Source organism: Aeromonas sp. ZOR0001, from assembly GCF_000801015.1.
In the GTDB taxonomy this organism is placed as follows: Bacteria; Pseudomonadota; Gammaproteobacteria; order Enterobacterales; family Aeromonadaceae; genus Aeromonas; species Aeromonas veronii.
The window spans coordinates 182,136-239,806 of the sequence record NZ_JRJY01000033.1 but is presented as its reverse complement, the minus strand read 5'-3'; the positions used below and the strand labels follow the sequence as shown (position 1 = coordinate 239,806).

Annotated in this window: 51 protein-coding genes and 1 riboswitch (1 of these 52 only partly in view); of the genes, 24 read left to right on the top strand and 27 right to left on the bottom strand. The window is 58.9% G+C overall.

What is annotated here, in order from left to right; all coding sequences use genetic code 11:
- Positions 1-576: the 5' portion of a LysR family transcriptional regulator gene (locus L972_RS04235; RefSeq protein WP_047435998.1), read on the bottom strand. 306 nt of this gene lie to the left of the window's left edge; only the first 576 of its 882 coding nucleotides appear in the window; the start codon lies at positions 574-576; its stop codon lies off the left edge, out of view.
- Positions 577-681: 105 nt separating this feature from the next.
- On the opposite strand from L972_RS04235, the gene L972_RS04230 reads away from it, so the two are divergent.
- The 9 genes from L972_RS04230 to L972_RS20575 all read left to right on the top strand — a co-directional run bounded on the left by L972_RS04230 (position 682) and on the right by L972_RS20575 (position 11,432).
- Complete coding sequence (locus tag L972_RS04230; RefSeq protein WP_033113045.1) at positions 682-1,290, top strand: short chain dehydrogenase; 609 nt, start codon at positions 682-684, stop codon at positions 1,288-1,290.
- A 183-nt stretch (positions 1,291-1,473) separates the two neighbouring features.
- A complete protein-coding gene (locus L972_RS04225; RefSeq protein ID WP_047435994.1) occupies positions 1,474-1,998 on the top strand; it encodes a DinB family protein in 525 nt (174 codons plus the stop codon).
- Between the two features lie 15 nt (positions 1,999-2,013).
- A complete protein-coding gene (locus L972_RS04220; protein ID WP_021229110.1) occupies positions 2,014-2,454 on the top strand; it encodes a hypothetical protein in 441 nt (146 codons plus the stop codon).
- A 432-nt stretch (positions 2,455-2,886) separates the two neighbouring features.
- Complete coding sequence (locus tag L972_RS04215; protein WP_047435991.1) at positions 2,887-4,425, top strand: OmpA family protein; 1,539 nt, start codon at positions 2,887-2,889, stop codon at positions 4,423-4,425.
- A 17-nt stretch (positions 4,426-4,442) separates the two neighbouring features.
- Positions 4,443-6,023, top strand: a complete 1,581-nt coding sequence (locus L972_RS04210; protein ID WP_047435989.1) for a hypothetical protein — start codon at positions 4,443-4,445, stop codon at positions 6,021-6,023.
- 2 nt (positions 6,024-6,025) lie between these two features.
- The gene (locus tag L972_RS04205) at positions 6,026-6,859 is read left to right on the top strand and encodes a hypothetical protein (protein WP_047435988.1); all 834 of its coding nucleotides are present in this window, start codon (positions 6,026-6,028) and stop codon (positions 6,857-6,859) included.
- Positions 6,860-7,203: 344 nt separating this feature from the next.
- On the top strand, positions 7,204-8,703 hold the full coding sequence (locus L972_RS04200; RefSeq protein WP_047435986.1) for a histidine-type phosphatase: 1,500 nt from the start codon (positions 7,204-7,206) through the stop codon (positions 8,701-8,703).
- A gap of 414 nt (positions 8,704-9,117) precedes the next feature.
- Positions 9,118-10,566: an ATP-dependent nuclease gene (locus tag L972_RS20580; protein ID WP_081990687.1), complete on the top strand. Its 1,449-nt coding sequence runs from the start codon at positions 9,118-9,120 to the stop codon at positions 10,564-10,566.
- On the top strand, positions 10,563-11,432 hold the full coding sequence (locus L972_RS20575; protein WP_081990686.1) for an HNH endonuclease: 870 nt from the start codon (positions 10,563-10,565) through the stop codon (positions 11,430-11,432). The genes L972_RS20580 and L972_RS20575 overlap by 4 nt, the downstream gene beginning before the upstream one ends.
- Positions 11,433-11,523: 91 nt before the next feature.
- Here the strand turns inward: L972_RS20575 and L972_RS04195 are convergent, their stop codons facing one another.
- From L972_RS04195 to L972_RS04185, 3 genes are all read right to left on the bottom strand, one after another.
- Entirely contained in the window at positions 11,524-13,884 is a 2,361-nt protein-coding gene (locus L972_RS04195) for a YgiQ family radical SAM protein (protein ID WP_047435985.1), read from the bottom strand.
- 174 nt (positions 13,885-14,058) lie between these two features.
- Positions 14,059-17,175 (bottom strand): efflux RND transporter permease subunit, encoded by a 3,117-nt coding sequence (locus L972_RS04190; protein ID WP_047435983.1) that lies wholly within the window; start codon positions 17,173-17,175, stop codon positions 14,059-14,061.
- Positions 17,175-18,224 (bottom strand): efflux RND transporter periplasmic adaptor subunit, encoded by a 1,050-nt coding sequence (locus tag L972_RS04185; RefSeq protein WP_047435982.1) that lies wholly within the window; start codon positions 18,222-18,224, stop codon positions 17,175-17,177. Before L972_RS04185 ends, L972_RS04190 begins: the two co-directional genes overlap by 1 nt.
- Positions 18,225-18,421: 197 nt before the next feature.
- Between L972_RS04185 and L972_RS04180 the strand changes: the two genes are divergently transcribed.
- Positions 18,422-19,960 (top strand): sensor domain-containing diguanylate cyclase, encoded by a 1,539-nt coding sequence (locus L972_RS04180; RefSeq protein ID WP_047435980.1) that lies wholly within the window; start codon positions 18,422-18,424, stop codon positions 19,958-19,960.
- Positions 19,961-20,006: 46 nt separating this feature from the next.
- Positions 20,007-20,882, top strand: a complete 876-nt coding sequence (locus L972_RS04175; RefSeq protein ID WP_005338362.1) for a patatin-like phospholipase family protein — start codon at positions 20,007-20,009, stop codon at positions 20,880-20,882.
- Between the two features lie 69 nt (positions 20,883-20,951).
- On the opposite strand, the gene L972_RS04170 is transcribed toward L972_RS04175, so the two are convergent.
- Positions 20,952-22,292 (bottom strand): APC family permease, encoded by a 1,341-nt coding sequence (locus L972_RS04170; protein ID WP_005338365.1) that lies wholly within the window; start codon positions 22,290-22,292, stop codon positions 20,952-20,954.
- A gap of 199 nt (positions 22,293-22,491) precedes the next feature.
- Complete coding sequence (locus tag L972_RS04165) at positions 22,492-22,758, bottom strand: helix-turn-helix domain-containing protein (RefSeq protein ID WP_005338367.1); 267 nt, start codon at positions 22,756-22,758, stop codon at positions 22,492-22,494.
- 258 nt (positions 22,759-23,016) lie between these two features.
- Here L972_RS04165 and L972_RS04160 point away from each other — a divergent pair, with 258 nt between their 5' ends.
- The 4 genes from L972_RS04160 to L972_RS04145 all read left to right on the top strand — a co-directional run bounded on the left by L972_RS04160 (position 23,017) and on the right by L972_RS04145 (position 27,520).
- Positions 23,017-23,613 carry a hypothetical protein gene (locus L972_RS04160; RefSeq protein ID WP_042052636.1) on the top strand — a complete coding sequence of 199 codons (597 nt, stop codon included), beginning with the start codon at positions 23,017-23,019 and terminating at the stop codon, positions 23,611-23,613.
- A gap of 308 nt (positions 23,614-23,921) precedes the next feature.
- Positions 23,922-24,944, top strand: coding sequence for a porin OmpA (locus L972_RS04155; protein ID WP_047435978.1), 1,023 nt, complete (start codon positions 23,922-23,924; stop codon positions 24,942-24,944).
- Positions 24,945-25,251: 307 nt separating this feature from the next.
- On the top strand, positions 25,252-26,250 hold the full coding sequence (gene ompA / locus L972_RS04150; RefSeq protein WP_047435976.1) for a porin OmpA: 999 nt from the start codon (positions 25,252-25,254) through the stop codon (positions 26,248-26,250).
- A gap of 232 nt (positions 26,251-26,482) precedes the next feature.
- Positions 26,483-27,520: an OmpA family protein gene (locus L972_RS04145; RefSeq protein WP_047435974.1), complete on the top strand. Its 1,038-nt coding sequence runs from the start codon at positions 26,483-26,485 to the stop codon at positions 27,518-27,520.
- 85 nt (positions 27,521-27,605) lie between these two features.
- Here the strand turns inward: L972_RS04145 and L972_RS04140 are convergent, their stop codons facing one another.
- The gene (locus L972_RS04140; protein ID WP_005338379.1) at positions 27,606-29,300 is read right to left on the bottom strand and encodes an NAD-dependent malic enzyme; all 1,695 of its coding nucleotides are present in this window, start codon (positions 29,298-29,300) and stop codon (positions 27,606-27,608) included.
- Positions 29,301-29,369: 69 nt separating this feature from the next.
- Positions 29,370-30,227: a helix-turn-helix transcriptional regulator gene (locus L972_RS04135; protein WP_047435972.1), complete on the bottom strand. Its 858-nt coding sequence runs from the start codon at positions 30,225-30,227 to the stop codon at positions 29,370-29,372.
- Between the two features lie 120 nt (positions 30,228-30,347).
- Here L972_RS04135 and L972_RS04130 point away from each other — a divergent pair, with 120 nt between their 5' ends.
- A complete protein-coding gene (locus L972_RS04130; protein ID WP_047435970.1) occupies positions 30,348-31,727 on the top strand; it encodes an MATE family efflux transporter in 1,380 nt (459 codons plus the stop codon).
- Between the two features lie 123 nt (positions 31,728-31,850).
- Positions 31,851-32,099 (top strand): YciN family protein, encoded by a 249-nt coding sequence (locus L972_RS04125; protein ID WP_005338382.1) that lies wholly within the window; start codon positions 31,851-31,853, stop codon positions 32,097-32,099.
- Between the two features lie 33 nt (positions 32,100-32,132).
- Here L972_RS04125 and L972_RS04120 read toward each other — a convergent pair whose 3' ends face one another.
- A complete protein-coding gene (locus L972_RS04120; RefSeq protein ID WP_047435969.1) occupies positions 32,133-33,254 on the bottom strand; it encodes a GGDEF domain-containing protein in 1,122 nt (373 codons plus the stop codon).
- 246 nt (positions 33,255-33,500) lie between these two features.
- Here L972_RS04120 and L972_RS04115 point away from each other — a divergent pair, with 246 nt between their 5' ends.
- Positions 33,501-34,898 (top strand): nucleobase:cation symporter-2 family protein, encoded by a 1,398-nt coding sequence (locus tag L972_RS04115; protein WP_047435967.1) that lies wholly within the window; start codon positions 33,501-33,503, stop codon positions 34,896-34,898.
- A 102-nt stretch (positions 34,899-35,000) separates the two neighbouring features.
- Positions 35,001-35,717, top strand: coding sequence for a lipoyl protein ligase domain-containing protein (locus L972_RS04110; RefSeq protein WP_047435965.1), 717 nt, complete (start codon positions 35,001-35,003; stop codon positions 35,715-35,717).
- A gap of 114 nt (positions 35,718-35,831) precedes the next feature.
- On the opposite strand, the gene L972_RS04105 is transcribed toward L972_RS04110, so the two are convergent.
- Entirely contained in the window at positions 35,832-37,208 is a 1,377-nt protein-coding gene (locus L972_RS04105; RefSeq protein WP_005338391.1) for an alanine/glycine:cation symporter family protein, read from the bottom strand.
- Positions 37,209-37,315: 107 nt separating this feature from the next.
- Positions 37,316-37,431, bottom strand: a riboswitch (glycine riboswitch).
- Positions 37,432-37,938: 507 nt separating this feature from the next.
- On the opposite strand from L972_RS04105, the gene L972_RS04100 reads away from it, so the two are divergent.
- On the top strand, positions 37,939-39,105 hold the full coding sequence (locus L972_RS04100) for a type III PLP-dependent enzyme (RefSeq protein ID WP_047435963.1): 1,167 nt from the start codon (positions 37,939-37,941) through the stop codon (positions 39,103-39,105).
- Positions 39,106-39,193: 88 nt separating this feature from the next.
- On the opposite strand, the gene L972_RS04095 is transcribed toward L972_RS04100, so the two are convergent.
- Together L972_RS04095 and L972_RS04090 are read right to left on the bottom strand one after the other, a co-directional pair.
- Complete coding sequence (locus tag L972_RS04095; protein ID WP_047435962.1) at positions 39,194-40,162, bottom strand: calcium/sodium antiporter; 969 nt, start codon at positions 40,160-40,162, stop codon at positions 39,194-39,196.
- Between the two features lie 126 nt (positions 40,163-40,288).
- The gene (locus L972_RS04090) at positions 40,289-40,762 is read right to left on the bottom strand and encodes a peroxiredoxin (protein WP_047435960.1); all 474 of its coding nucleotides are present in this window, start codon (positions 40,760-40,762) and stop codon (positions 40,289-40,291) included.
- Positions 40,763-40,917: 155 nt separating this feature from the next.
- Between L972_RS04090 and L972_RS04085 the strand changes: the two genes are divergently transcribed.
- Positions 40,918-41,844 (top strand): phenylacetate--CoA ligase family protein, encoded by a 927-nt coding sequence (locus tag L972_RS04085; protein WP_047435958.1) that lies wholly within the window; start codon positions 40,918-40,920, stop codon positions 41,842-41,844.
- A 91-nt stretch (positions 41,845-41,935) separates the two neighbouring features.
- Here L972_RS04085 and yfcD read toward each other — a convergent pair whose 3' ends face one another.
- The gene (gene yfcD / locus L972_RS04080; RefSeq protein WP_047435956.1) at positions 41,936-42,418 is read right to left on the bottom strand and encodes an NUDIX hydrolase YfcD; all 483 of its coding nucleotides are present in this window, start codon (positions 42,416-42,418) and stop codon (positions 41,936-41,938) included.
- Between the two features lie 202 nt (positions 42,419-42,620).
- Between yfcD and L972_RS04075 the strand changes: the two genes are divergently transcribed.
- A complete protein-coding gene (locus L972_RS04075) occupies positions 42,621-42,839 on the top strand; it encodes a DUF1107 family protein (protein WP_047435954.1) in 219 nt (72 codons plus the stop codon).
- A 52-nt stretch (positions 42,840-42,891) separates the two neighbouring features.
- Here L972_RS04075 and L972_RS04070 read toward each other — a convergent pair whose 3' ends face one another.
- The 11 genes from L972_RS04070 to L972_RS04020 form a co-directional block, all read right to left on the bottom strand.
- A complete protein-coding gene (locus tag L972_RS04070) occupies positions 42,892-43,206 on the bottom strand; it encodes a DUF2845 domain-containing protein (RefSeq protein WP_047435952.1) in 315 nt (104 codons plus the stop codon).
- A gap of 188 nt (positions 43,207-43,394) precedes the next feature.
- Complete coding sequence (locus L972_RS04065) at positions 43,395-44,006, bottom strand: FKBP-type peptidyl-prolyl cis-trans isomerase (protein WP_047435951.1); 612 nt, start codon at positions 44,004-44,006, stop codon at positions 43,395-43,397.
- A 150-nt stretch (positions 44,007-44,156) separates the two neighbouring features.
- Entirely contained in the window at positions 44,157-44,882 is a 726-nt protein-coding gene (locus tag L972_RS04060) for a copper homeostasis protein CutC (RefSeq protein WP_047435949.1), read from the bottom strand.
- 41 nt (positions 44,883-44,923) lie between these two features.
- Positions 44,924-45,826 carry an ROK family protein gene (locus L972_RS04055; RefSeq protein WP_047435948.1) on the bottom strand — a complete coding sequence of 301 codons (903 nt, stop codon included), beginning with the start codon at positions 45,824-45,826 and terminating at the stop codon, positions 44,924-44,926.
- A gap of 108 nt (positions 45,827-45,934) precedes the next feature.
- Positions 45,935-46,441, bottom strand: coding sequence for a GNAT family N-acetyltransferase (locus L972_RS04050; RefSeq protein WP_005338408.1), 507 nt, complete (start codon positions 46,439-46,441; stop codon positions 45,935-45,937).
- Positions 46,429-47,235, bottom strand: coding sequence for a M48 family metallopeptidase (locus tag L972_RS04045; RefSeq protein WP_047435942.1), 807 nt, complete (start codon positions 47,233-47,235; stop codon positions 46,429-46,431). Before L972_RS04045 ends, L972_RS04050 begins: the two co-directional genes overlap by 13 nt.
- A 181-nt stretch (positions 47,236-47,416) precedes the next feature.
- On the bottom strand, positions 47,417-48,391 hold the full coding sequence (locus tag L972_RS04040; RefSeq protein WP_005338411.1) for a PstS family phosphate ABC transporter substrate-binding protein: 975 nt from the start codon (positions 48,389-48,391) through the stop codon (positions 47,417-47,419).
- Positions 48,392-48,569: 178 nt separating this feature from the next.
- On the bottom strand, positions 48,570-49,865 hold the full coding sequence (gene phoR / locus L972_RS04035; RefSeq protein ID WP_005338413.1) for a phosphate regulon sensor histidine kinase PhoR: 1,296 nt from the start codon (positions 49,863-49,865) through the stop codon (positions 48,570-48,572).
- Positions 49,866-49,873: 8 nt separating this feature from the next.
- Positions 49,874-50,563 (bottom strand): phosphate regulon transcriptional regulator PhoB, encoded by a 690-nt coding sequence (gene phoB, locus L972_RS04030; RefSeq protein ID WP_005338414.1) that lies wholly within the window; start codon positions 50,561-50,563, stop codon positions 49,874-49,876.
- A 101-nt stretch (positions 50,564-50,664) separates the two neighbouring features.
- Positions 50,665-51,093, bottom strand: coding sequence for a VOC family protein (locus L972_RS04025; protein WP_047435791.1), 429 nt, complete (start codon positions 51,091-51,093; stop codon positions 50,665-50,667).
- Between the two features lie 129 nt (positions 51,094-51,222).
- A complete protein-coding gene (locus L972_RS04020; protein ID WP_047435789.1) occupies positions 51,223-52,902 on the bottom strand; it encodes a sigma-54-dependent Fis family transcriptional regulator in 1,680 nt (559 codons plus the stop codon).
- A 236-nt stretch (positions 52,903-53,138) separates the two neighbouring features.
- Here L972_RS04020 and exaC point away from each other — a divergent pair, with 236 nt between their 5' ends.
- Positions 53,139-54,656, top strand: a complete 1,518-nt coding sequence (exaC, locus tag L972_RS04015) for an acetaldehyde dehydrogenase ExaC (protein ID WP_047435786.1) — start codon at positions 53,139-53,141, stop codon at positions 54,654-54,656.
- Between the two features lie 79 nt (positions 54,657-54,735).
- On the opposite strand, the gene L972_RS04010 is transcribed toward exaC, so the two are convergent.
- Positions 54,736-55,521 (bottom strand): helix-turn-helix transcriptional regulator, encoded by a 786-nt coding sequence (locus L972_RS04010; protein ID WP_047435783.1) that lies wholly within the window; start codon positions 55,519-55,521, stop codon positions 54,736-54,738.
- Positions 55,522-55,754: 233 nt separating this feature from the next.
- On the opposite strand from L972_RS04010, the gene L972_RS04005 reads away from it, so the two are divergent.
- Positions 55,755-56,654 carry a DMT family transporter gene (locus L972_RS04005; RefSeq protein WP_047435780.1) on the top strand — a complete coding sequence of 300 codons (900 nt, stop codon included), beginning with the start codon at positions 55,755-55,757 and terminating at the stop codon, positions 56,652-56,654.
- A gap of 76 nt (positions 56,655-56,730) precedes the next feature.
- Here L972_RS04005 and L972_RS04000 read toward each other — a convergent pair whose 3' ends face one another.
- Positions 56,731-57,426, bottom strand: a complete 696-nt coding sequence (locus L972_RS04000) for a response regulator (protein ID WP_047435778.1) — start codon at positions 57,424-57,426, stop codon at positions 56,731-56,733.
- Between the two features lie 3 nt (positions 57,427-57,429).
- Positions 57,430-57,671, bottom strand: a 242-nt coding sequence (locus L972_RS03995) for an ATP-binding protein (RefSeq protein ID WP_047435776.1), incomplete at its 5' end; no start/stop codon positions are given.

Genomic DNA, 57,671 nt, shown 5'->3' with positions numbered 1-57,671 from the left:
AAAGGGGATGGCCGCCAGATCCTGCGGGGCGTTGTCCGGAAGATATCGGGAGTCGCGGCGCAGCACGCAGCAGTAGTGATCCCGGCGCAGGGTGGCGCGCAGCAACCCCGGGTCGAGATAGGCATCAAAACCAATCACCAGATCGACCTCGCCGCTGGCCAGCGCCTCCAGATGCGCTTCGGCCTGAAAGTCCACCACATCGAGCCGGATGGAGGGCGCCTGACTGCGCAGAGCGCTCGCCAACCTTGGGATAATGGCGAGCTGGGCATATTCGTTGGCCATCACCCTGAAAGTGCGCTGGCTGCTGGCGGGGTCGAAGGGCGCAGCCACAAAGACCCCGTCGATATCGGCCAGGATCTGCTCGAACTTGTCGGCCAGCTCGCAGGCGTAGTCGGTCGGCTGCAATCCGGCGCTCTGGCGGATAAAGAGCTCGGCGGGAAAGATATCGCGCAGCTTTTTCAGATGGCTGCTCACCCCCTGTTGGGAGATCTCCAGCAACTCAGCCACCCGCGACACACTCTTGTATCTGACCAGCAGCACCAGCACCCGCATCTGCCTGATATCGATCCTCTCCACCCTTACCTCACCAATTTCAGTTGTATCACATACAAATCACCCATGATTTACATTGTATCAGTAGCTCTCTAACCTTGCAGCTCTTCCAGCAAAGCGAGGTTAACGATGAAAACAGTCATTCTGATTGGTGCTCAGGGGAAAATGGGGCAAGCCGCCCTCAGTGGTCTGGGCAAGCACAAAGTCATTACCGCCAGCCGCTCCGGCGAGGGGTGTGATTTTCAGGTGGATATCACCAGCCGAGAATCCATCGAGCGACTCTACCAAAACGTGGGCTCCTTCGATGCGGTGGTCAATACCGCCGGCTATTGCGAATACGCCCCCTTTGGCGAGATGAGCGACGAGCAGTGGCAAACCACCATCCAGAGCAAGCTGATGGGCCAGATCAATCTGGTCAATATCGGTCTCAACTACATCAATCAGGGGGGCTCCTTCACCCTGATCTCCGGCATCCTCAATATCAAGCCGATCCCGCTGGCCATTGCGGATGCCACCACCAGCGGCGCCATCGATACCTTTGTCCAGTGCGTGGCCCACGAGCTGCCCCGCGGCATCCGCATCAATGTGGTCAACCCGACCGTACTGGAAGAGGCGTGGGACGTATATGGCGAGATGATGCCAGGCTTCCAGCCGGTGCCGGGCGCCCTGGTCGGCAAGGCGTTTGAGCGCTCCGTCGATGGCTTTATTAGCGGCCAGGTGCTCTATGTCGATGCCTGATCCGGTTCAGGTGTGACCCCAATGCCTTTGTAATTCCTTGTCGATGTTTTTCCTCTTCCCCGACAGTGCCAGCTTTCAGTTTTTTTGTATGACGGGAGCCAAAGCTGCAACAGAATGGGTTTCGTATTGAGCCCATTTTGGCTAGCATGCCGCACTTCACGAAGCGACAAGGGCAAGGACGCGATGAGCAACAAGACACTGCAATCTCTCTTTCACTACAAACGCTGGGCCGATGGCGAACTGCTGGATGCCATCGCCACACTCGATGCACAGCAATATGGCGAGGCACACCACACCTGCCTCAGGATCTTCAACCATATCCATGTGGTCGATGCCATCTTCAAGGCCAATCTGCTGGGGGAACGCCACTGTTTTACCGCCACCAATACGCCGGAGACACCGACCCTCAGCGCCCTGCGCAGCGCAGTCACCGAACTGGATAACTGGCTGGTGAATTACGTCGCGGCGCTGAGCCAGCAAGAGGGGGCAACCCCGCTCTCGTTTCGCTTTGTCGATGGTGACAAGGGGCAGATGAGCCGCGATGAAATGCTGCTCCATCTGGTAAATCATGGCGGCTATCACAGGGGAGCCATCGGGCGGATTCTGGTGCAGTGTGGCATCACGCCGCCGCGCGATACCCTGACCACCTTTTTGCATCGCAGCGAGCCGGAGCGACGTGGCCAAGATAGCGCGTCACTGGCGCAATAACGGAGTCTTGTCCTTATGAATCGTCTTGTATGTATTTCTCATCCGCTGCTGCTCGCGCTGCCATTGCTGCTAGGTGGCTGCGCCGCCGCCATCGATCACTATTCGGGGCGCTTTCGCGAGACCCTGACACAGGGACAACCCCGAGAACATATCCGTGCCGAGTTGGGCGAACCGCAGCCTTGTACACAAGGCCAATATATGGATACGCCGCAGGTCAAGGGGTGCGATCGCTTTACCGTGCTCGGCAAGATCCACAAGCGCGCTGACGGCAATGGCCAGGCCACGGCGAGCGCCGTGACATTGGGGCTGGGGGAGCTGATCCTGGTGCCGATGACGGTGGCCGGGGTCGCGGCGGATTACACCCAGCGCCACACCATTACCGTCTATTACGATCGGGACGATCACTACCTGTTTCACACCCTGCAGAACGCCAAGGGTCAGGAAGTCAGGCAGTAGGTTGCCATCGCCCATGATCCGTCTTGACTGTATCTCAAACCATTATGGCCCGAAGAGAGCTGACATTTCACAAACCACATGAGAGCCCCTCCCGTCACTAATAAAAAACAACTTGATAACAGATTTTAAAAGGCGAAGCTTTTCTGATGGTTACATCACTTTTGCTCTCGCTTGCACAGCTTCATTTGGCTTATCATAGCCACTCGATACCTATAAGAACGCATAGATATTGCCTCTTCTGATAATCAGGTCATATAAGACACAGCAATTGAAGTGAATTAATGCATTGAGCGCTGATAATCAAAAGCTGCCAGCGCTAATGCGCCCAAAGTCAATAGCTGTCGATATTTTACCGCCCCCGAAGAAGCTTTGATGCCGACTTTATTGGTATGTCTAAATCTCGCTATTAAATAAAAATGGCAAGGAATAGCTATGGATAAATCGTTTCGTCTTGCGCCTATCAGCTGTGTGCTGATCGTGGCTGTTGGTTGCAGTTCTCAGCAGATGCAGAATTTCAAATCTACTGTCAATGACATTGGCAAAGATTACGGTATGCCGGTTCTTTGTGGGGCTGGCATTATAGCCGGGGGCGCTGCAGGCTACGCGCTCAACGGAAAGAAAGGTGCTGTTGCAGGGGGCGCCATCGGGGGGGCGCTAGGCTGTGCTGCAGGCTATATGTGGCAGTCACGGCTACAAGAGCTTGACCGGATAGCCAAGGAAGAAAATCTCAACATTGCCACCGAGAAACTGACCGTTGCCGAGCCATCTGCAGTTACGGGAGTGCCACAGGATGCAGGACTGGTAGCTCAGATACCCGATTCCGGCATGTTTGCAATTGGCTCTGCTCAATTGACAGAGAGCGGTCTGCGAGTGGTCACAAAACTGGCCCAGCTCTATTCCAAACCCGCCGCCGCTGACGCCTCGAATGCGCGCCGCATTCTCCTCGTCGGCCACAGTGACGCCACCGGCCCTGCAGAACTGAATCTGCGACTGTCCGAACAACGGGCAAGAGCCGTCGGCAAGATCTTGGTCGCATCGGGTATCCCGGCCTCTTCCATTTATTATCAAGGTGCTGGTTCTTCTCGCCCTATAGCAGACAACAGTGATCCCTTGCTTCGCGGTCAGAATCGCCGGGTCGAAATTGTAGAACTGGCAAACGAGCAGGCCTTGGTCATGCGAGCCCAATCCGAAGAGAGCAATACCCGATATCTGCGTTATGGGACTTCCGAGACCGCCAAACCTCGTGTGGCTGCGACCAGACCTGCGGCTCAGTCCGCAAGCGGTTCAGGCAAGGTGACGACCACGTCGCAAACAGCACCTCGTCACACAACAGCCAAGCAGAGCGCTCCAGACACCAGCATGGCCAAGGCCGCCCCCAACGCCAAGGCAGCAGTGGACTTCGGCGGCAAGCCTGCTGAAACCTATCAGTGGAACATGGCTCAGAACATCAAGCCCAAAGCGAGCGGTTTTGCCCTCATTAGCAGCGCATACGCAAGCGACATGCCGATGTCGAGCTGTGAGGCAGATAAGCCGCGCAGTGCTGGCCAGGTACTGAGCATGGCGGACGACAAACCTCTCCCACGTCATGCCACCAAGGAGTACATGCCCGGCTATAACAATCGTGTCTGGGCCAATACCGTCAACGGCCACCTGGTGACTGTTTCTCCGGTTTCCATCTTGCGTGACAACGCCAAGGTCGATCGTCAACCGATCCTGCAGGTGGTTCAGGGTTACAAATCTTCGAATCAGAAGAAGCCTCAAACCCTCAAGGCGGTGGCCAACACCTATGAGGGAGAAAGTGAAGTGCTTTACCGTGTCTTCACCAGCGATCCCAAGGCATCTGTGTCCTGCATGGATCTCGTGTTCAGCAAAGGCAACGCCCAGGTAAGCCAGGGAGCCCTGTTCTATCCGGCAGGTTCCGAGGCTTATGTTGCCTCCTACAAGCCCATTCCCGCCACCCATTCCAAATAAGAAAACGGAGAAACTTAGTGGAAGACTTTTCTTTGGCAGCGCTCAAAGCGCTGATCCTCGCCAACCAGATGCTGACCGTTGGCCTTGTTTCATTCCTCATCAGTGCCGTTGTGGTATGGCGGCATTGGGAGAATGTCTCCTACTTCCTGATCCGGGTATGGCACAGCCTCCCTCTCATCGGCACCGTGGCTCGCCTCGCGCGCAAACCAGCCTCGGTCGATGGAGATGGCTGGATCAACCATGAAGTGACCCTGTCCAATGTGTATTTCCGCGAATACAAGAAGCATTTAAAAGGAACAGATGCCTACAACGCCTCCCTCGACTACCTGGCCAAGGCAGGAGAGGCTGGTCGTTCCCCGCGCCCTGCGTGGGTTCTGGCCTTGGTGCTAGTACTGGTACTGGTCGAGGCAATGGGGTTTGCCTACGTGCTCGCAGGTTGGATGAACATGGATGCATCAACCAATGACCGTCACCTGCTGGCGGCCGCGACTGCGCTATTGCTTGCCGTCGCATCCGCATTTCTAGCGGAAGTTGCCGGGCACACCCTGCATCACAACAGTCTGATAGCCCGTGCGCGCCACTGGTGGCAAGGGGAAGAGCCATCCAAACGCTCTCGTACCCTCAAGGCAAACAAGGCCATCAATCTGGAAGACTCATTCTCGGATTCTGACAAACCTGACTATGAACAGCTGCTGGCACGCCTGAAGGATGTGAATTCCAATGTTAGCCGCAAGTTTGTCTGGCTGATTGTCTGTGCTTCATTTGTTGCCTGCATGGCTGTTGGCGCCTTCGTGGTACGCTCCGCGACCCTCGATAGCATCGAAACCGAGATGGTCAACAATATGCGTGCAGAAACAACGGCCCAGCATGACAGCAGCATGAGTTCGCCATTTGATCTGCCGGAAGAGTCTCAGGCAATCAACAACGAGGCGGAAGAAGCCACCATCGAAGACAAGATGCAGGCAATCCGTGAGGCCAGCCTGACCACCTACGTCATGCTGTCGCTCATCTATATCGCCATCCAGGGGATCAGCATCTGGCTTGCCAGCAAATACCATTTTGCGGGCACCCATTCCAAAACAGCCTGGCGTCTGACTCACGAGTACGCGACTGCCGAGGAGATGCTGGACGCGATGGACCAGCAACGCACTGCCATTGCCAGCCATGCCGATGACAAACTCCGCCGTTTGCAGACACTGTTGTCGAGCCGTGACCATACCAACTCTGCTGTGCTAGGTGCGCTGGAAGGGGAGAAATCTGCCCGTCGTAACTTCCTGGCCTTTATTGAAAGGCCGAGCACTGTACCATCCAAGGTTGCCCCTCAGGCAACTCCGGCAGCGCAAGCCGAGGTGGCACCGGCCGTACAACCTGCGGTTGCTCAAGCAGAAACGGAGGTCCTATCTACCACTGATGCCCCCAGCCAAGCCGGACCTAGCGTCAAGGCCGCCGATTTCCATGATGTCACTGGCCTGCCCGAAGAGAGCCTGGCCGCGGCCAGCCGCGCACTGGGTGTTGATGAAGCTCAGTTGCGTGATATCCGTGAGCAGCAGATGGCCCTCAAGACCCTGGGCCTCTTTCCCGCCAAGCAGAGTGCCTAATCGTGAAGATCACCCATATATTGCTACTGGCGTTGACGCTGCCTTGTGCAGCGTTGGCGGCCGAGCGTAACGACATACAGAGCTGCTATGAGCGTAATGGCCTGGCCGACATGAAACCTGCGGGCACCGGCCGCGAGCTGGTAGTCATCATCGACCAGACCATTCCGATGCCTGAAGACCTGCAACGAAGCAGTTGGGGGCAGATCGAACGGTTCGTCCAAGCCGGTGATCGCGTCAAGCTCTATACCTTCTCCGCCTTCTTGCCTGGTGAATACCTTCGCCTGACTTATGCGGGGCAACTGGATATGCCGCTGGAAGGGGAAGTCCGGGACGATGTCAGCATGCGTAAATTGCGCGGTCTGGACACCTGCCTGACGACGCAGACCAAGGTCTTTCGTAACGGCTTTGGCAAACAGTTCGTGAAAGCACTACGTGATGCCCGCCAAGACATCCCCAAGAGCGAAATCATGAACTCGCTGCGAAAAGTGGGTGAGGATATGAAGGCCGAGCAAGGCGTCAGTGACCGCGTCGTGTTCCTCATTTCGGACATGCTGGAGCACTCCGATTACACCAGCTTCTATGCCACCAACAAGATCAAGCAGCTCAATGTAGGCGACGAGCTCAAGCAGGCCAAGAACAAGGGGCTGTTTGCCGATCTGCAAGGCGCTCGCGTCTACGTCACGGGCGCCGGTCTGGTGACAGATGCGGTGAAGCATGCCTATCGTTCCGGCAAGACCATGGATGCACTCGGTGACTTCTGGTCACAGTACTTCGAGCACTCCCATGCCACTCTAGTGAACTTCGGAGCCCCCAGCCTGAGCACGGATTTGCAGTAACCGCCACATCCACAGGCAGAGCTCCGCGCTTCAACCACATCACACAAGGGCGACCAACCGGTTGCCCTTGTTATTTTCATTGCTGCCCACCTTCTCCCTGCGGGATCGCGTTTTTATTGCCATCTGATTGCTCCTGCCAAACACGTCAAAAACGGGCTCCAAGCCCATCTATCGGGCAGGCCAAGATAACAGAAGCGCTCCCTGATGGGCATGCTCGCCACGTCTGTCCCCTTGCTTACTGCTTTATCAGAAGTCATCAGCCTGTCATCTGGCTGACATCCCGCGGTCATTTTCAAGCCATAGAGTTTTTCACTTATTTTTCATATGGATAGATAAGGAACATCATGACTTTCCCGCGCTCTTCTTATGTGGCTTTGGCCGTCTCGCTGGTCTTGCTTGGTGGCTGCCAGTCAGAGAACGAATCGTCTACCGACAGCCAGGGCAAAACCGCCTACCAATACAGCACCAAAGCGGTCTACAGCCCGCAACAGCAGGCGGAGAGTTACGAGCCAGCGCCCCAGGGGTTCAGCCCGGTCTTTACCGAGATGGTGGCGCGCCACGGCTCGCGATCCCTCTCCAGCCCGAAATATGACGTGCTGACCAAGCTGGTCTGGGAAGAGGCGCAGCGTCAGGGGGCGCTCACCACTCTCGGGCAGGGGCTGGGAGGCAAGGTCGATCTGGTGACGGCCGCCAACCAGAAACTGGGCTATGGCCTGCTCTCGGCGCTGGGCAAGGAGGAGCACGCCAATCTCGCCACCCGGCTGGCGGCGCGGCTGCCAACCCTGCTCAACAGCAGCGAGCCCCACTGCATCAAGGTGGTCACCTCGGGCAAGGACAGGGCCAACGAAAGCGCCTTCTACTTTATGGAGAGCCTCAAGCGCAACGTGAGCTATGTCAGCGACTCGGCGCAGTGCTACCTCAAGCAGGATGACCCCTCGAAAATCGACAAAAAGCTGGTCAACAAGTTCGAGCTCTACTTCCACAAGACCACGCCCGAGGGGGATTACGCCCGCTACCTGCCCGCCTATGAGAGCTACCAGCGCTTTATCGGCGACGAAGATGCCGGAGTCGCCCCGGCCCCCGAGCTGGCCAGGGCGCTGGATCAGCTTAAAAACCTGAGCAAGACCAAAGAGATGGCTCGCAGCATGCTGGAGCGTATCTACAGCAAGGGGTTTGTCGACTATCTGGCGGGCGGCGTCGAGTTTGTCGCCGTCAACCCGGAAGATGGCGGCATGACCTATGTGCGCGACGAAGTGGATGCCGCCCTGATGCTCTACAACCTCTTTATCATCGGCCCCGGCATGATCCGCGAAGCGCAGGCACAGGGCAGCGAACCCTGGGCGCTGGAGCAGTTCCTGACCCCGGAGGAGTCTGCCTGGTTCTCCTACCTCTCCGATGCGGAAGATTTCTACGAAAAGGGGCCGAGCTTTGCCAACCAGAGCGCCCCCTACGCCATTGCCCAGCCGCTGCTCGACGGCCTGTTTGGCGAGGTGCAGCGTCAGGTAGTGGAAGGCGAGCAGAGCCGACGGGCCACCCTGCGCTTTGCCCACGCCGAAGCCATTATCCCCCTCGCCGCCCTGATGAAGCTGGAAGGGAGCCGTCAGGGGGCCAGCCCGGATCAGCTGTTCAGCCAGCAGAACAACGAGTGGCGAGGCGGCTGGGTCTCCCCCTATACCGCCAATATTCAGTGGGATATCTATCAGAACGGGCAGCGGCAGGTGCTGGCCAAGATGCTCTACAACGAAAAGGAGATCGCCTTTAAAACGGGCTGCCAGCCCTACCAGAGCGGCAGCCACTACTACGACTTCGAGGAGCTCAAGCGCTGCTACGGCTATAACGGCTAGCCCCAAACACGCCGGATATGGCAATCACAAGGGGTGACCAGCAGGTCGCCCCTATTCACTCCCTTCCCTGCTTGCCAAAGCGGGATATGGCTATAAAGCCGCCTTCCGGTTCCATTTGCTGATCCAGTTCAAAAAACGATTAATTTCTGATAGTTAGGTCACTTTAAGTCTCGCCTCGGCAGTTTCGTTTGGCTTACCATAGCCACTCAGAACCTGTTGAACTGCGATGGGTTGCTGCCAGCGCGGGTCAAGGGAGCATATCGGAAGCTGTAATCCACGGGCGGTAGCGTGGAAATTGGTTGTAATAGGCCTAACACAGAAAGGTGGGTGCCCCATATTTCTTAAAAAATTAGAATAATAGCCTCCTTTTTTTCATCCCATCTTAGGGATTTATATAAGCTAGAGATAAGCAATATGTTCAAAGTAAAAAAATTTAAACAGGCATTAGTAAGTGAAAACTACCCTATTTTTAGCTTATCACATGATAACTGGGATGACTTTGGGACAAAGTGTACTTTTCATCTTCACTATCATAAGAGCCAGTTAGAGTCTTTTCTTATTGGCGAAGTAAAAATATTGCAAAAGAAAGAAGACACTACAGAATTACCAAGTGAATTTCACTCACTTAATGATAAATACATTAGCCTTGGTCAAGATATAGACTACTATAGCAATTTGATAAATATAATAGGAGGTAGTGAATCTGAGCTTATTTTAGAGGCATTAAATGATATTTCATGGAACCAAAACAAAGCTGATGGGTTCGAAGGAGAATCTGCATATAGGAATTCCCTTTTCAGAAATAATAGTGCTAATAGTGCCTTTAGATTTGGACGATCAGTTATTTTAGGTGAAGACTTTGATGAAAATTTCTCATTCAAATACAACTCTTATATTGATGGGGCAGATGGTCCATTCACAATAACTGTAGATTTTGATGAAAATGACATCTTGCCTGGTAGAATAGTCTGTGTTATTGGACGTAATGCTGTAGGAAAAACCCAACTGCTAGGTAATCTAGCAAAAGATCTTGTACAGGTTGGAAGGGTATCTCAGAAAACAGTTAATGATAAAAATAAACGATTTGATGGTAATAGACCAATATTTAATCGTGTAATAACCGTTTCATATAGCGCATTCGATAAGTTCATCAGACCCAAAAAACCTCAAGCTAGCTATGTGTATTGTGGCATTCGAAATGAAAATGGTACTTTATCAAAAACATCTCTCATAGAAAACTACAAGAAAAACTTACTAAAAATAAATGAACTAGGAAGAAAAGATGCTTGGATTTCATTCATGTCTGAGATTCTTGATAATTCTAGTGGTGATTTTTTGGACCAACTTAAAATTGAACTAGATAATGATGCTAACGATGATGCATTATCGCTGTTAAGTTCTGGCCAATCGATACTAGCGCATTTTGTGACAGCCCTTGTTGCGCGTATCCAAAATAATACTTTAGTTTTGTTTGATGAGCCAGAAACACACCTACACCCAAATGCTGTAGCTCATCTATTCAATGTTATGAATAAGATGCTTAAGCTCTATAACTCATTTGCCATCATAGCGACACACTCACCAATCGTATTACAAGAAATACCACGAAAGCGAGTAATATTACTAACTCGGGAAGGTAATAGCACAATATCTACAAATATGCAGTTTGAAACATTTGGTGAAAATATTTCAGAATTAACAAAACATGTTTTTGATACAGTCACAATACCAAATTATTATAAAAGTGTATTAAAAAGGCTTTCAAATAGGTTTTCATTTGAACAAGTGAATGAATTATTTGAAAATAATTTAAGCTTCAATGCTAAAGCATACTTGCTTGCACAGTATGGTGATACTATATGAGAAATCTGATAGTACCACCATCCAATGTTCCTTTTTCACAAAGACATAAGGATGTTGTTAATTCGAAAACTAATACCGTGAAAGGCATTCGGAACGAAACAAAATTCAATCTATTAAATTTAGAAAACCAAATCCTTGCTCGATATACAATCTTCGAACGTGCTGTAGCTCAACGAAACTTATTTAACTTATCAGAGGATAATGTTCTCGCAAGGCATAAAAACGATTTATTAAGCTGTTATACCGGTCGTACAGAAAAAGTTAAAGAAATATTCCGTTTAATTGAAAATGCACAGCCGCCAAGACTATTAAAACGATGCCCTTATTGCGGTGTTACACTACCAAAAACGTTCGACCACTATCTCCCAGAATCAAAGTTCCCAGAACTATCAGTGCATGCATTGAATTTAGTCCCTTGTTGTGGAACTTGTAATCAAACAAAAAACAATGATTGGAAAAATTTAAACCATAGGATTTTTTTACACTTTTATAGTGATGAAATTCCTGCACTACAATATTTAAATGTAAACTTGCATACTCGAGCTGGAGTTAACGCTATAGGCGCTAGTTTTTCAATGAATAGACCAGCAGGAATATCTGATGATATTTGGGCTGTACTGACAGCACATTATACAAAGCTGAATTTAATCTCTACATACAATGAGCTCGCAAATGATGAGATATCAGAGTTATTTAACACCTGCCTTAGTCACCTTCGTAGCGGTGGAAATAATGTTGGTCAATTCATAAATCATTTATTATTAACTGAAGAACAACTATATGGTTTAAATCATTGGCGTGTAGTTTTGATGAAAGCTCTGTCTACAAGCAATAACTTCTCTATAGCTGTTAATGATGCACTGTAAGAAAAATTAAACCTCCCTAGGAGAAACAACCAATAAAAAGGCGACCATACGGTCGCCTTTTTTACTTCTATCGCTTTCCAATCAGGAAATATTACCGCGCCGGTCGCTTGGCACCATTCCCTTTGGCCGCAGGCTTGCCGCCCTGCTGAGTGGCAGGTTTGGCGGAGCCTGCCCGTGTTGGCGCCTTGCCCTTATGGGCGGGTTTGCCGGTCGGTTTGCCCTTGCCTGCACTCTTACCGACATTCTGACCTGCGCCTTGTCCGGCGGGCTTGCCGTTCCCCAGCTTGAGCTCGGAGACCAGCGGCTTGCCGCCCGTCGGCTTGTTGCCTGCGCCATTACCACGCTGATGGGCAATGTTGCTGTGACGGGTCAGGGCCGGTTTCATGCCCTTGCCGCTGGCGGCGCGCTCGTTGCGCCGCTCATTCCTACCTTCTGGCGGCACCAGACAACCGGGGCCATTGCCAATCAGGTGGCCCTTGCCCATGGCGAGCAGGGCTTCGCGGATCATCGGCCAGCCAGCGGGGTCGTGGTAGCGCAGCAGCGCCTTGTGCAGACGGCGACGGCGCTCGCCCTTGGCAACAAACACATCGCCACCGGTGCGGCTCACCTTGTTTAACGGGTTTTTCTCCGTGTAATACATGGTGGTGGCGTTGGCGAGCGGCGACGGGTAGAAGTTCTGCACCTGATCGAGCTTGAAGCGGTTCTCTTTGACCCAGAGCGCCAGATTGATCATGTCTTCATCCGTAGTGCCCGGGTGGGCGGAGATAAAGTAGGGGATCAGGTACTGCTGTTTGCCCGCCTCTTTGGAGTATTTGTCGAACAGCTCCTTGAACTGGTAGTAGCTGCCCATGCCCGGCTTCATCATCTTGGAGAGCGGCCCCTCTTCGGTGTGTTCCGGCGCGATCTTGAGGTAGCCGCCAACGTGGTACTTGGCCAGCTCCTTGATATAGCGGGGATCTTCCACCGCGATGTCGTAACGCACGCCGGAGGCGATCAGGATCTTCTTGATCCCCTTGAGGTCGCGCGCCTTGCGATAGAGGTTGATGGTCGGGCTGTGGTCGGTGTCCATGTGCGGGCAGATGGTGGGCCAGACACAGGAGGCGCGACGGCAGGTCTGCTCGGCCTTGGGGCTCTTGCAGCGCAGCTTGTACATGTTGGCGGTGGGGCCACCGAGATCCGAGATGACGCCGGTAAAGCCCGGCACCTTGTCGTGGATATCTTCGATTTCCTTGAGGATCGACTCTTCCGAGCGGCTCTGGATGATGCGCCCTTCGTGCTCGGTGATGGAGCAGAAGGAGCAGCCGCCAAAGCAGCCACGCATGATATTGACCGAGGTCTTGATCATCTCGAAAGCGGGGATCTTCTCGTTGCCATAGGCCGGGTGCGGCACCCGCTGGTAGGGCAGGCCGAATACGCCGTCCATCTCCTCGGTTTCGAGCGGGAAGGCGGGCGGGTTGACCCAGACGATGCGATCGCCGTGGGCCTGCGACAGGGCGCGGGCGCAGCCGGGGTTGGTCTCGTGGTGCAGAATGCGCGAGGCGTGGGCGTAGAGCACCTTGTCCTCTTTCACCCGCTCGAACGCCGGCAGCTTCACATAGGTTTTTTCCCACGGCTTGGGTTTGGGTGGCTGCACCAGCACTGGCTGGGCTTCCTGCGCGGCAGGTGCCGCTTCAGTGGCGTCGTCAGAGCATGGAGCCCCTTCCATATAGGGGTTCATGATGGGATCGATGCGGCCAATCTGGTCGAGCTTGCTCGAATCCACCCCTTTCCAGCCCGGCAGCGGCTCCTTGCGGATAACGGCGGTGCCGCGAATATCCTGCATGGTCTCGATGGTCTCCCCCGCTGCGATGCGGTGGGCCACTTCCACCAGCGGCCGCTCGGCGTTGCCGTAAATCAGGATATCGGCCTTGGCATCGAGCAGGATGGAGCGACGGATGGTCTCGGACCAGTAGTCGTAGTGGGCGATACGGCGCAAGGAAGCCTCGATACCGCCGATGACCACCGGCACCTCCTTGAAGGCCTCCTTGCAGCGCTGGGTATAGACCAGGGTGGCGCGATCCGGCCGCTTGCCGCCCACATCCCCCGGGGTGTAGGCGTCGTCGTGGCGCAGCTTTTTGTCGGAGGTGTAGCGGTTGATCATGGAGTCCATGTTGCCTGCGGTCACCCCGAAGAAGAGGTTCGGTTTGCCCAGACGCATAAAGTCATCTTTGGATGACCAGTCCGGCTGGGCGATGATGCCGACCCGAAAACCCTGCGCCTCCAGCATGCGGCCGATGACCGCCATGCCGAAGCTCGGGTGATCCACATAGGCATCCCCCGTCACCAGAATGACGTCGCAGCTGTCCCAACCGAGCTTGTCCATCTCTTTGCGGGACATGGGCAGGAAGGGCGCCGTGCCGTAGCACTCGGCCCAATAGCGGGGATAGGAGAAAAGGTTGGGTACCGGCTGCATTTTGAACACCTGGAAAAATTCGGGTCGCGCATTATACCGGTTGCGGCCAAGGGGAGCGATGGCTTTTTGTCCCTATAGATCCCGCGGAATAGGCCGCCGCCCGCAATAACAAGGGCGCCCGCAGGCGCCCTTGTTATGATGAGGCTGATTTACTGGCCTCCGTCAGGATTGAGGTCAGAGCGCCGGAGGGTGCGACTCCCCTGCCCCCTTGGCGGCCAGTGCTTCGTCTACCAGTTGATCCCGCGCACCAGTCATTCCGGCGTGACGGGCGATCAGATGGTAGATGGCGGGCACCACCAGCAGGGTGACCAGGGTTGCCAGCGACAGTCCGAAGAAGACCACGGTTCCCACTGCCATCCGGCTCTCGTAGCCTGCCCCCATGGAGAGCATCAGCGGCACAGCGCCGATAATGGCGGTGAGCGAGGTCATCAGGATGGGGCGCAAGCGGCGCACCGAGCCTGCGATGATCGCCTCCTCGAACCCTTCCCCCCGCTGGCGCAGCTGGTTGATGAACTCGACGATCAAGATGCCGTTCTTGGTCACCATACCGATCAGCATGATCATGCCGATCTGGCTGTAGATGCTCATCTCCTGCCCCGTCAGCCAGAGGCCGAGCAGGCCACCGAAGATACCGAGTGGCACCGTCACCATCACCACCGCCGGGGTCAGGGTGCTCTCGAACTGGGCCACCAGCACCAGATAGACCACCAGCAGGGCGAGGCCAAAGACCAGCACCATCTCCCCCTGATTGTCGCGGTAATCCTTGGAATCACCGGCGTAATCCACCGTCATGCCGGTGGGCAGGTTGGCGTTGGCCCAGCCATCGAGGAAATCGAGGGCCTCACCCAGGGTGTGGTCGGGGTGCACATCGGCGGTCAGGGTGATCGCCTTCTGGCGCTGGTAGTGGTTGAGGCGGTTGGCGGTCGCCACCTGCTTGACGGTGGCCAGAGTCGAGAGACTGACCATCTCGCCGTTGGCGGCTTTTAGATAGATGCGGCCGAGATCCGAGATGCCGTTGAACTCGGTCTGATTACCGCGCAGGTAGACGTCATACTCCTCGCCCCTGTCCACATAAGTGGTCTTGCTCGCCCCGCCCAGCAGGGTCTGCAAGCTGTTGGCCACGGTGGAGACCGGAATGCCGAGCTGGCTGGCGCTGTCGCGATTGATGGTCACCTGCAGCTCGGGGGTTTTCTCGGCATAGTCGAGATCCGGGCTCAGCATCAGGCCGCTGCCCTGCGCCGCCTGTTGCAGCGCCAATCCTTGCTGGTAGAGCTCGGCATAGTCGTTACCCTGCAGCACGAACTGCACCGGCGCGGTAGAGCCGCCGCGAAAACCGGGCTGGAAGGTGCGGATCATCACATCGGGAATGCCGGAGAGCTTGGCACCCAGCGAGCGGGAGAACTCGGTGGCGGTGACGTCGCGCTCGGCCCAGTCGGTGAGCTGGATGATCACCATACCGGTCTGATCGCCGCCACGGCCAAAGGCAGGGGTGCTGAAGCTCAGGGCCTGCACCACCCCTTTGCCCAGCATCGGCATGATGGCGGACTCCACCTGCTGCATGTTGCGCTTCATCCGCTCGATGCTGGTCCCCTCTGCCCCCTTGACGAAGACATAGATGACGCCGCGATCCTCGGTCGGAGTAAGGCTGGTCGGCAGCTGGGTAAAGAGGGCGCCGATACCGCCCAGACAGAGCAGTAGCACCAGCGGCGTCCAGCGGGAGCGACGCAGCACCCACGCCAACAGGTGGCGATAGTGCCCCTCCAGCCAGCCCAGCCCGCGATCGAGCCCGGCGGTGAGTCGGTTCGGTTTATCCAGCGGGCGCATCAGCCAGGAGCCCATGGCCGGGGTCAGGGTCAGCGCCACCAGCGAAGAGCAGAGCACTGCGAGCGAAAGCAGAATGGCAAACTCGGTAAAGAGCCGCCCCACCATGCCATCCATAAAGGCGATGGGGACAAACACCATCACCAGCACGGCGGTGGTGGCGATCACCGCAAAGCCCACCTCGCGGGTGCCGTGCCAGGCGGCCAGCAGGGGCGGTTCACCCCGCTGCAGATGGTGGTGGATGTTCTCCACCACCACGATGGCGTCATCCACTACCAGGCCGATGGCGAGAATAAGGGCCAGCAAGGTGATGAGGTTGATGGAAAAGCCGAAATACCAGGCGCCGATAAAGGCAGAGATCAGCGATACCGGCACCGTAATGGCCGGAATGAGCGTGGTGCGCCCCTGCCCGAGGAACAGATAGAGCACCGCCACCACCAGCACGGCGCAGATGGCCAGGGTCTCGTACACCTCGTCGATGGCCTGCTTGATAAAGATGGTAGAGTCGTAATCCACCTCGAGCTTGGCCCCCTCCGGCAGGAAGCGCTGCATCTCGCCGAGTTTCTTCTCGATCCCCTGCGCCACTGCCAGCGGGTTGGCGGTGGACTGGGCGACGATGCCGATACCCAGACTCTCTTTGCCGTTGCGCTGATAGGCGCTGTCTTCGTTCTTGGCCCCCACCGCAACGTCGGCGATATCGGCCAGATAGACGCTCTGGCCGTTGGCGGCGGTGGTGACTTGCAGTTGCTGGAAATCTTCCGCTGTGTGGTAAAGCCGGGCGATTTGCACCGCCATGGTCATGGAGTTGTTGCGGATCTCGCCCCCCGGCAGCTCGATGTTCTCCCGCTTGAGGGCCTCTTCCACATCGCTCACCGTGATGCCACGGGCGGCCATATCCGCAGGCCGCAGCCGCACATACATCACCTGGGTGAGATCGCCGGAGAGCGCCACTTCGCTCACGCCGTCTACCAGACTCAGGGGGTCGACCAGCACCCGGTTGGCGTAGTCGGTCATGGCGGTGCGATCCATCTGGCTGCTGCTGAAGTTGAGCCAGATCGCCACATCGCCGTTGCCACTATCCTTGGTCACCAGCGGCTCGTCCACATCATCAGGCAGCCGTGGCCGAGCGCGGGAGAGAGCATCGCGCACATCGGAGATCCCCTCCACCATGTTCCAGCCGAGCTTGAACTCGACGGTGATCATCGAGCGTCCCTTGCGGGTCATGGAGTTGATGTTCTTGATGCCGCTGATGCCGGAGAGCTGATCCTCGATGGGTTTGGTGACCTGACTCTCCATCACCGAGGGGGCCGCCCCCTCATAGGTGGTGGTGATGGAGACCGACGGGATCTGCACGTCCGGCATCTCCCGCACCGTCAATTTGCTAAAGGCGACCAGACCAAACACGGTGAGCAGGGCGCTGAGCACCACCGCCACCAGCGGGCGGCGAACTGAGATATCGGAGAGCCACATCAGCCGTTCACCTCGGCCAGATCACGCACCTGCACCCCATCACGCAGATTGACCAGCCCCTCGACCACGATGCGATCGCCGACCTTCAGCCCCTCGGTGACCCAGACGGTCTCCCCTTCGGTCTCACCGAGCACCACAGGCACCCGCTTGACCCGGCCATCGGCCTCGAGACGGTAAACAAAGCGCTGCTCACCGGCGTACTCCACCGACTGGGCGGGGATCAGGGTGAGCTGCTGGGCAGGCAGTGCCAGCTCCACATTGAGCAGCATGCCCGGGCGCAACTGACCGTTGCCATTGGGGATCATCACCCGCGCCTTGATGTTCTGGGTATCGTTGGAAATGCGGCTGTCGAGAGTGGTCATGGTGCCGTTGAATTGCTGATCCGGCCAGGCGGTACTGGTGGCGGTGACCGCCATGCCCGGTCGCAACAGGGAGAGGTAACGCTCCGGCACCGCCAGATCGAGGCGCAGTTTGTCGAGCTCATCAAGATGCAGCAGGGTGTCGCCGCTGTTGACCAGCGCCCCTTCACTCAAGTCAATCAGACTCACGGTACCGGCAAAGGGCGCCTGCAAGGTACGCAGGGAGAGCTCGTAGCGGGCGGCATCGAGGCGTGCCTGCACCTGGGCCACGGTGGCCTCCTGCCCCTCCAGCTCGGATTGGGTCACGGCGCCACGAGCCACCAGCTTGCGCATATCCCCCAGCTTGCGGTTCTCGTCGCGCAGACTGGCGCTCTGCTCGGCCAGCTCCGCCTGCTGCTTGCCCGCATCCAGCGCGATCAGGGTCTCCCCCTTCGCCACGCTCTGGCCTGATTGCACCGCAATCTTGACGATGCGGCCGGTCACTTCGGGGCTGATCATGACGGAACGATTGGCCGCCAGCTTGCCCACCAGCTTGAGGGTCGGTTCGGCCAGACTCTGTTTGACGGTTTGAGTGCGGATATTGACCTGTCTGGTCGGTGCTTTGGCGGCGGGTTCGCTGTGACGCAGCGCCCAGACGCCGGCAACCACGATTAGAAGAAGGCCCAAGCCGAGCCAGATACGCATTTTCATCGAACAGTCCATGAAGAGTGAGAGGGTAAATCCAGATTGGGGCCATTTTAGCCCCAGACTATGCCGTGACTATGTATAAATGTGACAAAACGTAACAAGAGCGGGATAAGCTCACTCTGTTTCAGGTCGCGCCGTTTGTTTTCACGCCACATCGCATACACTAACGACAATTTCCTTCGCAACCCGACTGACTGCCTATGCCCAAAATGTCTGACCACCGCTTTCTCACACGCCTGACCTGGCTCCTGTTCGCCGTGGTCATCCTGCTGATTGGTCTGACCTTGCGGCAAAGCCTGAAACAGATAGAACGCCTCTACCAGAGCGATACCCTCAACAGCGCCATCTACCTGCGGGATCGGTTCAAACAGACCGAAGTGTTTCTGGAGGCGATGCGCGGGCAGGCCGAAGAGCGACTGCGCAGCGACCCCCAGTCGGTGCTCACCCGCCAGCTCTATCGCCATATCGAGGCGCTGCCAGAGGGGCTGGCCCTCGACAAGCTCCCCGATGATTTACCGGCCGGACTGGCGGGCAACCTCACCGGTGACGGCCCGCTGCCGCCCCCCGGCAGTGCGCGGGAGGCGCAACTTCATTTGGCCCTGAGCCTCTCCCCCTTGCTGGCCACCGCCAGCCAGCGCCTGGGCAGCGAGATCGCCTGGGCCTACTTCACTGGCGTGGACAACTTTATCTACCTCTATCCCTGGATCCCCTCCAGCCAGTTTCGTTTTGCCCGCAGCATCTATGACAAGCACTACTGGCAGGATGCGCTGATGTCACCCAACCCCAGCCGAGACACCATTCTCTCCCGCCCTTACGAAGATTTTGCCGGACTGGGCACCATGGTCACCATGTCCCAGCCTCTCTACAAGGACGGCTCGCTGGTAGGGATGATCAGCATGGACATCCTGCTTTCACGCTTGCAATCGCAGCTCAATCAGCTGGCGCCAGCGCTGGGTGAGTATCTGCTGCTCAATCAGTACCATCAGGTGCTGGCCAGCAGCGCACACCAGCCCGTGGTGCCGCAAGACCCCGAGCCGACCGACGAATACCAGTGGCGGCAAGGGGCATTGCAGCTGACCATGGCAATCCCAGATACCCCGTTGCGACTGGTGCACAACGTCACCCTGCTCCCGCTGGTGTGGGCCATGCTCTGCCAGTCCACGCCGACCCTGCTCGCCATCCTCTTTATGCTGCTGGCCGCCCTCTCCAACCTGAAATCCCACCGCCTCAACCAGCGGCTCAATTACCTCTCCTGCCACGATGCCCTCACCGGCGCCTTCAACCGCCACTATCTGGTGCTGCTGGAACAGGCGGGAGAGCTGTCCCGGTTGCAAGCGGGGATCCTGATGTTCGATGCGGATCACTTCAAACGGGTCAATGACAACTTCGGCCATGCCGTCGGCGATATCGTGCTGATCCGGCTGGTGCAGATCTGCCAGCAGCAGCTTAGACCCACTGATCGCCTGATCCGCTGGGGGGGCGAAGAGTTTCTGCTGCTGATTGGCCGCGCTGATGCAACGCAGCTCGGCGAGCTGGCGGAGCGGCTGAGAAAAGCGGTGGCGGATCACGACTGGGCCGCCATCGAGCCCGGGCTGGAGGTCACCATCAGCCTCGGCTATCTGCCCCACCAGGAGAACCTTCCCCTGCACGAAGCGGTGCGCCGCGCCGATGTGGCGCTCTATCAGGCCAAGGCCAACGGTCGCAACCGCAGCGAAAGATGGCAGGGTGACGCCTCCTGACTCTCGGAGTAAGCTGACCCCTCAACCCCTTTTTTGGAGGACTGTCGTGCCACGTAAACCCCGCGTAGGGCTCGCTCTCGGGAGCGGCGCCGCCAGAGGATGGGCCCATATCGGCGTCATCCGCGCCCTTGAACGTCTCGGCATCAAACCGGATTTGATCGCTGGCTGCTCCATCGGCAGCTTTGTCGGTGCCGCCTATGCCGCCGGTGAACTGGATCGGCTGGAAACCTGGGTGCGCGGCTTTACCCGCCTGCAGGTGGTCAGCCTGCTCGACCCGGCCCTCTCCGGCGGTCTGTTTCGCGGCGAAAAGGTATTTGGCCTTGCCGCCAGCCATCTGGGGGATCCCGATCTCGAGAATCTGCCCATCCCCTTCGCCTGCATCGCCACCGAGCTGGATACCGGCCGCGAGATCTGGCTGCAACAGGGCCCGCTGCGCCAGTCGGTGCGCGCCTCCTGCGGCATGCCGGGGATCCTCACCCCGACCCGGATCAACGACCGCTGGCTGGTCGATGGCGCCGTGGTCAATCCGGTGCCCATCTCACTGGCTCGCGCCATGGGGGCCGAGGTGGTGATTGCGGTCAACCTCAACACCGATATGCACCAACCCTGGACCGACGAGCCGGATCAACCCGGCAGCGGCGGCCTGCTCAGCCAGTGGCTCAATCGCGGTGAATCCGCGCCAGCCACCCCGGGTCTGTGGAGCGTGATGAGTGGCTCCATCAACATCATGCAGGAGCGGATCACCCGCGCCCGGATGGCCGGTGACCCGCCGGAGATCCAGCTCTGCCCGCGCCTTGGCAGCTTCTCCATCATGGATTTTCATCGTGCCAGCGATGCCATCAACGAGGGGGAAGCTTGCGTCGAGCGCAATCTCGATCAGCTCAAGGATGAACTGGGCCGCCTCGGGTTGCTGGGCAGTTAGTTGTCGACATGCTGCGGTTTACACATGAAAAAAGCGCCATTCGGCGCTTTTTTCAACTCACTTACCCGGTCACTCCTTACGGTAGAAGAGCAACCCGAGCAGAATCACCCCCACAGAGACCAGTAGATAGAGCCCCAGACTGGGATTGGTGATACCGCCATACAGAATGATGAGCGCGCCCAGGGTGGCACAGGTCGGGATCACAAACCGCTTTATCCAGCCCAACTCGGTAAAGGTGCGCATGTACCAGACATAGAGGAACAGATAGAGGCCATAAATCAGCACGATCGGCATCTCGTCCAGGGCGATATAACGACCGAATGTCTCGTTGATGCTGCAGTACCACAGCACTGAGTAGATCACCGACAACAACGCTGCCGCGAGGGCCGAGTTGATTGGCATGTGGTGATGCGGTTCGATACGGCTCATCCACTTGGGGGCAGGCCCCTGATTGCGGATCGCCAGCGAGTAGGGAATGCGCATGGTCGCCAGCACCAGACCATTGAGGGTTCCGAGGCAGGAGATAATCACAAACACGGTCAAAATGGTCGAAGCAGTCCCGCCAAACAGGCTGGTTGTCGCGAGATTTACCGCGTTATCCCCTTGCGCCACTATCTCGTCCGTCGGCAAGACGCTGGCGATCCCCAGAAAATAGGTGACATAGACCACAAAGACTATCAGGGTGCCAATCACCAGCGCTCTGGGCAGATTCTTCTTGGAATCGCGAATTTCGCTGTTGATGGTCACGGCGGCGATCCACCCCTCATAAGCGAAGGCGGTGGCAACCACGGCCGTGGCCAGAGTGCCTCCGGTGCTTCCTATCCCATCCATTGCCTGCACAAAGTTGGTCACGGTGACACCATTGAGCAAGCCTGAAATGGTGCCCACAATGGCAACCAGGATCAACGGGATCAACTTGATCAGGGTAGAGCCCACTTGCAGCTTGCCCGCCAGGACCGGGGTATAGAAGTTGATCAGATAGGTGACCGTCATATAGACAGCCGCCAGTATCCAGGTCGCACCAGAGTTGGTCGGATTATCACTGCCGAGCAAGATCATGGTGTAAAGAGCGGCGACCCAGGCAAGGATGGCGGAAAGAGGGGCGTAATAGAGTACGCCTTTGAACCACCCCACCAGATAACCAAACATTTTGCCGTATGCCGCTTCGGCATAATCGACGATACCGTTGGACTTTTCGATCCGCTGGGCAAACTCGGCAAACACCAGCGCGCCGAAGATCATCGAAAATGCCCCCAGCGCCCATGCCAGCAGCGCAATGGCCAGATTACCGCCAGTCAGACGCAGTACATCATCGGCCTTGAAGAAGACACCGGAGCCGATCACCACGCCGACCACCATCGCAATGGCAGTCATCAGGCCATAGCGTTTATCCAACTCATTACTGCTCATACCCATACTCCATACGATTGCTCATATCATCCTGAATGTAATAGTGTTCGGGTGGCCAGATACCACCAGGGGGCCCACTTTTCGGGGCCGCTTATTCTCGTTGGCCTGCATGGATAATTCAAAGCGTGTTAGATCAAAATATCGATCGGCGACCCAAAAAAATACCGCCCGAAGGCGGCATTTCTATTCACATCGATGATCACGCCTTGGCGAGGTCATCCGGGCCAATCTGGCCGATTTCGGCGACTTTCTTGTCTGCCAGCAGCCAGAGGGTGAACTTGTGCAGATCCGGGTGGTGCGCCAGGGCAACCAGGAAGGCGCCCCCAACTTCACGGTAACCCAGCTCGTAGTTTTTCAGCGTGGTGGGAGGAACACCCAGCAAATCTGCAAACTTCGGACGGCTCAAACCGACCGCTTCACGGATCTGACGGATCTTCTTGCCAACAGTGACGATATTTGAATTCATAATGTTCCATACTCCGTTTGGCGGATTTACTCCGCCTTTTATTTTTCGCGACGACTCGTAGTCAAGTGTATCAGTTTTGTTCGGACTCGTTATGGTCGAGCCTCTATCTTATGAGCGCCTTTCGGCGACAACCCTTGCCTTCAAGGGGGGATGGTAATCGCTCAGCCGCCTCAGGTAAACAGTCTCGAAAAGAAACCTTTATTGTGGCCCCCCCAATAACTCGTATAATCCGCCGGATACCCATTAAGAGGAATAAGTATGGCGTTTCCCGGCATTATCTCTCGCCTGCACCCCGTATCCAGCACAGAAGAACTGGCACAACAGCGCCTGCAAGGTGAACAATATCGCGCCGAAGCATTCTGGCTTCCGGCCTTGATGTCCAGCCACGCCAGCGAACTGCTGGCCGCCCTGCCGGAGAGCTGCAGCCTGTTTCTTGAACAGGCATGCCCGGACCTGGCCCTGCGCAGCCACGACGGCACCCTGCATAACAATGAGCAGCTCGTCACGGTAAATGGTCAGGCAATTGCGCTGGCAACCACCCCGGGTGATGGTGGTCTGGTGCCCGAATCGGGCATGTGCGAGATGGCCGACTGGCTGGAGGCGGGACACCGCCACTTCATCTGTTCAGCTGCGGTTCAGCCTGTGGCTCGCGCCATCCTCAACATCTGGCCCCTTGACCCCTATCTGGCCCGACATTTCTTGATGACATTTACCCCCCTGCTGCAGAGCGCAACCCAGGCAGATTACCTTGCGGTCTTTGCCGCCAGAGCGAATCCTGCCAGCCCGCATAGCGACTGGGTTCAGGCTTATATGAAGCTGGAGAAGAAACTGCACAGGGCCTATCTGGATCACTAATTAATCAAAATAAACAGCCAGTTAAGAGCACGACACAATTTGCCACAAGGCTCATTTGTGAGCTTGATCATGTTTTAAAATCGGCATAGAGTGCGCCTCGTCATCGGAATGACATCAGTTGCCTGGCAGTGGTTTCTCACGCATTGCGTGCCATGCCAGCGCACTCGACACACCAGGAGAGTGTGCAACCCGGTTATACCGGGTCATCTGCCAGACTCGACGCCAGCCGTACGGCGGAGCCTGCAGCTTACATAAATTACAAAGTGTGAAGCACGTGAATAACGTGCGATCTCAACGAGGATTTTTTTATGATGAAAATGGCTCCTTCCATGATCGCCATCGCCATGGCTGCTATGGGTGCTACCGCTGCTCACGCCGCTGACGACATCTACTTCGGTGCCGGTGTCGGTGCTGCTCACTTCAATGGTCTGAACAAGATCGATGGCGGCGGTTACGCTGGTACTGAAGATGCAGCTGCAGCCAACGCCTTCGTTGGTTACAACTTCACCGAAAACTTCGGTACCGAATTCGGTTACCAGTATGCCGGTCGTGGCAACACCGAAGGTCTGCGTTACGAAAACCAGGGTGCCACCCTGTCCGGTATCGCTCGTATGCCGGTTGGCAACGACTTCTCCCTGTTCGCTGAAGGCGGCGCCTACTGGGCTCACACCGACGGTCTGGGCATCAGCGACACTAAAGTTTCCCCGCTGGCCGGTGCTGGTGTGACTTACAAAGTAAGTGACGCGCTGGATCTGCAAGCTCGCTACCGCTACATGTGGGACGTGGCTGACCTGAACGTTGACGGCACCCATTACAAGTCCAACCAGAGCGTTGCTACTCTGGAAGCGGTATACCACCCGTTCCGTACTTCCTACGTAGCTCCGGTAGCTGCTCCGGTAGTTGAAGAAGCTCCGGCTCCTGCTCCGCAAGTTGTAGAGAAGAACTTCGCCCTGAACTCAGACGTGCTGTTTGCCTTCGGCAAAGACACCCTGAAGCCGGAAGGCGTTGCAGCCCTGAACGGTCTGTATCAGCAAATCGTTGAGTTCCAGCCGAAAGATGGCAACGCTGTTGTTGTTGGTTACACCGACCGTATCGGTTCCGACGCTTACAACCAGAAGCTGTCTGAAGCCCGTGCCCGCACCGTTGCCAACTTCCTGGTAAGCAAAGGTATGGCTGCCAGCAAAGTTGCCATCGAAGGTCGTGGCGAAGCCAACCCGGTTACCGGCACCAAGTGCAACGGCGTAACTGCTAAAGCTCAACTGATCTCCTGCCTGGCTCCGGATCGTCGCGTAGAAGTTCGCGTATCTGGCGTACAAGAAGTTCAGCAATAATCTGACCTCGTTCAGATAGTGCGAAAAAAAGGGATGCTGTGGCATCCCTTTTTGTTTGTCTAGTTCTCGCTTGCATCCCTCACTCCCACCTCCCTGCCCTTGCCTGCCCCGTCTCGAAAGCATAAAGTAGTTGCGCCTGTAAGGTATTGGATAAGCACTAAAAAACGCTTCTTGTCCGGTCTGTTGTCCATGACGCCAATGCATCATGAGAGTCCAAAGCCTTCGCTATCCACTTTGCTGGCGATTTTTCGCAGCAATAAAAACAAGTGCATTGCCCGACATGGGCTAACACAACGAGGATAAACCGATGAAACTCAAAATGGCTCCTACCCTGATTGCACTGGCGCTGGCCGCCGCAGGCACCACAGCTCAGGCTGCCGATGACTGGTACACCGGTGTTGGTGCAGGTTGGGCTTATGCCCACGGTCTGGATGATTTTGGCAAAGACACTGACAAAGATGCCACTGCGCTGAGCCTGTTCGGCGGTTACAACTTCAACGACTACTACGCAGCTGAACTGGGCTACCTCTACGCCGGTAAAGCGGGCGTTGACGGTGCCGATTTCAAAACCCAGGGTGCTACCCTCTCCGGTATCGCCCGCCTGCCGCTGGGCGACATCTTCTCGGTGTTTGCTGAAGGTGGTGCCTACTTTAATCACGTCAACGGCAATGGCAACAGCGACAACGGCACTGCGCCGCTGGCGGGCCTGGGTCTGACTGCCAAGCTCTCCGACCTTATCGATGTGCAGGCACGCTACCGCTATCTGTGGAATCTGGGTGACGAGCAGAAAACCTGGGAGAGCGACATGAGCGTCGCGACCCTGGAGCTGGTGATGCACCCGAACCGTACCTCTTATGTTGCCCCGGTTGCCGCCCCTGCGCCTGAGCCGGTTCCCGAGCCGGTACTGGTCGACAAGAACTTCGCCCTGAGCTCTGACGTGCTGTTTGCCTTTGACAAATCCACCCTCAAGCCAGAAGGTGTCGCAGCGCTGAACACCCTGTATCAGCAGATCGTTGATGTTCAGCCGAAAGATGGCAGCGCCGTGGTCGTCGGTTACACCGACCGTATCGGTTCTGATGCCTACAACCTGAAACTATCCGAAGCGCGTGCCCGTACCGTGGCCGACTTCCTGGTTGGCAAAGGTCTGCCGGCTGGCAAAGTTGCCATCGAAGGTCGCGGTGAAGCCAATCCGGTCACCGGTACCCAGTGCAACAGCGTCAAGGGCAAGGCTCAGCTGATCTCCTGCCTGGCACCGGATCGCCGCGTAGAAGTACGCGTCACCGGCGTGCAGCAAGTACAACAGTAATCCTGCAGTCCGACATAACAAGGAGGCCACCTGGCCTCCTTTTTCTTGCCGCTTATTTCACCCACCTTGTAACCCTCTTTTGCCCCCTTCCTCTTCCCGTCTCGCGCCATGGTTCACAGCGTGTCGCCCCCCATACCTCTTTGGTGGTTAAAAACAGCCCGTCACCTATACATAAGTGTGGGGTTTGACCAGCAGGCAACCCCACTACACCAAACATCGACGAGGATACGCGATGAACATAAGAGTAAAACCTGTGTGGATTGCACTGGCATTGGCGAGCACAGGCGCACAAGCGGAACCGGTTCACGACTGGTATGCCGGGGTCGGCGGTGGCTGGGCCATTGCCCACAATCTGAATGATTTCAGTCAGGATGTCGGCAAGGATGCGACTGCGCTCTCCCTGTTTGGCGGCTACAACTTCACGGAAAACCTGGGGGCCGAGATTGGCTATCTCTCCACCGGTGACTGGGATATCAGCGGCCATGAGTTCAACAGCAAGGGAGCCACGCTGTCAGTGATTGGCCGCTTGCCGCTCAGCGAGATGTTCTCGCTCTTTGCCGAGGGCGGTGGCTATATCTATCACGTCGAGTCGGTCAATGGCGGGGACGACAACCTGGCGCCGCTGGCGGGTCTGGGAGTGACGGCCCGGCTCCATGACTGGGTCGATCTGCAGGCACGCTACCGTTACATAGTGCGCGTTGGCGATGATCCGGATAACGGCAAAGCCAACAGCGGCACCCAGCGCTGGGTCAGCGACATCAGCACCGCCACGCTGGAGCTGGTGATCCACCCGAACCGCAGCCACCCCAAAGAAGCGGCCCCCACGCCCGCCCCGGTCGTGGTCCCCCCGCCACCGGCCGAACCGGAAGTGGTGGATCAGACCTTCAACCTCAGTTCCGATGTGCTGTTCGCTTTTGGCAAAGCGGACCTCAAACAGGAGGGGATGAGTGCGCTGGACGATCTCTACCAGCAGATCGTCGACGTGCAGCCCAAGGATGGCAGTGCGGTCGTGATGGGGTATACCGACCGCATCGGCTCGGATGCCAACAATCAGAGGTTGTCAGAAGCTCGGGCCCAAACCGTTGCCGACTTTCTGATCAGCAAGGGATTGCCTGCCGACAAGGTGAGCATCCAGGGCAATGGCGCGAGTAATCCGGTCACCGGCAACCAGTGTGATGCCATCAAGGCGAAGGCGGCGCTCATCGACTGCCTTGGGCCGGATCGCCGGGTAGAGGTGCGTGTCACCGGCGTACAGGGCGGCAGCGAGTAGTTGATCTTGAGGCGATAACCATGTCAGACGTGCAGTAAAAAGGGATGCCGAGGCATCCCTTTTGCTTTGCCACTTCCCGCAGAAATCAGAACGAGGTGCGGCGGTAGCGGCGATATTCCGGATGCCAGAAGTTGGCGTCGATGGCCTGATCGATCACCTCGTCCGGGGTCTGCACCGCCTTGCCTTGCAGCATGGCGGTCTTGGCCACCATCTTGGCGATGTAGCGGGAGACCTGATGGATATCTGCCAGATCCGGCAACAGAGAACCCTCCTCCCCTTTCACCAGCGGCGAACACTCCGCCAGCGCGCGACTGGCCGACATCAGCATGGCGTCGGTCACCCGGGTGGCGCCGGAGGCGATGACGCCAAGGCCGATCCCCGGGAAGATGAAGGAGTTGTTGCACTGGGCGATGACGTAGCGCTTGCCCTTGTGCTCCACCGGTGCAAACGGACTGCCGGTGGCCACCAGCGCCTGACCGTCGGTCCAGCGGATAAGGTCAGCCGGCGTCGCCTCGACCCGGGAGGTGGGGTTGGAGAGCGGGAAGATGATGGGACGGGCACAGTGCTTGTGCATGGTCTTGACCACCTCTTCGGTGAACAGCCCCGGCTGACCGGAGACCCCGATCAGGATGTCCGGGCGGCCGTGCTCCATCACCTCCAGCAGGGAGATGTTGTCCCCCACCGGCCAGTCAGCGATCCGCTCTACCGGTTGGGAGAGACGGCGCTGGAAGTCGAGCTGGTTGGGGATCTTGTCGGTGATAAGACCAAAGCGGTCCACCATAAAGACACGGCTGCGGGCCTGGGCATCGGTCAGCCCCTCGGCCTTCATCTGTGCCACGATCTGCTCGGCGATACCGCAACCGGCGCTGCCCGCCCCGAGGAAGGCAACCCGCTTCTCGGAGAGCTTGGCGCCGGAGGCCTTGCAGGCGGCGATCAGGCTGCCCAGCGTCACCGCCGCGGTACCCTGAATATCGTCGTTGAAGCAGCAGAGCTCGTTCTTGTAGCGGTTGAGCAGCGGCATGGCGTTGTTCTGGGCGAAATCCTCGAACTGCAGCAGGATATCGGGCCAGCGGCGCTTGACCGCCTGAATGAAGGCATCGACAAACTCGGCGTACTCATCCCCCGAGATACGCGGATTGCGCCACCCCATATAGAAGGGGTCATTCAGCAGTTGCTGGTTGTTGGTGCCCACATCCAGCACCACCGGCAGGCAGTAGGCGGGCGAAATGCCACCACAGGCGGTGTAGAGGGAAAGCTTGCCGATGGGAATGCCCATGCCGCCGATACCCTGGTCACCCAGACCCAGGATCCGCTCGCCATCGGTCACCACGATCACCTTGACGTTCTGCTTGGTGGCGTTTTGCAGCATGTCATCGATCCTGTCCTTGTCCGGATAGGAGATAAACAGGCCACGGGCGCGGCGATAGATGTTGGAGAACTCCTCGCACGCCTTACCGACGGTCGGGGTGTAGATGATGGGCAGCATCTCGGTCAGGTGGTTGTGCAGCAGACGGTAGAAGAGCGTCTCGTTGGTATCCTGGATGTTGCGCAGGTAGATGTGCTTGTCCATGTCGTTGCCAAACGCCATGAACTGGCGATAGGCGCGCTCGGCCTGCTCTTCGATGGTCTCGATATTCTGGGGCAACAGACCTTCGAGGTTGAAGTTGCTGCGCTCTTCACTGGTGAAGGCGCTGCCCTTGTTGAGCAAAGGGGTCTCCAGCAGGGCGGGACCGGCGTAGGGAATGTAGAGAGGACGTTTCTGGTTATTATCTTCAAACATGGATCTTGGTACCTAAACGGTTAGCTAGACGCAGGGACCCGCCGATCCTAGGGGCTTGTCTCATTAATTTCAAAGAGTTTGCACATCCGTTGCAAAAGGTTTGCGACCCAGTCGACGAAAGGCGCCGGGGGTCTGACCAGTCAGACGACGAAAGCGGTTGGCAAAGTTGGCCCCATCGCTGTAACCGACCCGGGCCGCCAGCTCGCCAAGTGGCCAGTTGGTATAGAGCAGCAGCTGGCGCGCCTTGTTCATTCTGAGCTCGGTCACCCTCGCCATCGGCCCCATACCGAACGCTTGCTGACAGAGCCGGTGCAGATGGGGAACGGAGCAGGCCATCTGTCGGGCCAGCAGGGCGACACTCCAGGGTTCGTCCAGGCGCGCCTCCACCCGGCGAAACAGTGCCTGCAATCTGAGTTCAGGGGTGCCACGCACCTCCCCTTGCAGGGTGCGCTCCAGCAGCGCCAGCAACAGGCTGAGCAGTTGGGGTTGCAGCGGGGAGCGAATCCCCTCCCCCTGCATCAGGCTGAGCAGATGGTAGAGCTGATCGCCGCCATCCCCTTGCCAGATACGGTGACCAAGGCGATGCAGGTGCTGCCAGCGCGGCACGTCATCGAGCAAAATCCAGCTGATCTGCCAGCTTTCGCCAATCAGCTTGAGACCGCCAGGCACGGCGGCGGGCAGGAAAATCAGCGACCCGGCCGGAATGGCTTGCTCCCCCTCGTCGGTGAGCAGCGCGCCACCCTCATCGTGACTCACCATCAGAATGTGAAACTCAGGGCGATTGCGACGGATCAGGTAGTGATCCCGCACCCGGGAGAGGCCGGTCAGGAAGATCCCCGCCTCGCCGAGCAGGGGCAGCCCTTCACGTCCCAGCATCAGCTCTTCACAGGCTGGCGCTATCTCCAGACACTCGCTGGCAAATGGCATAACACCTCAACAGGATAGTTTTACACAAGAAAACCGAGAGCTACTCACAGTGAGAAGAGCCTCGTCAGCCCCTATCATACCCCTGACAAACCTTGCTTTTCTCATACCCGGTTAACAACTATGAATTATTGGCAAGCGATTTTAAAACAAACCACCGATCGCGAGTTCATGACCCGATTGTGGCGGCTGGCCCTGCCTGTCTCGCTGCAATCCATGATGTTCTCCCTGCTCGGCCTCATCGATATCATGATGGTGAGCCAGCTTGGCACCACGGCTGTGGCGGCGGTCGGCTTGGGTAACCGGGTCTTCTTTTTCAATCTGCTGGTGATAGCGGGCCTCGCAGGCGGGGTCTCGGTATTGGCAGCACAATACTTCGGGCGCGGGGAGATGGCCGGGGTACGCCGCTCCCTGGCGCTGGCCATAGTGGGCGCCCTGCTGGTCACCCTGCCCTTTGCCTTCATCTATGTGTTATCACCGGGCAGCGTGCTGGGTTTTGCCAGTCAGGATCCGGCGCTGCGGGCACTGGCGGATCAATTCCTGATGATCACCGGCGCCACCATCCTCTGTACCGCCATCGTAGTGCCGCTGGAGTCGGCGCTACGCTCGGTCGGCAATGCCGCCGCGCCGACCCGCATCGGCATTATCGCCATCATCGCCAACGTCATCCTCAACTACGCCCTCATCTTCGGTCACTTCGGCTTCGAGGCGATGGGGGTCGCCGGTTCGGCCTGGGGCACCACCATTTCCCGGCTGCTGCAGACAGCCCTGCTACTGCTCTACGTAAAGCGTTATGAAGCGCGCCTGATCCCGCGCGCACCAGACTGGCTGGCCGCCTTCAAGCGCAAGGAGGTGGTGCGCTTTACCCTGATCGCCCTGCCGCTGCTGTTCCATGACGGCCTCTGGGCCTTCGGCATGCTGATTTACGGCTTTCTCTACGCCCATCTTGGCACCGATTCGCTGGCCATCATGACCACCCTCGGCACCCTGGAGAGCATCCTGATCTCCCTCTTCTTCGGACTGGCGGTGGCCTGCTCCACCCTGCTCGGCCACCGGCTCGGGGCCGAGGAGTACGAGATTGCCTGGCAACACTCCCAGCTCTTCCTGCTGCTGGCACCGATTGGCGCGCTACTGGTGGGGATCATCGTCTGGCTGCTGCAAGCCAACCTGCTGCAGTGGGTCGGCAATCTACCCCCCGAGCTGATGACGGAAGCGGGACAGGTGCTCGGCATCATGTGCCTCGGGATGCTGCTCAAGGTGTTCAACATGGTGGGGATCATCGGGGTACTTCGCTCTGGCGGCGATGTGAACTACAGCATCTTCATCGATATTGTCGGCATGTGGTGCATCGGCATCCCGCTCGCCTGGGTGGCGGTCACGCTGCTCGGCTGGCCCCTCTCCTGGGTGGTGGCGGTGGTGCTGCTGGAGGAGCTCAGCAAGGTGTTGCTGGTGCAGCGCCGTATTCGCCAGCGCTGCTGGTTGAAGAATCTGGTGATCGGATAAACAGCCACAAATCGGGGTCATATCAATGACAGAAAAACCCTGTTTGCAGTATGCTGGGCGCCTCTTCAATCAGAGACAGGGATCCACGGTTTCCCTGTCCAGTAGTCGTTTAAGGAGACGAGCATGCAACCACAGAAAGAGCTGATCACCGAGACGGCCCTGCTTGAGATGGCCAACAAGATCATCAAAGAGCATGAAGACTTCATCCACGGTATGCGCGCCGATTCGGTGGAGCAGAAGGGGGATATTCTGGTGTTCAAGGGGGAGTATTTCCTGGCCGAAGACGGCACCCCGACCGGCAAGACCATGGCGGTCTTCAATATGTTCAAGCTGCTGGCCCAGCAGCTCTCCGGCAAGTACAAGCTGGCCTGATCTCACCAGCTCATTGCCAACAGGATGCCGCCCTCAGGCGGCATCTGTTTTTGCGCGGTTCTGACCCTCGACCACCACGCAGTTGCGTCCCGCCATCTTGGCCTGATAGAGACACTCGTCGGCACGGTTGATCAGAATATCGATGGTGTCATCGGCACGAGCCATGGCAATCCCGATACTCACCGTCACCTCCAGCAATTCGTCCGAGGTGGGGCTCTTCACCAGCCGCGCCTCGACGGCAATGCGCAGCCGCTCGGCCATTTTGCTCGCCAGCGCCGGATCTGTGCAGTTGTGCATCAGGATGGCAAACTCTTCGCCGCCATAACGCCCCAGCACCATGTCAGGCTCCAGCTGCTCCCCCAGGGTGGTCGCCACCTCCTTGAGCACCGCATCCCCCGCCAGATGGCCGTAGATATCGTTGATCCGCTTGAAGCGATCGAGATCCAGCAGCATCACCGCAAAGGGCTTCTTCTTGAGTTGCAGCCGGATTCTGGCCTGCTCCAGCTGCTTCATCAGCAAGCGGCGGTTCATCATGCCGGTCAGCTCATCGGTGGTCGATTCCCGATATAGCCGCAGCAGCATGTTGAGCTGGCCGCACTGCACCCAGCAGCTGGCCATGGTAAACATGCCGAGCACCCACACCTGATTCAGGGTGGCCTGACTCCAGATGCTCTGGCCCACCAGCAGCCAGTGGCCCAACAGCATGGTCACCAGTACCACGCCTGCCAGTTGCAAGCCGAGGGAGAGGGGGATGGGGAAGATGGCAAACAGGGTGATCAGCAGATAGGGAAAGGCAGCATAGCCCGCCTGCAACTCCTGTCCGGCGCCAAAGCTGTTCAGGCAAAAGAGGGAGAAGAGCATCATCACGGCCATCAGGTAGCCAAGGGCCAGCTTCATCCGTTCCCGCTTGAAGTGGATGAGGTACGAGAGCGGAATAAGTGGCGAGAGCGCCAGGGTGCAGAAGATCCTGGCCTGGAACAGCTGCTCGAAATGAACGGCGGGCAAGGTCAACCAATCCACCACGGCCCAGGCGGGCAAGCCGAGCATCAGCAAGCAGGTCAGCAGGCGCAAACGCACCGTCATAAAGCCCATGCGAGTACGAGTAAAGTCTTCGGAGTGAACCCTCGCACTCCAGAACTCTGACAACTTGAGCATCCAGAGTCTCCACGATGAATACTGAGGGCTCATTCTACACCTACAAAGTGGTAAAAATGTCATTAGCGGGGAGAATAAAAAGGAGAGGTCGGTCACACAAACCGACAGATGATAATCGCAGCGCGCAAACGTTTCAACCCATCAAAAAATAAACCTTTTTTTGCATAATTAGCGCTGGTCAGCCTCATTTCAATCACTACAATAGCGCCCAATTTTCTCCCCCTCCCCACACAATTCGAGGTACTTATGGAACAGGCTGCTGTCACACGCGCCAATCGAGAGGCACATCCACCCAGGCGAGCCCATAGCGAACTGGTCTATGGCATAGAGGATGTCCCGCCTCTGCCCCAGACGCTGTTCGCCGCCCTGCAGCATATGCTCGCCATGTTTGTCGCCATCATTACCCCGCCCCTGATTATCGCCAATGCCCTCGGCCTCCCTGCCGCCGACACCCGTTATATCGTCTCCATGTCGCTGGTCATGTCCGGCATCGCCTCCTTCATTCAAACCCGCCGCTTCGGCCCCATCGGTTCCGGCCTGCTCTCGGTACAGGGCACCAGCTTCAACTTCCTCGGCCCCATCATCGCCTCCGGTCTCGCCCTCAAACAGGCCGCCATACCCACCGAGGATCTGTTGGGCACATTGTTCGGCACCATGATGGTTGCCGCACTCACTATCGTGGTGATGAGCCGCTTCCTCCATCTGGTGAAACGGATCATCACCCCGCTGGTCACCGGCATAGTGGTGCTGCTGATCGGCCTGACCCTGATCAAAGTGGGCCTGATCAGCATGGGCGGCGGCTATGCAGCCCTCTCTGATGGCAGCTTCGCCAGTCACACCAACCTCTTCCTCTCCCTGCTGGTGCTCGGCCTGATCGTGTTGCTGCAACGCAGTCGCAACCCCTGGTTGCGCCTCTCCGCCATCATGATCGCCATGCTGGCGGGCTATGCCGTGGCGCTGTTGCTGGGCAAAGTGAGCGCCCCCACCTTCGACGGCCCGCTGGTGATGGTGCCCATTCCGCTCCACTACGGTCTCGGCTTTGACTGGCAGCTGTTCGTGCCGCTCGCCATCATCTTCGTGGTGACGGCGCTCGAAGCGATCGGCGACATGACCGCCACCTCGGATATCTCCGGCGAGCCACTGGAAGGGCCTGTCTATATGGAGCGGATCAAAGGCGGCGTGCTGGCTGATGGTGCCAACTCCATGCTGGCGGCAGTTTTCTCCACCTTCCCCATGTCCACCTTCGCCCAGAATAACGGCGTTATTCAGCTGACCGGGGTGGCCAGCCGCCACGTCGGGCTCTTTATCGCCGCCATGCTGGCCCTGCTCGGCCTGTTCCCGGCGGTCGCCAGTCTGGTACAGCAGATCCCCGAGCCCGTGCTGGGGGGCGCCACTATCGTGATGTTCGGCACCATCGCCGCCGCCGGGGTGCGCATCATTGCCCGCGAGGAGCTGGACAGACGCGCCCTGATGATCCTGGCGGTGTCGCTCGCCATGGGGCTGGGAGTCGCGCAGGTGCCGGAAGTGCTGCAACACCTGCCGGAGCTGGCCAAGAGCGTGCTCTCCTACGGCGTCGCCACCGGTGGCATTACCGCCATCGTGCTCAACCTGCTGCTGCCCAAGCGCGAAGCGCGCCACTCCTGAGACGTCATCAACCGATAGCAGACTCAAGCCCCGCACTGCGGGGCTTTACCTTGTCAGCCGCCACGGGTAGTGTGCTGAGCAGCCTTTTTTGAGGATGCCGCCATGCCCTATCCCCTGCTCTCCCCCCTCTCCAATACCGCTTCACCCGCACAGATACTGGCGCAAGAGCAGAACTGGCTGCGCGACTGTGCCCATGACGGCCAGCCCCGCGCTCACCTGTGGCAGGCGCCCCAATGCCTGATTGTCACCCGCAAGGATACCCGCCTCCCCCGTTACGAAACCGCCTGCCAGCAACTTGCAGATGAAGGCTGGCCGGTACATGTGCGCGACAGCGGTGGCACCGCCGTGCCCCACGGGGCGGGGATCCTCAACCTATCCCTGCTGCTGCCCCGCACCACCACAGATCTCACCCACTACTACCGGCTGCTGGGGGCACCGCTGCTGACCCTGTTGGCGGAGTACGGCCTTGAGGGAAGCTATGACTTCGTACCCGGCTCCTTTTGCGATGGTCAGTACAATCTGGTGATCGGGGGACGCAAGATCACCGGCACTGCCCAGCGTTGGCTTGCGCCGGGACAGGATCACCAGGGCGCCGTGCTGGCACAAGCCATGCTGCTGGTGGCGGGTGATGTGGATGAGGGAACCAGGATGGCGAGCCGCTTCTACGAGCTGGCGGGCGGCGAGCTGCGTTTTATGGCGGGAACCTCCACCACGCTAGCAAGCTGCATCGATTGGCACGGTAGCGATCAGGCACTGGTAGAGAAAGTGCGAGCACGTCTGGATAGCCTGCTGAGCGAGGGGCTATCTCCCTCATCCTGACCTTATCCCGAAGGGAGAGGGATAGTCCCCATCCTTAGACACAACGCACAAAAAAGCCACGACCGGAGTCGTGGCTTGTTCTTTTCAAGGGGAGCGTGAAACGGGCTGAGGCGTTCAGGCTGTCTGCGGCTCCGGCTCGGCTTCGCTATCCAGATCCCGGCTAAAGTAGGCGCGGGTCTCGGCGATCACCACATGGCGCAGGCCAATCAGGCCGATGAGGTTGGGCACCGCCATCAGGCCGTTAACGATATCGGCCAGCAGCCAAATCATGTCCAGATGGAGGAAAGCACCGCTCGCCACCAGCGCCAGATAGACCAGACGATAGGGCTTGATTGCCTTAACCCCGAACAGGTATTCGGTGCAGCGCTCGCCGTAGTAGTTCCAGCCAAGGATGGTGGTAAAGGCGAAGAACAGCAGGCCAATGCTCACCAGATACTGGCCAACATGGGCATCGAGCCCCTGGGCAAAGGCCAGACTGGTCATGGCCGCGCCGCTTGCATCGCCGCTCCACACGCCGGTGACCACCAGGGTCAGGCCGGTCATGGTGCAGATGATGATGGTGTCGATGAAGGTACCTGTCATGGAGACCAGCCCCTGCTCCACGCACGAATCGGTCTTGGCCGCCGCCGCCGCGATGGGCGCAGAGCCCAGTCCCGATTCGTTGGAGAAGACCCCGCGCGCCACCCCGGACTGAATGGCCAGCATGATGCTGGCACCGACGAAGCCGCCGGTCGCCGCATGGCCGGTGAAGGCACTCTCGATAACCAGCATGACGGCATCGGGCAGGGCGCTGGCGTTGTTCACCAGCACACCCAGACAGGCGACGATGTAGAAGATGGCCATGAAGGGCACCACCTTGCTCGACACGCTGGAGATGGATTTGATCCCTCCCAGGGTCACCAGCGCCACGATCAGGGTCAGCACCACGGCGGTCGCTTCACGGGGCACCGAGAAGGAGAGGCTCATGGCGTCGGAGATGGCATTGACCTGCGGGAAGGTACCGATCCCGAAGAAGGCGACGCCGATGCCAAACAAGGCAAACAGCTTGGCCAGCGGCTTGGAGCCAAGCCCCTTTTCCAGATAGTACATGGGGCCACCCGCCATCTGGCCGTTGGCATCCTGCTCGCGGTATTTGACCGCCAGCAGGCACTCGGCGTACTTGGTAGCCATGCCGAACAGCGCTGCCATCCACATCCAGAACAGGGCACCGGGACCACCGAGCTTGATGGCGGTAGCCACCCCGACGATGTTGCCGGTACCAATGGTGGCAGAGAGGGCGGTACAGAGGGCGCCGAAGCTGGAGACATCCCCCTGCTTGCCCTGCCCCTGATCGCGGCCAAAGACCAGCCGCAGAGCGAGCGGCAAGCGCACCACCTGAAGCAGACCCAGACGCAGGGTGAGATAGATACCGGTCCCGACCAGCAGGATCAGCAGGGGCGGCCCCCAGATAAAGCTATCGATGGCGGTTAACGCCGATTGAATTGATGACATGCATCCTCCTTAAGAAACAGAAATTAAGGAGGAGAAGGATGATCTTCCCATAGGTGTCGCGATCGGCCAGAGGCGATCGGATGCGGGCCAAGCCCAGGTACAACCATCCCATCCCCTCTGTCCTTTTGCCTGAGAGTTTCCGGCGCCAGCCTGCCCTTGCGGGTAGTCATGGTGCCTTGCTCCTTCGGCGCCCGATTTAACGGGTCTCTCCAGAGTATCGTCCAGTAGCAGTCCACACCGGTTGCCCGGTACCTGAAAGATTCACTTCTTCGGTGGATGGTTGCCCATCGCTCTCCTGCTACCTTCATCCGAACTAGTTTGGATTAGGAAGTCGGCATGTTAATCCAAAAAATGTGAGCTGTCTCGCACTTGGCCGCCCCCATTTATATTTTTTTAGTGACCGCCAGAACCGCGACAAGAATGTTAAATGTTAGTTAACTATCAACAAGTTAGGCTCTCACGAATCAAATGTGGTCCAAACGGGAAAAATGGCAGATAGAGAACAGTGATCCCTCTCGTTTCGCCAAGAAAATCTTGCCAACATATCCAATCAAAATGCTTGCACACAGAATCAATAAGCCGATAATCCGCTGCATAACCAAGCACTTTGTTATCAATTTATGCACTGTGTTCGGTTGGTCCCACCGGACCGCTCGCCTGACCCGGCCGTCGCCGGTTCAATCGCATATGGCTTGGGCATATCACGCCCCCTAAGGATGACCAAAAGAGAATGAACGAGACCCTGGTTGCAAAAGATGTGGTCGCACAAGATTACCGTCAGCTGGTTGAACAATTCGGCTCCCCCCTGCTGCTGCTCGACAAGGCAGCCGTCCGCAAACAGTATCGGGCCCTGGCCGCCGCCCTGCCCGATGTACGATTGCACTATGCACTCAAACCCCTGCCCCATGAGGCGGTGGTCTCTGTCTTGAAGGAAGAGGGGGCCTGTTTCGATCTGGCCACCAATGGCGAAGTGGATCTGGTGCGCAGTCAGGGGGTTCGCCCGGGACGTTGCATTCATACCCATCCCATCAAGCGCGACAGCGATATCCGTTATGCGCTGGAGTTCGGTTGCACCGTGTTTGTCTACGACAACCCGCTGGAGCTGGAAAAGTTCATTCCCTACAAGGACGAAGTGAAACTGCTGCTGCGGGTCAGCTTCCCGAACCCCGAGACCAAGGTCGATCTCTCCAAGAAGTTCGGCTGCACTCCGGAGCAGGCGCTGCCGCTGTTGCAACTGGCCCACGCCAAGGGGATCAAGGTGATGGGGCTGTCGTTCCACGTCGGCTCCCAAGTACCCCACGCCCGTCGCCATGTGCAGGCCATCGACGCCTGCCGCGAGATCATGGAGCAGGCCTGGGCGCTCGGGCTCAAGCCCTGGGTGCTGGATATCGGCGGCGGTTTCCCGGTGGATTATGAAGGGGGCGAATTCGATATCGACGGCTTCTGCGCGCCGATCCGCGAAGCGCTGGCCAAGTTGCCCGCTACCGTGCAGAAGATTGCCGAACCGGGCCGCTTTATCAGCGCACCGGCCATGACTTCGGTATCCAGCGTGATGGGCAAGGCCCACCGTGGCGACAAGATCTGGTATTACCTGGATGACGGTCTCTACGGCAGCTACAACGGCCAGCTCTATGACCACGTCACCTATCCGGTGAGCACGCCTTATGCCAGTGGCGAGCAGCACAACTCGGTGCTCTCCGGCCCCACCTGCGACAGCGTGGATGTGATCCGCGATGGCATCATGCTGCCGGATCTGGCTATCGGCGAACTGGTGATTGGCAAGGTGATGGGCGCCTACACCTGGGCCTCCGCCTCCACCTTCAACTTCTTCCCCAAGGCCAGCATCCTCATTCTGGACAGCAGCCAGAAGGGGCAGAAGCTGGTGGCAGTAGCCTGAGCACACCGCTCGCTCGCCAACAGATTCACTGGGCAAAAACAAGAGGGGGAAGCTTGAGCTTCCCCCTCTCTCATTTCTCCAACCCCTATCAGATAAACTGACTGGTCAGCAGCCAGCCGGTGTAGGCGACGAAGCAAGTCAGCAGCACGCCCCCCTCCAACCGGTTGATACGGCCCTGCTCCTTGCGGCCCAGACACATCACCAACAGCAGCAGGGTTAGCCCCATCATGATGCTCCAGTCACGGGTGAGCACCTCCGACGCCACATCGAGCGGGTGGATGCCCGCCGCAATCCCCACCACCGCCAGGGTGTTGAACAGGTTGGAGCCGAGCACGTTGCCAAGGGCCAGATCATGCTCGTTCTTGCGAATGGCGATCAGGGACGAGGCCAGCTCCGGCAGGGAGGTTCCCACCGCGACTATGGTGAGGCCAATCACCAGATCGCTGATACCAAGCGCCTGAGCGATGGTCACCGCCCCCCAGACCAACAGGCGGGAAGCGCCGATCAGCAGCACCAGCCCGACCACCAGCCAGAAGATGGCGCTCTTGAGGGACATCCCCTCGCTCTCGATATCCTCGGCGGTCTCGGTATCCAGCGCATCTCCCTTGCCATTCATGCCAGCCCAGATGGACCAGCCCATCAGGGCAACGAAGACGGCCCCCAGAATGACCGCATCCATCCGGCCCAGATGACCATCGATCAGCAGGGCGCCGGAGAGCAGGGTAATGCCGAGCAGGATCGGGATCTCCTTGCGCACAACCTGAGAGGCCACCGCGATAGGGCTGATCAGTGCCGTCAGACCCAGGATCAGCGCGATATTGGTGATGTTGGAGCCATAGGCATTGCCAAGCGCCAACCCGGGATTGCCCTGTGACGCCGCCAGTGCCGAGACCACCATTTCCGGGGCCGAGGTACCAAAACCGATGATCACCATGCCGATCAGCAGCGGCGGCATCCCCGCATAACGGGCGGTGGCGGCAGCGCCATCGACAAACTTGTCTGCACTCCAGACCAGCAGCGCCAGTCCGGCAATCAGGGCAACAAAAGCCAGGGTCATAGGATCTTCATCTCTTGTTATCTGCAACGAAGCGCCAGCCCAAACGGGCAGGCACCATGGGAAAGTGGCGCCAGTGTAGCTGTGCCACCTCCCATTTCAAGGGGAAATCAAACCGTGATTAACATTTCACAGTGCAGCCAGCAGGCTCGCGGCATCGGAGACCTCAAACTTGCCCGGCGCCTCCAAAAACAGCTGCTCTACAACACCATCGTTGGCGATCAACGCAAAGCGCTGGGCGCGGATGCCGCCAAAGGCGCCGGTATCCTTGGCCAGGCCCAGCGCCCGGGTCCAGCTGCCATCGCCATCCGCCAGCATGGTGATCGCCTCGGCATTCTGGGCCGTCTGCCAGGCCCGCATCACGAAAGCATCGTTGACCGACAGACAGCAGATGGCATCCACCCCTTTGGCCATGAACTGATCGGCCAGCACCACATAGCCCGGCAGATGAGCATTGGAGCAGGTAGGAGTAAAGGCGCCGGGCACCGCAAACAGCACTACTTTTTTACCGGCGAACAGCGTCTTGCTATCCCGCAGCTGCTTGCCCTCGGCGGTGATAAAGGTAAATTCGCCCGCAGGCAGGGGTTGTCCTACAGCAATCATGATTTCTCGTCCTGAGTCGTGATGGGAAGTCGCCAGTTTATCCCAGAGTGACGATGCCGCCTAACAGCGGCTCTGAGCCTGACCATGGATAGCGGCAGGCATTTTCCCCTTGGGCAGACTACTCTTGAGCTGGTTTCACGGCGCCAGGAGGCCCCATGCAACACTATTACGATGGTCTGGAAATTCGTCCCCCCGCCATGCGCGAACAGCAGCAACTGGACCAGCTCAATCATCAGCTTACCCATGTCAGTCAATATTGCGCCGGTTACTCCAGCGCCTATCGCCAGTGCCGCCTCGAGGATCTGGCAGAGCTGGCCACCCTGCCACTGCTCGACAGCAAAGAGCTCTTTGCCGCCCAGCAGGCTCATCCCCCCTTTGCCGGTCTCACCGGCCGCCCCGCCAGTCAGGCGCTGCGGGTCTTCTCCTGTCCGGGCCAGCTGGCCATCCCCGAATATGCCGGGGCAGACTGGTGGGGGGCCACTCGAGCGCTGTTTGCCGCCGGTTTCAAGGCGGGGGAAGTGATGCTCAACGGCCACGACTATCATGCTGGCCCCACCGCCTTTATCTTCGATAACGGCGCCCGCCAGCTGGGGGCTCCCGTGGTACCCTGCGGCCCCCACGATACCCAGCGCCAGCTGGAGGCACTGCTGCGCTATCAACCCACCGGCTATGTCGGCCCGCTGGTGACCCTGCTCGACCTGCTGGAAGCGGCCGAGGCAGCGGAGATCCCGAGCGACTCGCTGCGCCGCGCCTTATTGTGTGAAGCAACCCATCCTGAAACCGCGCCACTGCGCGCCATTCACGGCATTGCGGCCCTCAATTGTCTGGTTTGGCAGGATGTGGGGGTGGTGGCCTACGAGAGTCAGCCCGGTCAGGGCTTTATCGTCAATGAGAGCTGCATCGTCGAAATCATCGATCCCGCCAGCGGCAATCCTGTGAGTGGCGACGAGACCGGCCAGCTGGTGGTGACCCGGCTCGATCTGGAGTATCCCCTACTGCGTCTGGCCACCGACTGGCAAGGTCACTGGCTCGCCAAGCCGAGCGCTTGTGGGCGCACCAATCGACGCCTCAAGCTGGTGTAGCAGACCAACTAAATGCACAAAGGCAGACGGGCAGCCATCAGGCTGCCCGTCTTGTCTCTGAACTGGAAAAGAAAATATCTAAAGAGAGACGTTAGCGTCTCGCCTGCCAGGTGGCGATGGCGAGCAGGGAGTCGGGGGTAAATTCGCTGGCGCGCTCGGCAATCTCGGCCAGGCTCATCCAGTGCACCGCGCTCACCTCTTCGGCCTGCAACTGCAGCGGCCCCTGATAACGGCAACTGAAGAGGCCACCCCAGACCCGGTAGCCCTCCCCTTCCGCATAAAAGCTGCCAAAGCCCTGCAGAGGAACATCCATAATCCCCAGCTCTTCGGCCAGCTCGCGGCGGGCGGAGCGCTCCATCTCCTCACCGGTGGTGACCACGCCACCGGCGCAGGCATCCAGCATGCCGGGGCAGAAATCCTTACTGAGGGTGCGTCGCTGCACCAGGATCCGATCCGCGTCGTCGAGCACCAGAATATAGCTGGCACGATGGCAGAGATTCTCCCGTCGCACCTTGGCTCGCTCGGCCACGCCAATCACCCGGTTATCCTCGTCCACCACATCAACCCATTCCACGCACAGGCCCTTTTATTTGTTCCATTCAAGCCCGCAGTATATCGGTGCAGCTCGTTGTCATCGCACAACTTTTTCGATGACGCCGTCAATTTGCCGAACTCACTGGCAAAATAAGGATTCATGCAAATCTTTATAAACCGTCATATCAGTGTCATCGACCGACACCATAGTGTGCCCTGTCAGGCAATCAGGGAACCGTGTGATGAAGGTATTCAAGCAGTTATCCCCACGGCAGATCGCTCGCTACATCAAGAGCTTTCATCGAGGCTATTTTGCCATCGAGTCGCTGGGGACATTTGAATTCAACGCGGGCAGGATCAGCCTCCATGGCCTGACCTGCCGCCAGCGGCTAAGACTGGCTCACCAGATCAATCTGGCGGTCAGACAACTTGGTCACCGCGACCCCTTGCCGGACATGTGAGTCAAAGGGTCTTGCCCTACTGTCTGTTGTGCATCCATGCTTTGCCCGCCGGCTACTCGCCGCGCGGGCCGTTTTCGATGTCAGTCACCTTTCCATTGCGCACCGTCACAAAGCGCATGAACTCGTTCTTGCCGAAGTTGTAGGTCCAGCGTTCGCCATATTTGACCTCAACCACAGTGCCGTGCAGATTCTCCTCGTTACGGGTAATATCTTCCCGCAACATCGGCTCGCCGCACTTGAGCAGCATCTCGGCGGTGCTGTCACCCTCGCTGATCAGAGCGTTCTTGCAGCGCATGGCATCGGCACTGGCCGGAATGCTTAGCAGCAACAGAGCAAGCCCCGCTACATTCTTCATCTTATTGCTCATCGGGTTCTCCTTATCCTCTCTAATGAGTCGCAGTATGCCTGTTCCCGTTTCTGAAAAAACCAGTCAATGGCGCAAAAAAGCCGCCCTTTTCTGCTCTCCAACCTGCTGACCGCGACAAATACTGTCTATCACATAACCCAAAAACAAACGGCGACCCGAGGGTCGCCGTTTGCATCAAGCCAGCAGGATCACAGGATGTCCAGCAGCTCGACTTCAAATACCAGTGCAGAGTAAGGCGGGATGGAGCCCGCGCCACGGGCACCGTAGGCCAGATCGTGGGGGATGTAGAGCTTCCACTTGGAACCAACCGGCATCAGCTGCAGCGCTTCAACCCAGCCAGCAATCACGCCGGTCACCGGGAATTCAGCCGGCTGGCCGCGAGAAACGGAGCTGTCGAATACACCACCGTGGGTGAAGGTACCGTGGTAGTGCACACGCACGGACTGACCGGCTACCGGAACGGCACCGTTGCCTTCTACCAGCACTTCGTACTGCAGACCGGAGTCGGTCACCTTCACTTCAGCGCGCTTGGCGTTATCAGCCAGGAAGGCTTCGCCGTCAGCAGCGGCGGCCTTGGCGGCGGCTTCCTGCTCTTCTTGCATACGCGCAGTGATCACCTGGAAGGCATCATTGATATCGTCACGGCTGACCGCGAACTCCAGACCATTCAGGGCATCTGCCAGACCTTGTTGCAGGGCCGGGATATCCAGACCGGCGAAGGCTTGCTGCGCCAGCTGATCACCCATGTTGCGGCCGATGCCATAGCTGGCCTTCTGTTCGATAGAGTCGTATTGGGACATTGAGATGTTGCTCCAGATCCATGTAGTAAAGAGGCGGGATAATATCAGACTTTTGGCCGGGGTGCTGCCGGGGGCGGCCCTGATTTCCCCGTCAGTGGGAGGAACTTCACACAAGATGCGGATGAACGCCGCCCAACGGCGGCGATCTGCTTAACCGCGATCCAGCAAGACTCTGACCGCAGCCACCTTGGCGCCATCGGTGATATTGACCCGACCATCATCCGAAGTGCCCATATTCACTCCGTGCGGCACCATGCCACCGCGCCAGCCCATGCCGGACATATGCACTTCACTCACCCCGGTGAACTCGATGATGGTACGCACGTTGTCGGCATTGACCCCGGCCCCCGGCATCAGGCTGGCACGCCCCGCCAGCGCCTGCTGCATCTCCTGCAGGGTTTCCAGCCCAGCCAGCGCGGTCGGCGCATGGCCCGAGCTCAGAATGCGCTCGCAACCGGCCGCGACTATGGTCTCCAGATCGAGGCGCCAGTCGGAGGAGAGGTCGATGGCGCGATGGAAGGTGACTCCCAACGGGCCTGCTGCATCCACCAGCTGTTTGAGTTTGGCGGCAGGCACCCGCCCCTCCTCATCCAGCAAACCGACCACCACCCCTTGCAGCCCCGCAGCGCGTGCCGCCGCGATATCTTGCAGCATCATCTCGATCTCGCCGTCGTTGAAACAAAAATCCCCGGCGCGCGGGCGGATCATGGCATAAACCGGCACTGTGGCATGGCGGGCCGCCTGCTGCATAAAACCGTAGGAGGGGGTCAGGCCGCCCAGACCCAGCGCAGAGCAGAGCTCGATGCGATCCGCCCCGGATTGCTGGGCGGTGAAGAGGGATTCCAGGTTGTCGATACAGATTTCAAGACGGGTCATGAGGACTCCTTTTTCGGGGAGATCAGACCCCACATCTGATCTCATAGATTGAGCAAGGCTGCGCCGCGCACACCACCGGCACCGCCGAAGCGGGCCTGGCGGATCTCGGGCAGGGCGACCCCGGGCAGCAAGTGACCGGGCAGACGCAGCGGCAGCTGTTCATAGAGGGTGGGCAGGCCGCTCAGGCCACCCCCCAACACCACCACCTCGGGATCAATCACCGAAATGGCGGTGGCAAGCCCGGCGGCCATGATCTCCAGCCAGCAGTCGACCGTCTCGACCGCATGGGGTTCATGGGCCTCGAAGCGTCCCACAATCTGGTGACCCGTGGCGCGCTGGCCATGGAAATGGTGATAGAGACGCTCCAGACCGGTGCCAGAGGCATAGGTTTCAAAACAGACCAGACGGCCGCAGCCGCAACGGGGACGGGGCAACTCGGGGTACTTCATCAGCATGGTCGCGGGCAAGGGGTAGTGACCAATCTCGCCAGCCAGCCAGTTGCGCCCCTGAATAAGCTTGCCCGCCAGATAGACGGCGCCGCCGATGCCGGTGCCGATGGTGACGCCGAGCGCACTGCCTGCACCGTCGGCTGCCCCTTGATGCACTTCGGACCAGAGGAAGCAGTTGGCGTCGTTATCCACCTTGACCGGCCGCTCCAGCAGCTCGGCCAGATCGGCGCCCAGATGGCGACCATTGATGGAGGGCAGATTGGCCGCCACTATGCTGTGATCCTGGCTGTTGATGACACCGGGGAAACCAATGCCGACCGAGCCTCGTGCGCCGAAGCGGGCATCCGCCTGCTCGACCCGGGAGCGGATCAGCTGCTGCAGCCCCTCATAATCGTTGCCCGGGGTGCTCATGCGCTCCTCGTGGCAGAGGTTCAATGCACCGTCATAGACCGCAAAAGCGATCTTGGTGCCACCGATATCAAAGCCGTAATACATGCCAGCACTCCCTTGTCAGCCCGTGTTTATCCAACTCTGTTTCAAGGGGGACATTGTATTAATTCGCAAAAAAAATAAAGTGACCGGGGGCGAAAAACGGGAGAGTGATCAGAGCAAACGGCTCATTTGTCGCTGCAGGCAGGGCTGCCCGAGGCTTATCAGGGTGCGCTCCTCGCCATCAAAAACGAAGCCACGGCGCAGGTAGAACCCCTCGCCGATGTGGTTGCCATCGAGCAGCCACAATTTGACGCTATGGCAACCGGCGCGGCGCATCTGCATCGCCACCGCCTGCCATAGCCGTTTGCCATAACCTTGTCGCCAGTGGTCGGGATGGAGGTAAAAAGCGCGGATCAGGGCATGGCTCTGTCCCGCTTCCTGCTGTGGTTGCCAGTAGAGCAGGCCAATCACCACCTCGTCGAGACAAAGCAGCATGGGCCTTGGGCCCGGCTCGGCCAGACGGCTCTGCCAAATCTGCAGATGGGCGGTGACGTCCAGCTGCTCCAGCAGGTCGGCACCGAGCACCTGGCCATAGGCAGCGAGCCAGCTGGCTCGCTGCATCACCGTCATGGCGGCGGCATCGTCGCTGCGCGCCATGCGCAGGCTTATGCCTTGCATTGGGGCACCAGACCGTTGGCGCGGGCCTGCTCATAGAGCGGCAACACTTGCGCCTGTTGCGCCTGCAACTCGGCGATCCGGTTCTCGTTGCTCGGGTGGGTGGAGAGCAGTTGCGGCGGGGTGTTGCCACCGGCGGCGGCACTCATGTTTTGCCACAGGGGGATTGCCTCGGCCGGATTGAACCCGGCGCGCGCCATCAGCTCAAGCCCCAGCCGATCCGCTTCGCTCTCCTGAGTTCGGCCATAGGGCAACATCACCCCCACCTCGACCCCGAGGCCAAGGGCGGCCATGGTGGCGCCGCGGTACTCGCTGGTGCCCATGGCAATGTCGGCAGCCGCCAGACCGATCCCCGCCAGCTGGCTGCGCGAGAGTCGCTCGTTGGAGTGCTGGGCCAGTACGTGAGTCAGCTCGTGACCGATAACGGTCGCCAGCTGATCCTGATTCTTGGCCACCTTGAGCAGACCGCTGTAGACACCAATCTTGCCGCCGGGCAGGGCGAAGGCGTTGACCTGTTTGGAGTCAAACACCACCACTTCCCAGTTGGTGATGCCATAGCTGGCCGGCACCTGGGCGGTCACAGCCTTGGAGACACAGGAGACATAGGCGTTGAGTTTGGCATCCTTGCTCACCTTCTCCTGCTTCTTCATCTGCTCGAAGGAGTCGGCGCCCAGCTGGTTCATCTGCTGGGGAGAGTAGAGCAGCATCTGGCTGCGGCCGGTCGGCGACTGGGCGCAGGCGACCAGCAGGGAACTACAGAGGGCTACCAGGCCAAACTTGGAGAGGGACGCAATCATGAAGGGATCCTTTGCCATAACGTTGCCCTATTCTCGGAAATGCCGCCCTGCTACGCAAGGGAGCCAGCCCCCGGCTGGCGGAAAAATATCCATCCTGCGCTATTAACAAAACTGACAGCCGCCAAAAACAAAACGAGCCCGCTTGGGGCTCGTTTTATCAGGGCATGCTGACTGCAGGCAGTTACATGATACCCAGCTTTTTCAGGTCAGCCTGTACCACCTTGGCCGGCACCGGCACGTAGCCATCTTTGGCAACGATGTTCTGGCCTGCTTTGGAGAGCATCATCTTGACGAACTCTTGCTCCATCGGGGAGAGCGGCTTGTTCGGATGCTTGTTCACGTAAACGTACAGGAAGCGTGACAGCGGATACTTGCCGGTGATGGCGTTATCGGAGGTCGCTTCGATGAAGGTCTTGCCATCCTTGGAGAGCGGTACTGCACGCACGCCGGAGGTGACATAACCGATACCGGAATAGCCGATGCCGTTCAGGGAGGCAGAGACAGACTGCACCACGGAGGCAGAACCCGGCTGCTCGTTCACGCCGCTCTTGAAGTCGCCGTTACACAGGGCGTGCTCCTTGAAGTAACCGTAGGTACCGGATACGGAGTTGCGACCGAACAGTTGCAGATCCTTAGAGGACCAGTTGCCGTCCAGACCCAGATCAGACCACTTGGTGGCAGCCTTGGCTTCGCCGCACTTCAGGGTGCTGGAGAAGATGGCGTCGATCTGCGGCATGGTCAGCCCCTTGATGGGGTTGTCCTTGTTGACGAACACAGCCAGGGCATCGACTGCAACGCGGATGGCAGTCGGCTTGTAGCCGTAACGCTTCTCGAATGCTTCCTCTTCACCGGCCTTCATGGCACGGCTCATCGGGCCGAACTGGGCAACACCTTCGGTCAGGGCAGTCGGGGCGGTAGAAGAACCGGCGGCCTGGATCTGCACGTTGACGTTGGGGTACAAACGCTTAAATTCTTCGGCCCACAGGGTCATCATGTTGGCCAGGGTGTCCGAGCCGACAGAGGACAGGTTGCCCGAAATGCCGCTGGTCGGTGTGTAATCCGGCAGGTCTTTATCCACACCGGCAGCCAGGGCGCTGACAGAAAACAGGGTTGCTGCGGTGAATCCGATTACACCAGCCAGTTTGTTGAGTTTCATCCAATCTCTCCAAAGTTACAGAAGGTCCGTTCTTAAGACGGCGCCAGTATCTGACCTGGCAGTGACAAATTTATGGATTTAATGTGACACTTTAATGACATGGCGACAGATTTGAACAAATGAAAAGAGGGCCCGTTCAAAGGCCCTCTTTTTGCAGCTAACCCATTGCCATAAAAGACTATTTAATCACCACCATGCGACTCGGAATGAGAAAGCTGAAGCGGCTGCCAAGGCCGACCCGGCTCTCGATATCGAGCTGGCAGTCGTGATGACTGAGGGCATGCTTGACGATGGCAAGGCCCAAGCCTGAACCGCCGGTGTGGCGCGAGCGTGCCTTGTCGACCCGATAGAACCGCTCGGTCAGCCGCGCCAGATGCTCGGGGGCAATCCCCTCCCCTTCATCGCTCACGGCAAACAGCGCCATCGCCCCCTGCTTGCGCCACTCCACGGTAATTTTTCGCCCCGCCGGGGTGTAGTGGATGGCGTTATAGACCAGGTTGGAGACGGCACTGCGCAGCTGCTCCTGATCCCCGCGCACCAGCAAATTGGGCTGCACCACAAATTCGAGCTGGTGGGCCCGTTCGCCCGAGAGCGCTCGCGCCTCCTGCTCCAGCAGCCCCAGCATGGCAGGCATGTCCACCAGATGGGAGAGATCCACGGTCGGAGCCGCCTCGATACGGGAGAGGGTGAGCAGCTGATTGACCAGATTATCCATCCGGATGGTCTGCTCCATCATCACCCGATGCGCCTTGGCCCACATGGCGGGCGGGGGCGGCTCCTCGGTCATCTCCAGATAGCCCTTGAGCACGGTCAGCGGGGTACGCAGCTCGTGGGAGACGTTGGAAACGAAGTGCTTGCGGGTCTTCTCGAGACTGCGCAAGCGGGTGACATCCCGCACCACCAGCATCGCCTGATCCGAGGCGTAGGGCATGATGCGAAACTCGAGAAACTTCTCCTCGTTGACCGGGGAGTGCATCTCGAGGGGCTCGTCATATGCCCCCTTGCCCAGATAGGCGTTAAAGGCCGGATTGCGAATGAGGTTACCGATATGCTGGCCGGCATCCTCCGGCCAGCGAAAGCCGAGCAGTTGCTCCGCCAGCCGGTTGCACCAGAGGATGCTGCCATCGGTGCGAAATACCACGGCGGCATCGGGCAGCGCCTCGGCACCCTCCCGGAAGCGGCGGATCAGCCCCGCCAGCTCGCGGCGACGGGCGCGGTGACGCTGCTGCAACTTGTAGATACCGTTGAAGATGTACTCCCAGCTGCCATTGCCGCTGGGGGGCACCAGGCTGCGGTCGTGCCACAGCCAGTCAGAGAGCCGCTTCTGGAAGCGATAGTGCCAGCCCAGATGCAACACGGCCGCCACCAACAGGCAGAGGGCAAGATGATCAATCAACCAGCCAACCAATGCGAAGGGGGCGTAAAAAAACGCCATTCGCCACAACTGTCGCCGCCAGGCGTAAGGTTGCAACATAACTGCCTCTAGAGACGGGTTGAGAAGCGGTATCCGGCTCCACGCACCGTCTGGATCAATCTGTCGTGCCCTGTCTCTTCAATCGCCTTGCGCAGGCGACGAATATGCACATCTACGGTTCTGTCCTCGACGTACACATTGGTACCCCAGACATTGTTGAGCAGCTGTTCACGGCTGTAGACCCGCTCGGGGTGAGTCATGAAGAAGTGAAGCAGCTTGAATTCGGTCGGCCCCATGTCGAGCGCCTTCTCTTCGGCACTGACCCGGTGGGAGACAGGATCGAGTTTCAGCCCCTGCACCTCGATCACCTCGTCTACCGAGGTGGGCGACACGCGGCGCATCACCGCATGGAGGCGAGCGGTCAACTCCTTGGGCGAGAACGGCTTGGTGATGTAGTCGTCGGCACCGGCCTCCAGACCACGCACCTTGTCCTCCTCTTCACCGCGAGCGGTGAGCATCACCACCGGGATCTGGCGCGTCACCTCATCCTGCTTGAGCTGCTTGATAAACTGGATGCCACTGCCGCCCGGCATCATCCAGTCGAGCACGATGAGTTCGGGGTAGGGTTCGCGCACCTTCGCCAGTCCATCGGCGTAATCTTCCGCTTCAATCGTCTCATATCCCTTCTGCTCCAACACGAAGCAGAGCATTTCGCGGATCGGTGCTTCGTCCTCGACCACCAGAATTCGCTTAGCCATTCCCTTCTCTCTCCTCTGTGAAGATGGGTGCGCCAATTATTAGAATTTTCTGTGACACTTTTATGACTTTATGACAGGCGGGATGATAAACGTTTTCAGATTCAGTTGGCAGCAGTACGTTGCAACAAGTCCCACCGGTTGCCGCTGATATCCTCAAATACCACCACGGTGCCATATGGTTCATCGCGAGGCTGTTCACAAAAATGAACACCGTACGCCTGCATGCGCTGGTAATCCCCCCAGAAATCAGTGGTCTCGAGGAACAGAAATACCCGGCCACCGCCCTGCTGGCCGATGGCGGCCTGCTGCTGCGCATTGGCCGCTTTCGCCAGCAGCAGTGCAGAACCGGAGGCACCTTTGGGGGCAACCCGCACCCAGCGCTTGCCCGGTTTGCCCGGTTTGCCCGGTTTGCCCGGTTCATCGAGCCGAGTGTCTTCCAGGAGCGCAAAGCCAAGTCCCTCGGTAAAAAAGCGAATGGCCTGATCGTAATCAGCCACCAGCAGGGTCAGCGCCCCTATGTGTTGTGACATGGCAGAAAATCCTCAACGGATGAGTCAACGGGCGCAATGCCCCGGCCAGGGCGCATCATAGCGGCTGGACGGGCAGGGCTCCAGCCGTCATCTGCTGCTTGAAAACAACCGGTGAGAGGAATCGAAAATTCAGGGCGCCTCACGCAGCGCCCGGTAGAGGGTGGTGCGACTGATGCCGAGCTGGCGCGCCGCCTCGCTCACGTTGCCCCCGCACGCCGCCAGCGTTTGCTGTACCTGCCGCCGGTTTTTTTCACGCAAGCTGGTCGCCTCCCCCATCGGCAAGACGCCGGGCTCTGTGGCCACACTGGGCAGATGCAGGTGGGCGGGTTCTATCCAACCCAACCCCTCTGCCAGCACACAGGCCACTTCCAGTGCCTGCTTGAGCTGGCGCACGTTGCCGGGCAGCGGATGGGCCAGCAGTTGTTGCTCCGCATCGCGGGTCAGACGCAGGGTCGGATCCATCTCCGCCAACAGTCGCTGGATCAGCTCCAGACGCTCAACGGCAGGCCAACGGCGCAGCGGCATCAGCTGCTGGCGCCAGCCGCAGATCCGGTAATAGAGGTCTTCGCGAAATGCGCCACTCTGCACCATGGCCGCCAGATCCCGGTGGCTGGCACTGACCAGCCAGAAATTCACCGCCTCCGGCTTGTGACTGCCAACCGGCGTCACGCTGCGTTCCTGCAATACCCGCAGCAGTCGGGTTTGAGCCTGCAGCGGCAGTTCGCCAATTTCATCGAGCATCAGCATGCCGCCATGGGCTGCACGCAGATAACCCTGACTGCCCTGGCTGCGGGCACCGCTGAAGGCCCCGCCCACATAGCCAAACAGCTCGGCTTCCACCAGATCTGCTGGCAACGCGCCACAGTTGACGCACACCAGTGGCTGATCCCGCCGACTCGACGCTCGGTGCAGGGCCCGCACCAGATGCTCCTTGCCGCTGCCGGTCTCCCCCTCGATAAGCAGCGAAATGCCGCGCTCCAGCATCTTGAGCGGCACCTGCTGCGGATGTGGCACCGGGCTTGAGTGACCAGGCAGCACGGCGCAGGAAGAGGTCACGTCCGCTTCTGGCACCAGCCGCAAGCCACGCCCCTCGCGCAGCAGTTGCCTGCCATCGAAAGGGTGCTGGCCGAGCCAGAGTCGACCTGCCCGGTTGGCGCCGAGCAGTTCCCCCTCCTCTCCCAGCAACAGGCGAGCGGACCAGAGGCTCTGGGGATCGAGATCCACCAGCCAGCCCGGCTGACGCGCCAGCAGTGCGTTTTCGAGGGTCATTGCCAGCAGCCGCACCGTGCCCAGCATATCGCCATCGTGATGGGCCGCATCGGTGGAGATATCGAGCACACCCAGCAATTGCCCGTCCGGCCCGAGCAACGGGCAAGCGCTGCAACTGAGGAAGCTGTGCTGGGCGAAGAAGTGCTGATTGCCGAGCACCTGCACTTCGCTCTGCTCGGCCAGCGCGGTACCGATGGCGTTGGTGCCCTTGCTCGCCTCACCCCAGCGGGCGCCACTGCGCAAAAAGATACGCTCGGCATGACGGGCGAAACCCTCATCACCACTGGCGGCCAGAATGGCCCCCTCACCGTCACACAACAACAGGCGACAAGGGCGACCCGCCAGCAACTGGGCAAACAGCGGCAGCACGAAGCGCTGGAAGCAGGCGATCAGCGCCCTGTGCTGCTCCTGACGGGCCGACAGCTCCCCCTGGGGCAGCAAGTCCAGATCGGCACTCTGCTGGCGGCTCAGCCCCTGATGCAGGCAACGCTGCCAGGAACGCTGGATCGGACCGGGACCGGGTTGAAGTGACTCACTCATCACGCCTCCTGTTCACAAACAGCACGACTGTCTCGGCCACTGTCCAGAAACGGTACAGTTTTATCGCAATAGCCGTGGTCATTGGTTAACCAAGATACGCTGCCACACCCCGTTTGGTAACGTTTTTGTAACCTTTTGCCTGCTGGTCAGACCCTTTGGCACGCCCCTTGCGATATCAGCTGGCAACCGGTCTGTCAGCCAGTCCGGTCAGGATCACACACATAAAGGATGATGAGATGATTTATACCGCTCCCGGTCAGGCAGGTGCCCTGGTCAGCTTCAAATCCCGTTACGACAACTTCATCGGCGGTGAGTGGGTGGCTCCTCGCGCCGGCCGCTACTTTGAAAACATCTCGCCGGTGGATGGAAAAGTATTCTGCGAGGTCGCCCGCTCCGACGCCGCCGATATCGAACTGGCGCTGGATGCCGCCCACAAGGCGTTCACCAGCTGGAACAAGACCAGCGTCACCGAGCGCAGCAACCTGTTGCTGCGCATCGCCGATCGCATCGAGCAGAACATCGAGCGACTCGCCATCGCCGAAACCTGGGAGAACGGCAAGGCGGTGCGTGAAACCCTGGCGGCAGACCTGCCGCTGGTGGTGGATCACTTCCGCTACTTCGCTGGCTGCATTCGCGCTCAGGAGGGCTCGGCCGCCGAGCTGGATCAGAACACCGTCAGCTACCACTTCAAGGAGCCCATCGGCGTGGTCGGCCAGATCATCCCGTGGAACTTCCCGCTGCTGATGGCCGCCTGGAAGCTGGCCCCGGTGCTGGCGGCGGGTTGCTGCAGCGTGCTCAAGCCCGCCGAGCAGACCCCGGTCACCATCATGCTGATGATGGATCTCATCAAGGACATCCTGCCCCCCGGCGTAGTCAACGTGGTCAACGGCTTCGGCGCCGAGGCAGGTCAGGCGCTCGCCACCAGCAGCCGGATCCAGAAACTGGCCTTTACCGGTTCGACCGAAGTGGGCGCCCATATCCTTCGCTGCGCAGCCGACAAGCTGATCCCCTCCACCGTGGAGCTGGGGGGCAAGTCCCCCAATATCTACTTCGCCGACGTGATGCAGCACGAGAGCAGCTACATCGACAAGGCGGTAGAAGGGATGCTGATGACCTTCTTCAATCAGGGGGAAGTGTGTACCTGCCCCTCCCGCGCGCTGGTGCAGGCCAGCATCTATGACGACTTCATGGACCGGGTGCTGGCCCGTGCTCGCACCATAGTGCAGGGCAACCCCCTCGATACCGCCACTCAGGTGGGGGCGCAGGCGTCTCGCGAGCAGTTCGACAAGATCCTGGGCTACATGGAGATCGGCCGCGGCGAAGGGGCCAAGATGCTGATCGGCGGCGGCCCGGCCAAGGTGAGCGGACTGGAGGGGGGATTCTACATCCAGCCCACCATCTTCTCCGGCCAGAACAAGATGCGGGTGTTCCAGGAGGAGATCTTCGGGCCGGCGCTCGGGGTCACCACCTTCAAGGACGAGGCGGATGCTCTGGCCATTGCCAACGACACCCAGTACGGGTTGGGGGCAGGCCTGTGGACCCGTGACAGCAATCTGGCCTGGCGCATGGGGCGTGGCATTCAGGCTGGCCGGGTCTGGGTCAACTGCTACCACGCCTACCCGGCACACGCCGCCTTTGGCGGTTACAAAAAGTCGGGGATCGGCCGCGAGACCCACAAGATGATGCTGGACCACTACCAGAACACCAAGAACCTGTTGGTGAGTCACGACATCAACCCGCTCGGCTTCTTCTAGCGCAAGCAGATGTCATCAGAAAGGGCGCCTGCGGCGCCCTTCTTGTTTTGCTTCATCAGATGACATGTCCGGCGATTTGTTATCGGGCTGACTGTAGGCGATAACGCTGGGGGGAGCAGCCCAGCTCCCGGTTGAACATGGCGATAAAGGCCGAGGTGGAGCCGTAACCTAGCCGCCAGCTGATCTCCTGAATGGGCATGTCCCCCTTGAGCCAGGCAAGCGCCTTGAGCAGCCGCAGCCGCGCCCGCCACTGACCGAAACTCATCCCCAACTCCCGCAGGCAGCGCCGCGCCAGGGTGCGCTCTGTGGTGTGCAGTTGTCCGGCCCACTGAGCCAGAGTACGGGGATCGGCAGGATCGCTGTGCAACGCCGCCAGCATGGGAGCCAGCAGCTTGCCCTGACTCATCGGCAGGTAACTCTCCTGACAGCGGGTGCGCGCCAGTCGCTCCACCAGTAACTCGGCCTGACGCTGATCCCACTCATCCGCCATATGGCTTACCCGCCGTTCGCGAAAATCGCTCAGCAGGGCGCGAATAAGTGGGGTGAGCAGCAGCAATCTGGGCTCTGGCGGCAGCTTGGCCGCCAGCTCGTGGCTGACGTAGATGGAGGTGTAGTCGAGGGTCTGCTCGTTGTAGGAGGTGTGGTCGAGACCCGCCGGTACCCAGATCAGGTAGTCGGCAGGGGCCACCAGTCGCTGATCCCCCAGCTCTATCTCCATGATCCCCAGACTGATCATGTTGAGCTGTCCCCAGGGGTGGGAGTGCAGCACGGTCGCGCTGTCGGCCAGCATCTGCTGGTAACTGAAATAGAGCGGATTGGGAGCGGGCAGAACGACATCTACCGGCTGAAACTGGTGAGTGGCCATCAGCGCCCCTTGTCAGCGAGAGAGAGGAGCAGGCGTGATACAGCGCCCTGTTGGCTCGGTCTCCGGCACAGGTCAAAAGCAGCCATCAGTTGCGGGCAGACGCAGCCCGTGTGGGCCGGAATAAGGTGCATCAGAAAGAGTTGTCTTTTCTGCTGGGTCATCTGTCTGTTTTACGCTACTTGATAATATAAAGACAAGGTTAGACTTGGCCCCCTGTTAATAAGGAGCCTCTGATGCGAATCTTTTCCCCTCTTCTCTTTCCGCTGATGGCTGTGCTGATCTGGGCTACCAATACCGTGGTGTCCAAGGCGGCCGCCAGCGTGCTCGACCCCGCGGCTATCTCCTTCTATCGCTGGGTGATCGCCGCTCTGGCACTGACCCCCTTCTGCCTGCCGCAGCTGTGGCGCCGCCGTAGCGAGGTTCGCCCCTGGCTCGGCAAGCTGCTGGTGCTGGCGGCCCTCGGTATGGTGCTCTACCAGTGCCTCGCCTATTACGCCGCCCACAGCACCTCGGCTACCAATATGGGGGTGATCGGCTCCCTCATTCCGCTGCTTACCCTGTTGCAAGGGGCGCTCTTCTTCGGCCAGCGTCCCGGCAAACAGGCACTGCTCGGCATGAGTATCTCCCTGTTCGGGGTGCTCTGGCTGCTTGGCAAGGGCGAACCACTGGCCCTGATCCACAACGGCATCAACCCGGGGGATGGCATGATGTTGCTGGGTTCCGCCAGCTACGCCCTTTACGGCCTATTGATCCGCCGCTGGCACCTGCCGTTTGGCCCCTGGCTCAACCTCTACATGCAGATCCTGCTGGCGGTACTGCTGCTGGTGCCGCTCGCTCTCAGCGCCGACTCGATGGCGGTGCCGGCAGAAGGGTGGGGTTTGGTGCTCTTCGCCGGGCTCGCCTCCTCTCTGCTGGCAGCCTACTGCTGGATGCGCGGCCTCGCCTGCATGGGCGCTGAGCGCACCTCGGTCTTTATGAACCTGATGCCGCTCTGTACGGCACTGATCGCCGTCGTCGGTCTGGGTGAACCGATCCACGGCTATCACCTGCTGGGGGGCGGGCTGATCCTGGGCGGGGTGATGGCCTCCCAACTGAAGGGGCGTGCACCGGTAGCCGAACGGGAAGCCGCCTGAGAACAAACATCGTCCTGAAACAACAAGGGAGCCCATGGCTCCCTTGTTGTTTCTGCAATACACGCCAGTGAGCATCTCAACCGGCCCGGCGCCAGCGGTAGCGCCGCTCCGGCCGCCCCCGCTGACCGTAGTTGAGATCTACATCCACCCGATCTTCCGACTCCAGATACTCCAGATAGCGGCGCGCTGTGGTGCGGCTGAGGGAGAGCCGCAGCGCCACCGTGTCGGTGGAGAAGACGTTCTCCGGCTCACCCGCCAGCAGATCCAGCACCTGACGCAGGGTGATGCTGTCGATCCCCTTGGGAGTGACACGCATCTCCTTGATCTGGGAGCGCCCTCCCTTGCCCAGCAGCTTGTCGAGATCTTCCTGCTCCAACCGACCCCGCTCGCAGAGGCGGCTGTGCAGTTGCAGGATCTCGTCCAGACTCTGCTGAATACGAAACAGCCGCAATGGTTTGATGACGTAGTCATGAACCCCCAGATTGAGGGCCTGCTGGATGGTCTCCACATCCCGCGAGGCAGTCACCATGATGACATAGGCTTCGCGGTTGTGGCTGCGCAGGCGGCTCACCCACTCAAGGCCGGAGCCATCGGGCAGGGAGACATCCACCAGCAGCAGTTGGGGCACCACACCGGCCATCATGGCATCGGCCTGGGTCAGGGTGCCGGCCCGCCCCAGCAGGGAGAAACCGGGTGTCGCCGCCACCAGTTCTGACAAGATGGCACCGATCCGATCGTCATCTTCAATAACAAGCGTGATTATTGGGTCCATGGCTCACATTAATTGGTTTTTATTCAAGTAGATACCAAACAGGGTGGTCTGCTCGGCGGTTCGCCGCCATTCTATCACACCCTCGTGCCGACCCACTGTCTCCTTGACCAGAAACAGACCCACCCCGTGATCGCCGCTCTGGCGACTCACTCCATAATCGAACAGATGGTCGGCCAGCTCCTCGTCGACCCCCTCGCCGCTATCCTCCACCTCGATCACCAGCCGCCGCCCCACATCGCACAGGG

Bases quoted from the DNA above. Each gene is read 5' to 3' on its own strand.
- L972_RS04230 (WP_033113045.1), top strand. From the start codon at position 682: ATGAAAACAGTCATTCTGATTGGTGCTCAGGGGAAAATGGGGCAAGCC.
- L972_RS04225 (WP_047435994.1), top strand. From the start codon at position 1,474: ATGAGCAACAAGACACTGCAATCTCTCTTTCACTACAAACGCTGGGCC.
- L972_RS04220 (WP_021229110.1), top strand. From the start codon at position 2,014: ATGAATCGTCTTGTATGTATTTCTCATCCGCTGCTGCTCGCGCTGCCA.
- L972_RS04215 (WP_047435991.1), top strand. From the start codon at position 2,887: ATGGATAAATCGTTTCGTCTTGCGCCTATCAGCTGTGTGCTGATCGTG.
- L972_RS04200 (WP_047435986.1), top strand. From the start codon at position 7,204: ATGACTTTCCCGCGCTCTTCTTATGTGGCTTTGGCCGTCTCGCTGGTC.
- L972_RS20580 (WP_081990687.1), top strand. From the start codon at position 9,118: ATGTTCAAAGTAAAAAAATTTAAACAGGCATTAGTAAGTGAAAACTAC.
- L972_RS20575 (WP_081990686.1), top strand. From the start codon at position 10,563: ATGAGAAATCTGATAGTACCACCATCCAATGTTCCTTTTTCACAAAGA.
- L972_RS04195 (WP_047435985.1), bottom strand. From the start codon at position 13,884: ATGCAGCCGGTACCCAACCTTTTCTCCTATCCCCGCTATTGGGCCGAG.
- L972_RS04190 (WP_047435983.1), bottom strand. From the start codon at position 17,175: ATGTGGCTCTCCGATATCTCAGTTCGCCGCCCGCTGGTGGCGGTGGTG.
- L972_RS04185 (WP_047435982.1), bottom strand. From the start codon at position 18,224: ATGAAAATGCGTATCTGGCTCGGCTTGGGCCTTCTTCTAATCGTGGTT.
- L972_RS04180 (WP_047435980.1), top strand. From the start codon at position 18,422: ATGCCCAAAATGTCTGACCACCGCTTTCTCACACGCCTGACCTGGCTC.
- L972_RS04170 (WP_005338365.1), bottom strand. From the start codon at position 22,292: ATGAGCAGTAATGAGTTGGATAAACGCTATGGCCTGATGACTGCCATT.
- L972_RS04165 (WP_005338367.1), bottom strand. From the start codon at position 22,758: ATGAATTCAAATATCGTCACTGTTGGCAAGAAGATCCGTCAGATCCGT.
- L972_RS04160 (WP_042052636.1), top strand. From the start codon at position 23,017: ATGGCGTTTCCCGGCATTATCTCTCGCCTGCACCCCGTATCCAGCACA.
- L972_RS04155 (WP_047435978.1), top strand. From the start codon at position 23,922: ATGATGAAAATGGCTCCTTCCATGATCGCCATCGCCATGGCTGCTATG.
- ompA (WP_047435976.1), top strand. From the start codon at position 25,252: ATGAAACTCAAAATGGCTCCTACCCTGATTGCACTGGCGCTGGCCGCC.
- L972_RS04145 (WP_047435974.1), top strand. From the start codon at position 26,483: ATGAACATAAGAGTAAAACCTGTGTGGATTGCACTGGCATTGGCGAGC.
- L972_RS04140 (WP_005338379.1), bottom strand. From the start codon at position 29,300: ATGTTTGAAGATAATAACCAGAAACGTCCTCTCTACATTCCCTACGCC.
- L972_RS04135 (WP_047435972.1), bottom strand. From the start codon at position 30,227: ATGCCATTTGCCAGCGAGTGTCTGGAGATAGCGCCAGCCTGTGAAGAG.
- L972_RS04130 (WP_047435970.1), top strand. From the start codon at position 30,348: ATGAATTATTGGCAAGCGATTTTAAAACAAACCACCGATCGCGAGTTC.
- L972_RS04125 (WP_005338382.1), top strand. From the start codon at position 31,851: ATGCAACCACAGAAAGAGCTGATCACCGAGACGGCCCTGCTTGAGATG.
- L972_RS04120 (WP_047435969.1), bottom strand. From the start codon at position 33,254: ATGCTCAAGTTGTCAGAGTTCTGGAGTGCGAGGGTTCACTCCGAAGAC.
- L972_RS04115 (WP_047435967.1), top strand. From the start codon at position 33,501: ATGGAACAGGCTGCTGTCACACGCGCCAATCGAGAGGCACATCCACCC.
- L972_RS04110 (WP_047435965.1), top strand. From the start codon at position 35,001: ATGCCCTATCCCCTGCTCTCCCCCCTCTCCAATACCGCTTCACCCGCA.
- L972_RS04105 (WP_005338391.1), bottom strand. From the start codon at position 37,208: ATGTCATCAATTCAATCGGCGTTAACCGCCATCGATAGCTTTATCTGG.
- L972_RS04100 (WP_047435963.1), top strand. From the start codon at position 37,939: ATGAACGAGACCCTGGTTGCAAAAGATGTGGTCGCACAAGATTACCGT.
- L972_RS04095 (WP_047435962.1), bottom strand. From the start codon at position 40,162: ATGACCCTGGCTTTTGTTGCCCTGATTGCCGGACTGGCGCTGCTGGTC.
- L972_RS04090 (WP_047435960.1), bottom strand. From the start codon at position 40,762: ATGATTGCTGTAGGACAACCCCTGCCTGCGGGCGAATTTACCTTTATC.
- L972_RS04085 (WP_047435958.1), top strand. From the start codon at position 40,918: ATGCAACACTATTACGATGGTCTGGAAATTCGTCCCCCCGCCATGCGC.
- L972_RS04075 (WP_047435954.1), top strand. From the start codon at position 42,621: ATGAAGGTATTCAAGCAGTTATCCCCACGGCAGATCGCTCGCTACATC.
- L972_RS04070 (WP_047435952.1), bottom strand. From the start codon at position 43,206: ATGAGCAATAAGATGAAGAATGTAGCGGGGCTTGCTCTGTTGCTGCTA.
- L972_RS04065 (WP_047435951.1), bottom strand. From the start codon at position 44,006: ATGTCCCAATACGACTCTATCGAACAGAAGGCCAGCTATGGCATCGGC.
- L972_RS04060 (WP_047435949.1), bottom strand. From the start codon at position 44,882: ATGACCCGTCTTGAAATCTGTATCGACAACCTGGAATCCCTCTTCACC.
- L972_RS04055 (WP_047435948.1), bottom strand. From the start codon at position 45,826: ATGTATTACGGCTTTGATATCGGTGGCACCAAGATCGCTTTTGCGGTC.
- L972_RS04050 (WP_005338408.1), bottom strand. From the start codon at position 46,441: ATGCAAGGCATAAGCCTGCGCATGGCGCGCAGCGACGATGCCGCCGCC.
- L972_RS04045 (WP_047435942.1), bottom strand. From the start codon at position 47,235: ATGATTGCGTCCCTCTCCAAGTTTGGCCTGGTAGCCCTCTGTAGTTCC.
- L972_RS04040 (WP_005338411.1), bottom strand. From the start codon at position 48,391: ATGAAACTCAACAAACTGGCTGGTGTAATCGGATTCACCGCAGCAACC.
- phoR (WP_005338413.1), bottom strand. From the start codon at position 49,865: ATGTTGCAACCTTACGCCTGGCGGCGACAGTTGTGGCGAATGGCGTTT.
- phoB (WP_005338414.1), bottom strand. From the start codon at position 50,563: ATGGCTAAGCGAATTCTGGTGGTCGAGGACGAAGCACCGATCCGCGAA.
- L972_RS04025 (WP_047435791.1), bottom strand. From the start codon at position 51,093: ATGTCACAACACATAGGGGCGCTGACCCTGCTGGTGGCTGATTACGAT.
- L972_RS04020 (WP_047435789.1), bottom strand. From the start codon at position 52,902: ATGAGTGAGTCACTTCAACCCGGTCCCGGTCCGATCCAGCGTTCCTGG.
- exaC (WP_047435786.1), top strand. From the start codon at position 53,139: ATGATTTATACCGCTCCCGGTCAGGCAGGTGCCCTGGTCAGCTTCAAA.
- L972_RS04010 (WP_047435783.1), bottom strand. From the start codon at position 55,521: ATGGCCACTCACCAGTTTCAGCCGGTAGATGTCGTTCTGCCCGCTCCC.
- L972_RS04005 (WP_047435780.1), top strand. From the start codon at position 55,755: ATGCGAATCTTTTCCCCTCTTCTCTTTCCGCTGATGGCTGTGCTGATC.
- L972_RS04000 (WP_047435778.1), bottom strand. From the start codon at position 57,426: ATGGACCCAATAATCACGCTTGTTATTGAAGATGACGATCGGATCGGT.